This window comes from Agrobacterium sp. GW821-FHT14E08, from assembly GCF_058803865.1.
Genome location: NZ_JBXAPJ010000006.1, coordinates 1 through 57,671, shown reverse-complemented (window position 1 = coordinate 57,671; position 57,671 = coordinate 1). Strand labels below are relative to the sequence as shown.

General features: G+C 60.8%; 46 protein-coding genes and 1 pseudogene (1 of these 47 running past the window's edge). 31 read left to right on the top strand and 16 right to left on the bottom strand.

What is annotated here, in order from left to right; genetic code table 11:
* A protein-coding gene (locus tag AC1ROR_RS20075) for an isochorismate synthase (protein WP_498590482.1) crosses the window boundary here: on the bottom strand, nucleotides 1-182 show its start. It extends 994 nt beyond the left edge of the window; only the first 182 of its 1,176 coding nucleotides appear in the window; its start codon is at nucleotides 180-182; its stop codon lies off the left edge, out of view.
* Nucleotides 183-263: 81 nt separating this feature from the next.
* Between AC1ROR_RS20075 and AC1ROR_RS20070 the strand changes: the two genes are divergently transcribed.
* Nucleotides 264-4,703: an amino acid adenylation domain-containing protein gene (locus AC1ROR_RS20070; protein WP_498590481.1), complete on the top strand. Its 4,440-nt coding sequence runs from the start codon at nucleotides 264-266 to the stop codon at nucleotides 4,701-4,703.
* Between the two features lie 49 nt (nucleotides 4,704-4,752).
* Nucleotides 4,753-6,099 (top strand): condensation domain-containing protein, encoded by a 1,347-nt coding sequence (locus AC1ROR_RS20065; RefSeq protein WP_498590480.1) that lies wholly within the window; start codon nucleotides 4,753-4,755, stop codon nucleotides 6,097-6,099.
* A gap of 253 nt (nucleotides 6,100-6,352) precedes the next feature.
* On the opposite strand, the gene AC1ROR_RS20060 is transcribed toward AC1ROR_RS20065, so the two are convergent.
* The 7 genes from AC1ROR_RS20060 to AC1ROR_RS20030 form a co-directional block, all read right to left on the bottom strand.
* Complete coding sequence (locus AC1ROR_RS20060; RefSeq protein ID WP_498590479.1) at nucleotides 6,353-9,220, bottom strand: condensation domain-containing protein; 2,868 nt, start codon at nucleotides 9,218-9,220, stop codon at nucleotides 6,353-6,355.
* Between the two features lie 78 nt (nucleotides 9,221-9,298).
* Complete coding sequence (locus AC1ROR_RS20055) at nucleotides 9,299-9,577, bottom strand: phosphopantetheine-binding protein (RefSeq protein ID WP_498590478.1); 279 nt, start codon at nucleotides 9,575-9,577, stop codon at nucleotides 9,299-9,301.
* Nucleotides 9,570-10,409, bottom strand: a complete 840-nt coding sequence (locus AC1ROR_RS20050; RefSeq protein ID WP_498590477.1) for a siderophore-interacting protein — start codon at nucleotides 10,407-10,409, stop codon at nucleotides 9,570-9,572. The genes AC1ROR_RS20055 and AC1ROR_RS20050 overlap by 8 nt, the downstream gene beginning before the upstream one ends.
* 230 nt (nucleotides 10,410-10,639) lie before the next feature.
* Nucleotides 10,640-11,593 carry an ABC transporter substrate-binding protein gene (locus AC1ROR_RS20045; protein WP_498590476.1) on the bottom strand — a complete coding sequence of 318 codons (954 nt, stop codon included), beginning with the start codon at nucleotides 11,591-11,593 and terminating at the stop codon, nucleotides 10,640-10,642.
* 23 nt (nucleotides 11,594-11,616) lie between these two features.
* Nucleotides 11,617-12,681: a FecCD family ABC transporter permease gene (locus AC1ROR_RS20040; RefSeq protein WP_035227001.1), complete on the bottom strand. Its 1,065-nt coding sequence runs from the start codon at nucleotides 12,679-12,681 to the stop codon at nucleotides 11,617-11,619.
* Entirely contained in the window at nucleotides 12,678-13,691 is a 1,014-nt protein-coding gene (locus AC1ROR_RS20035) for a FecCD family ABC transporter permease (protein WP_498590475.1), read from the bottom strand. The genes AC1ROR_RS20040 and AC1ROR_RS20035 overlap by 4 nt, the downstream gene beginning before the upstream one ends.
* Nucleotides 13,688-14,488, bottom strand: a complete 801-nt coding sequence (locus AC1ROR_RS20030) for an ABC transporter ATP-binding protein (RefSeq protein ID WP_498590474.1) — start codon at nucleotides 14,486-14,488, stop codon at nucleotides 13,688-13,690. The genes AC1ROR_RS20035 and AC1ROR_RS20030 overlap by 4 nt, the downstream gene beginning before the upstream one ends.
* A 214-nt stretch (nucleotides 14,489-14,702) precedes the next feature.
* On the opposite strand from AC1ROR_RS20030, the gene AC1ROR_RS20025 reads away from it, so the two are divergent.
* A complete protein-coding gene (locus tag AC1ROR_RS20025; RefSeq protein ID WP_498590473.1) occupies nucleotides 14,703-16,004 on the top strand; it encodes an NtaA/DmoA family FMN-dependent monooxygenase in 1,302 nt (433 codons plus the stop codon).
* Between the two features lie 2 nt (nucleotides 16,005-16,006).
* Here the strand turns inward: AC1ROR_RS20025 and AC1ROR_RS20020 are convergent, their stop codons facing one another.
* Complete coding sequence (locus tag AC1ROR_RS20020) at nucleotides 16,007-16,783, bottom strand: IclR family transcriptional regulator (RefSeq protein WP_080839730.1); 777 nt, start codon at nucleotides 16,781-16,783, stop codon at nucleotides 16,007-16,009.
* Between the two features lie 273 nt (nucleotides 16,784-17,056).
* Between AC1ROR_RS20020 and AC1ROR_RS20015 the strand changes: the two genes are divergently transcribed.
* Nucleotides 17,057-19,150, top strand: a complete 2,094-nt coding sequence (locus tag AC1ROR_RS20015; protein ID WP_498590472.1) for a TonB-dependent receptor — start codon at nucleotides 17,057-17,059, stop codon at nucleotides 19,148-19,150.
* 220 nt (nucleotides 19,151-19,370) lie between these two features.
* Here AC1ROR_RS20015 and AC1ROR_RS20010 read toward each other — a convergent pair whose 3' ends face one another.
* The gene (locus AC1ROR_RS20010) at nucleotides 19,371-20,558 is read right to left on the bottom strand and encodes an acyl-CoA dehydrogenase (RefSeq protein WP_137039599.1); all 1,188 of its coding nucleotides are present in this window, start codon (nucleotides 20,556-20,558) and stop codon (nucleotides 19,371-19,373) included.
* A 96-nt stretch (nucleotides 20,559-20,654) separates the two neighbouring features.
* Between AC1ROR_RS20010 and AC1ROR_RS20005 the strand changes: the two genes are divergently transcribed.
* The 8 genes from AC1ROR_RS20005 (at nucleotide 20,655) to AC1ROR_RS19970 (ending at nucleotide 29,306) form a co-directional block, all read left to right on the top strand.
* The gene (locus AC1ROR_RS20005; protein WP_003499002.1) at nucleotides 20,655-21,575 is read left to right on the top strand and encodes a LysR family transcriptional regulator; all 921 of its coding nucleotides are present in this window, start codon (nucleotides 20,655-20,657) and stop codon (nucleotides 21,573-21,575) included.
* Nucleotides 21,576-21,710: 135 nt separating this feature from the next.
* Nucleotides 21,711-22,778, top strand: coding sequence for a LacI family DNA-binding transcriptional regulator (locus tag AC1ROR_RS20000; protein WP_035227019.1), 1,068 nt, complete (start codon nucleotides 21,711-21,713; stop codon nucleotides 22,776-22,778).
* Entirely contained in the window at nucleotides 22,775-23,797 is a 1,023-nt protein-coding gene (locus AC1ROR_RS19995; RefSeq protein WP_498590471.1) for an ABC transporter substrate-binding protein, read from the top strand. Before AC1ROR_RS20000 ends, AC1ROR_RS19995 begins: the two co-directional genes overlap by 4 nt.
* A gap of 174 nt (nucleotides 23,798-23,971) precedes the next feature.
* On the top strand, nucleotides 23,972-24,799 hold the full coding sequence (locus AC1ROR_RS19990; RefSeq protein WP_003499007.1) for an ABC transporter permease: 828 nt from the start codon (nucleotides 23,972-23,974) through the stop codon (nucleotides 24,797-24,799).
* Nucleotides 24,796-25,575, top strand: coding sequence for an ABC transporter permease (locus AC1ROR_RS19985; RefSeq protein ID WP_065655279.1), 780 nt, complete (start codon nucleotides 24,796-24,798; stop codon nucleotides 25,573-25,575). The genes AC1ROR_RS19990 and AC1ROR_RS19985 overlap by 4 nt, the downstream gene beginning before the upstream one ends.
* Entirely contained in the window at nucleotides 25,568-26,593 is a 1,026-nt protein-coding gene (locus AC1ROR_RS19980; protein ID WP_035227023.1) for an ABC transporter ATP-binding protein, read from the top strand. Before AC1ROR_RS19985 ends, AC1ROR_RS19980 begins: the two co-directional genes overlap by 8 nt.
* Nucleotides 26,594-26,595: 2 nt before the next feature.
* A complete protein-coding gene (locus AC1ROR_RS19975) occupies nucleotides 26,596-27,516 on the top strand; it encodes a nucleoside hydrolase (protein ID WP_498590470.1) in 921 nt (306 codons plus the stop codon).
* A complete protein-coding gene (locus tag AC1ROR_RS19970) occupies nucleotides 27,513-29,306 on the top strand; it encodes an adenine deaminase (RefSeq protein WP_498590469.1) in 1,794 nt (597 codons plus the stop codon). Before AC1ROR_RS19975 ends, AC1ROR_RS19970 begins: the two co-directional genes overlap by 4 nt.
* A 63-nt stretch (nucleotides 29,307-29,369) precedes the next feature.
* On the opposite strand, the gene AC1ROR_RS19965 is transcribed toward AC1ROR_RS19970, so the two are convergent.
* The 3 genes from AC1ROR_RS19965 to AC1ROR_RS19955 form a co-directional block, all read right to left on the bottom strand.
* A complete protein-coding gene (locus AC1ROR_RS19965; RefSeq protein ID WP_498590468.1) occupies nucleotides 29,370-30,563 on the bottom strand; it encodes a hypothetical protein in 1,194 nt (397 codons plus the stop codon).
* A gap of 6 nt (nucleotides 30,564-30,569) precedes the next feature.
* Nucleotides 30,570-31,031, bottom strand: a complete 462-nt coding sequence (locus tag AC1ROR_RS19960) for a hypothetical protein (RefSeq protein WP_498590467.1) — start codon at nucleotides 31,029-31,031, stop codon at nucleotides 30,570-30,572.
* A gap of 221 nt (nucleotides 31,032-31,252) precedes the next feature.
* Nucleotides 31,253-32,425: a M20 aminoacylase family protein gene (locus AC1ROR_RS19955; protein ID WP_498590466.1), complete on the bottom strand. Its 1,173-nt coding sequence runs from the start codon at nucleotides 32,423-32,425 to the stop codon at nucleotides 31,253-31,255.
* Between the two features lie 207 nt (nucleotides 32,426-32,632).
* Between AC1ROR_RS19955 and AC1ROR_RS19950 the strand changes: the two genes are divergently transcribed.
* The 14 genes from AC1ROR_RS19950 to AC1ROR_RS19885 all read left to right on the top strand — a co-directional run bounded on the left by AC1ROR_RS19950 (nucleotide 32,633) and on the right by AC1ROR_RS19885 (nucleotide 47,299).
* Nucleotides 32,633-33,340: a phosphoribosyltransferase gene (locus tag AC1ROR_RS19950; protein ID WP_498590465.1), complete on the top strand. Its 708-nt coding sequence runs from the start codon at nucleotides 32,633-32,635 to the stop codon at nucleotides 33,338-33,340.
* Between the two features lie 205 nt (nucleotides 33,341-33,545).
* Complete coding sequence (locus tag AC1ROR_RS19945) at nucleotides 33,546-34,601, top strand: dipeptidase (RefSeq protein ID WP_080839755.1); 1,056 nt, start codon at nucleotides 33,546-33,548, stop codon at nucleotides 34,599-34,601.
* Between the two features lie 50 nt (nucleotides 34,602-34,651).
* Nucleotides 34,652-36,292 carry an ABC transporter substrate-binding protein gene (locus AC1ROR_RS19940; RefSeq protein WP_003499025.1) on the top strand — a complete coding sequence of 547 codons (1,641 nt, stop codon included), beginning with the start codon at nucleotides 34,652-34,654 and terminating at the stop codon, nucleotides 36,290-36,292.
* An 18-nt stretch (nucleotides 36,293-36,310) separates the two neighbouring features.
* A complete protein-coding gene (locus tag AC1ROR_RS19935) occupies nucleotides 36,311-37,378 on the top strand; it encodes an ABC transporter permease (RefSeq protein ID WP_080839757.1) in 1,068 nt (355 codons plus the stop codon).
* Complete coding sequence (locus AC1ROR_RS19930; RefSeq protein ID WP_003499027.1) at nucleotides 37,375-38,307, top strand: ABC transporter permease; 933 nt, start codon at nucleotides 37,375-37,377, stop codon at nucleotides 38,305-38,307. The genes AC1ROR_RS19935 and AC1ROR_RS19930 overlap by 4 nt, the downstream gene beginning before the upstream one ends.
* Entirely contained in the window at nucleotides 38,304-39,140 is an 837-nt protein-coding gene (locus AC1ROR_RS19925) for an ABC transporter ATP-binding protein (protein WP_498590464.1), read from the top strand. Before AC1ROR_RS19930 ends, AC1ROR_RS19925 begins: the two co-directional genes overlap by 4 nt.
* A complete protein-coding gene (locus tag AC1ROR_RS19920) occupies nucleotides 39,137-39,886 on the top strand; it encodes an ABC transporter ATP-binding protein (RefSeq protein ID WP_498590463.1) in 750 nt (249 codons plus the stop codon). The genes AC1ROR_RS19925 and AC1ROR_RS19920 overlap by 4 nt, the downstream gene beginning before the upstream one ends.
* Before the next feature lie 258 nt (nucleotides 39,887-40,144).
* Complete coding sequence (locus AC1ROR_RS19915) at nucleotides 40,145-41,047, top strand: LysR family transcriptional regulator (protein ID WP_498590462.1); 903 nt, start codon at nucleotides 40,145-40,147, stop codon at nucleotides 41,045-41,047.
* 182 nt (nucleotides 41,048-41,229) lie between these two features.
* The gene (locus tag AC1ROR_RS19910) at nucleotides 41,230-42,765 is read left to right on the top strand and encodes an ABC transporter substrate-binding protein (RefSeq protein WP_498590461.1); all 1,536 of its coding nucleotides are present in this window, start codon (nucleotides 41,230-41,232) and stop codon (nucleotides 42,763-42,765) included.
* Nucleotides 42,766-42,993: 228 nt separating this feature from the next.
* Nucleotides 42,994-43,944 carry an ABC transporter permease gene (locus AC1ROR_RS19905; RefSeq protein ID WP_065655292.1) on the top strand — a complete coding sequence of 317 codons (951 nt, stop codon included), beginning with the start codon at nucleotides 42,994-42,996 and terminating at the stop codon, nucleotides 43,942-43,944.
* A complete protein-coding gene (locus tag AC1ROR_RS19900) occupies nucleotides 43,941-44,762 on the top strand; it encodes an ABC transporter permease (RefSeq protein ID WP_167377615.1) in 822 nt (273 codons plus the stop codon). Before AC1ROR_RS19905 ends, AC1ROR_RS19900 begins: the two co-directional genes overlap by 4 nt.
* 54 nt (nucleotides 44,763-44,816) lie before the next feature.
* Nucleotides 44,817-46,214: an amidase gene (locus tag AC1ROR_RS19895; RefSeq protein WP_498590460.1), complete on the top strand. Its 1,398-nt coding sequence runs from the start codon at nucleotides 44,817-44,819 to the stop codon at nucleotides 46,212-46,214.
* Between the two features lie 97 nt (nucleotides 46,215-46,311).
* Nucleotides 46,312-46,878 (top strand): DJ-1/PfpI family protein, encoded by a 567-nt coding sequence (locus AC1ROR_RS19890; protein WP_498590459.1) that lies wholly within the window; start codon nucleotides 46,312-46,314, stop codon nucleotides 46,876-46,878.
* 70 nt (nucleotides 46,879-46,948) lie between these two features.
* A complete protein-coding gene (locus AC1ROR_RS19885; protein ID WP_080853594.1) occupies nucleotides 46,949-47,299 on the top strand; it encodes a ribbon-helix-helix domain-containing protein in 351 nt (116 codons plus the stop codon).
* Between the two features lie 167 nt (nucleotides 47,300-47,466).
* On the opposite strand, the gene AC1ROR_RS19880 is transcribed toward AC1ROR_RS19885, so the two are convergent.
* The 3 genes from AC1ROR_RS19880 to AC1ROR_RS19870 form a co-directional block, all read right to left on the bottom strand.
* Nucleotides 47,467-48,387 (bottom strand): ABC transporter permease, encoded by a 921-nt coding sequence (locus AC1ROR_RS19880; protein ID WP_080839770.1) that lies wholly within the window; start codon nucleotides 48,385-48,387, stop codon nucleotides 47,467-47,469.
* On the bottom strand, nucleotides 48,380-49,390 hold the full coding sequence (locus tag AC1ROR_RS19875; RefSeq protein WP_020813216.1) for an ABC transporter permease: 1,011 nt from the start codon (nucleotides 49,388-49,390) through the stop codon (nucleotides 48,380-48,382). The genes AC1ROR_RS19880 and AC1ROR_RS19875 overlap by 8 nt, the downstream gene beginning before the upstream one ends.
* Nucleotides 49,391-49,533: 143 nt before the next feature.
* Nucleotides 49,534-51,243 carry a peptide ABC transporter substrate-binding protein gene (locus tag AC1ROR_RS19870; RefSeq protein WP_498590458.1) on the bottom strand — a complete coding sequence of 570 codons (1,710 nt, stop codon included), beginning with the start codon at nucleotides 51,241-51,243 and terminating at the stop codon, nucleotides 49,534-49,536.
* Nucleotides 51,244-51,548: 305 nt separating this feature from the next.
* Here AC1ROR_RS19870 and AC1ROR_RS19865 point away from each other — a divergent pair, with 305 nt between their 5' ends.
* The 5 genes and pseudogenes from AC1ROR_RS19865 to AC1ROR_RS19845 form a co-directional block, all read left to right on the top strand.
* Nucleotides 51,549-52,712: a M20 aminoacylase family protein gene (locus AC1ROR_RS19865; protein ID WP_498590457.1), complete on the top strand. Its 1,164-nt coding sequence runs from the start codon at nucleotides 51,549-51,551 to the stop codon at nucleotides 52,710-52,712.
* Nucleotides 52,713-52,760: 48 nt separating this feature from the next.
* Nucleotides 52,761-54,611 (top strand): ABC transporter ATP-binding protein, encoded by a 1,851-nt coding sequence (locus AC1ROR_RS19860; RefSeq protein ID WP_498590456.1) that lies wholly within the window; start codon nucleotides 52,761-52,763, stop codon nucleotides 54,609-54,611.
* Between the two features lie 306 nt (nucleotides 54,612-54,917).
* A complete protein-coding gene (locus AC1ROR_RS19855; RefSeq protein WP_080857879.1) occupies nucleotides 54,918-55,871 on the top strand; it encodes a sugar-binding transcriptional regulator in 954 nt (317 codons plus the stop codon).
* Nucleotides 55,872-56,015: 144 nt separating this feature from the next.
* Complete coding sequence (locus AC1ROR_RS19850) at nucleotides 56,016-57,329, top strand: ABC transporter substrate-binding protein (RefSeq protein ID WP_003499050.1); 1,314 nt, start codon at nucleotides 56,016-56,018, stop codon at nucleotides 57,327-57,329.
* 166 nt (nucleotides 57,330-57,495) lie between these two features.
* Nucleotides 57,496-57,671: pseudogene (locus AC1ROR_RS19845) on the top strand (sugar ABC transporter permease); the annotation flags it as partial.

Sequence of the window (57,671 nt, the reverse complement as noted above, 5' to 3'; positions counted from 1 at the left end):
CCCTTTATCGCTTGCTGCAAAGGACTTGCGACGTCTTCGCCGCCCCTGGCGGGAAGCGTTATCTTTTCGCGAATACCTCTGGCACGCAATTCCCCGGTGCCGGAAGTAAACAGAAATTCTCTATTAAAATCAGTAATTTCGTCGGATTCGACGTCATTCGTCCTGAGTGCCCCAGTTTTCATGGGATGCCTCCTGTGCGAGTGGTTGACGATGGCTTATACTTGATTATGATAATCATGTTTTGTCAATCGGTGCAAAGTCACATGCTAAATTTAACCCCCATGCAGGGTGCTTATTGGGTCGGTCGAGAGGCGGGCGGGATACTCGGAAAAGTTACGCCGCATCTTTATCTCGAGTTCGAAGGCCCGCGGCTGGAGGCGGAAAGACTGGCTGTCGCGGTCGATAAACTGTGCCGGCGTCACCCCATGCTCAGCCTCAGGATCGATGCGGAAGGGTGCCAGAGTGTGGACCCCGCCGGCCGGCCGCTCCGCCTCGACGTGGAGGACATGACCGCACTGGATGAGGAAGCGCTTGCGCATCGTCTTGCCCTCAAGCGTGAGGCGTGGAGCCATCGTCAGGCTGATCTCCGTGTCTCACCGCCTGCGGCCCTGTCGATCAGCCTGCTGCCCGAGGGCCGCACCCGGCTGCATGTGGATACCGACATGCTGGCGATCGATCCGGCCAGCGTGCGAATCGTGATGGAGGACCTCGCCCGTTTTTATGAAGCTGGCGCAGATGAAGGCGCGCTCTCGGCTGAGCCGCCGCCGTCTTTTTTCAGCTGGGCGGAGCGTCTTCTCTCCGATCCGGAACTCAAGGCCCAGCGTGAAAAGGATCGGCTGTGGTGGCGGCAACAGATCGCCGATATTCCAGACGCCCCGCCATTGCCGTTCTTGCCCGATGACGCGTCACGCGCCGTTCATACCGATCGCCTTGCCGCGACGCTTTCACCGGCTGAACGCAGCAGTCTGGAACAGCTGGCGCGGCGCTGCTGCGTGACCACGTCCACCCTCCTGCTCGGTGTTTTTGCCCTGTCGCTCTCGCAGGCGACGGCTACGGAAAAATTCCGGCTTTCGGTGCCGGGTTTCTGGCGGGCGCCTTTGGTGGAGGGGGGCGATGACATCGTCGGTGAGTTCTCCAATGTTCTCGTGCTCGGTGTCGATATCAGGCCCACGGAGAGCCTGGAGCGGCTGCTTAGGCGGCTTTTTGACGAGATGAACGGGCGTCTCGCGCACCAGTCCTATCCCGGCGTCAGCGTCATGCGCGATCTTTCCCGGCTGCGCGGCGGTTTGCAAAGCTCGCCGGTGGTCTTCACCGCAGGTGTCGATCTTGCCGGTGGCGAGCTGTTTTCCGAGCGCGTCGGGCGGGTGTTCGGTCCGATGATCCACACCGTCTCGCAAGGGCCGGGCGTTGCGCTGGATGCGCAGGTTGCGGCGCTGGATGGCGGGCTTCTGATCAACTGGGACGTGCGGCTCGACGCCCTGCCGGAAAGCTGGCTGCGAGCCCTGTTTAACACCTACACCGCGCTTCTTCGCCGTCTCGCCGAAAGCCCCGATCTCGTTTCCGAGACTGTGGAGCGATTCGGCTCGCAGGCGCCGGAAGCGACAGCGCAGACAAAAGGAAATCCCATGGAACGGCCTCTCTCAGCCTTGCAAAAGGCCTATCTGCTCGGTCGTGGCACCCACCTGCCGCTCAGCGGCGTGGCGATGCAGGAGTTTCGAGAATATCGCGGCAATATCGATCCGGCATTGCTTCGCTCGCGCCTGACAGCAATGGTCGGGCGGCATGAAAGCCTGCGCACCCGCATCGATGAGCGGCGTCTGGTGCAGGTGGTCTCAGAAGAGCCGAAGCTCAACCTTGATATTGTTGATCTTTCGAACCTGTCCGCTGCCGAAGCCGAAGCGCGGATGGACGCTGTGCGGCGGGATTTCTCGCATGCCCATTTCGATCTTGCCGCCTCTCCCTGGCAGGTAACGGTCTTTCGCTTGCCGGAAATTGCGGCAGGCGATGGCGTGGTGGTCTTCCTGCGTTTCGACGCCCTCATTCTCGACGGACGGGGAATAGCCAGCCTTGCGGCGGAACTCTTCGATGACGTCGTGCCGCCCGCATCAACCGTCACAACCACCGCCGCGCAGCAGGATATCGCAGCGGCTCGTGCCGAGGACGCCGCCTATTGGGCGGAGAAACTTGAGGGTGTGGAAGTGCCCTCGCAATTGCCATGGAAAGCCGCGCTCGAAACCATTGCCGTTTCGCGCTACAGCCGCCAGAGCCTGACCGTGGAAAAACAACGCTTTACCACCTTTTCACGGATCGGCGCGAAAGAGCGGCTGTTCAAGAATTCGGCGCTGACGACGGTGATCCTCGATGTGCTGTCGCTTTGGCTGAACGAAGGCGCTCTCGTCGTCGGCATTCCCGTCGCCCCGCAGGTGGAAGGCGCGTTTGCCAACCGCTCGAGCTTCATCGCGGTCAAATGGGATGCGGCCAGGGGCGATTTTGCGGAGCGGGCCGCAGCTTTGCAAACGGATGTGCTTGAGGGCCTCAACCACCTCGCATTTTCGGGGATCGATCTCAATCGCATCCTTCTCAACGCCAATCCGGGCGGGCTTGCGCTGCCGGTGGTCATCACCAACGGCCTCTCCTGGCCCACGCTTTCGCAAGCATCCACGCTGCGCTGGACGGACGGGCTGACCCAGACACCGCAGGTGGCGCTGGATTTCCGCTTTTCGCAAAATCCGGATGGCGATCTCGTCCTCGATATCGATTATGCGGAACAGGCGATCGATGGCGCAATGGTGGCGGATATTCTCGGTGCCATCGAACGCGCCATTGCCGCGATTATGGCCCGCGGGACTTTCTCGCTCAGTCCGCGAGAGGTCGTCGATCTTTCCCATTACCGGTTGAACGGCGACGAGGGGAACTTCGTCTGCCCGCCATTTCTGGAACGGATCGCCGCCCATCTTTTTGAGGGTGACAGGTCGCGCACGGCGCTGATAAGCGGCAAACGGCGTATCGCCTATGGCGAACTCGCAGATTTGGTGGCACGGGCCATGGCCGGCCTGAAGGCGCGTGGCGTCGGTCGCGGGGATGTCGTGGCGGTGTGCCTGCCGCGCAGTCCGGAGCATACGGCCATCACGCTGGCCGCCGCGCTCACGGGTGCGATCTGGGTGCCGGTCGATGCCGGTTCGCCGGAAGACCGCCTGCGCTACCTGCTGACCAATTGCCGCCCGGCCATCATCGTTGCCCGCAATGTTCCGCAAGGCTTTGAGGCTATCGATCCCGAGGAGCTCCTGTCGACGCCGGCCACTTCCGATGTGCCCGTTGTCATGGCGGAACTGGCCGCGCTTTCGGCGAGCGAGGAGCCGGCCTATTATCTCTACACGTCAGGCACGACCGGCAAACCGAAATGCGTTGTGCTTTCCAACCGCGCCACGGCCAATGTCGTCGGCAGCACGCTCTCGGAATGGGGCGTGACGGCAAGTGATGTGTTCATTTCAGTCACGCCTTTGCATCACGACATGTCTGTCTTCGATGTCTTCGGCGCGCTTACCGCCGGTGCGACGCTGGTGCTGCCGGAACCCGGCGAGGAAAAGGATGCGGTTCGCTGGAACGAACTGGTGGCCGAACATGGCGTGACGCTGTGGTGCTCGGTGCCGGCCATCCTTGAAATGCTCCTGTCCTGCCGCCGCGGCGATCAGCTCGGTTCGCTCCGGCTCGTCGCGCAGGGCGGTGACTACATCAAGCCTTCTGTCATCGAGGAGATGCGCCGGCTGAAGCCCGACATGCGGCTGATATCGCTTGGCGGACCGACGGAAACGACCATCTGGAGCATCTGGCATGAGATCGTGGCAGAGGACACCACGGCGATACCCTACGGACACCCCTTACCCGGCAATCGATATTTCATCCTCAACGATCAGGGCGGCCATTGCCCCGCCGGCGTCGTCGGCCGCATCCACACGGTGGGCGTGAATGTGGCGATCGGTTATCTGGAGGATGGCGCGATCACCCATACGGATTTCGTGACGTTGAGCGATCCCGACGGAAATGCGGTCCGCGCGTTTCGGGCCGGCGACCGGGGCCGTTACCGGCCGGATGGCAAGATCATGTTTGCAAGCCGGGTCAACGGCTACGTCAAGATACGCGGGGTGCGCGTCTCGCTGCCGGATGTAGAAAACGAACTTATCCGCCACCCTTCCATCCAGCGGGTGCTGGTGGTGGATTACGGTGCCGAGCAGAAAGGCGAGGCCGCCATCGGCGTGCTTTACGTTCCGATGCCCGGCCTTGAGCTCTCCGCAGCCGATCTGCGCAGTTTCGCCCGTAGACACCTGCCGGAATCCCACGTGCCCGGCCGTTTTCTCAATGTCGCCGACCTGCCGCTCTCGGCCAATGGTAAACCGGATCGCCGCCGCGCCCGCGAATTGCTGACGGCTGCGGAACCGGCGAAAACGCCGGCGGCTTTGGCAGTCAAGGTGGCCGATCAGGGCGATCGCCGCGTGCTGGATATCTATCTCGGCGTGCTGGGTAAAAGGCCCGCGAATGTGGACATGAACAGCGATCTGCTGGCGCTTGGCCTCTTGCCGTCGCATCTGAAAACCGTCTCGGCTGAAATCCGCAGCGCCTTCGGCGTGGAATTGACGCCGCAGCAGCTTTTACGGTGCCGCAGCGCCAGGCAGGTCAGCTCGCTTTTACCGGCTTCCGCGGCATGAGCTCCATCATCGCGGCCAGAACATCATAGAAATAACCAAGGAAAAACAGATGGCGCATATTGATCCTGCCGGCGGCTGGCTTCCCCTGACCCAGCCGCAACTCGATTTCTGGGAGGAGTTCTCCTTCCATCCCGACGAGCCGGTCTCCACCGTCGCCCATTACATCGATCTTTCCGGTGCCGTGAATGAAGGTGCCCTGCTTGAGGCGATCAAACGCACCGTGCGTGAATCGCAGGTGCTGTCGATTCGTTTCCGCGTGGGTGAGGATGGCGAGACGCCGCAGCAATGCTGCGATCCGCTCCAGGCCCCAGTTGTCGAGCTTGTGGATCTGCGCACCGTCTTCGCCCCCTTCGAAGAAGCGATGCTGCGGATGAATGCCGATGTTGAGGCAAGGCTTGATCTTCGAACCGACAGGCTCTCTGCGCAGGTGCTTTATCGCATCAGTGACGACCGTTACCTCTGGTATATCCGCGCCCATCATATCGTCGTTGATGGTTATGGCCTGACGCTGGTGGAGCAGCGCTGCGGGCAGCTTTACGGGCACTATTGCGGCAAGGGCGAGGCCGGTCCCGATTTTCATCCCTTCGGCAGTTTTCTGGCAGAGGAGGATGCCTATCGGCAGAGCCGCCGTTTCGAAAAGGACCGCGATTTCTGGACGGCCTATCTTGCCCCGCCGGTGGATTTGCCCGTGCTGGACAAGGATTGTGAGGATTATGGCGGTGGCGGCCTGCATGCCGATGCGGGATTGCCGGAAGGTTTCAGCACAAGGCTGCAACATATATCCCGCGCACTGGAGATCGGCTGGCCAGACCTGCTGGTGCTGCTCTCCGGCCTCTATCTTCACCGCAACTTGCCGCGCCCGGATCGCGACGTGCTGACGCTGTGGCTGCCCTTCATGAGCCGCTGGGGCAGCGTTGGCGCGCATATGCCCGCGATGCTCGTTAATATATTGCCGTTCCATCTGACAATCGAACCGCAGGAAACCCTTGGCGGCTTCCTGGCGCGCAATGCCGCCAATCTGCGCAAGCAGCGCCTGCATGGCCGTTACCGCATCGAACAGATCGCCGCCGATCGGGAGATATCGAAGGGCCGGCGGTTCTTTTTCTCTCCGCTCATCAACGTCCTGCCTTTCAGCGCACCGGTCTTTGCGGAGCTTGTCGTCTCCCGGCACATTCTCGCCAATGGCCCCGGCGATGGCTTCAACCTGACCTTCCGTGGCGAGGATGACGGCAGCGATCTCAACCTGCATATCGACGCGGATTCGGCGCTGACGGAAGCGGACGATTTCGCGCGTTATCGTGAGGAGCTGCCGCTGTTTCTGGATGCCATGCTGCACAGCGAGGCGCTGGCGGTTGCGGCTGAAGAGGTTTCCGCGAGGTTCCGCCTGGCGGTTTGAATGGCGTGCCGACATTGGTGGCATGGGATGAATAGCAGGAGGCTGGTGATGATCGTCTCCCCACGCGCGACGTCATCCTCGGGCTCGACCCGAGGATCCATAACTCCACCGGCCCGTGGATCCTCGCCTCAAGGGCGAGGATGACGGAGGAGAAAGCGGCGAGGATGGCTGGGAGAGGTTTCCAGTTTCGTCAACAAAACAAACCCGGCGCCGCCATGCGAAGCCGGGTTTTTCTGTGCGCTCTTGCCCGCACTCAGGTCAGTGTCGTCAGCACCCGGCTCGAAGCGCCTGCCTCGGCGAAACGGCTGAAGACGCCGCTGGTGGTGCTGCGCAGCCGGTCGACATCCTCCGGGCCGTAACGGTCGGAGCGGTAGCTCATCAGCACGCGGATGGAGCGTTCGCCGCCAATCATCTCTTCCATCACCTCGAATTGCAGCCCCAGCATGGATTCGTGTTTGTCGGGATCGATCTGCCTGAACTCGACGGATTTGCCGTCCGGTCCGGAAAGCGTGCCGTTCAGCTTGTTCTTGGCGTGGATCTGGATGAACACCTCGAACAGATGGTCGCGGCCCGGCGTCATGCCGAGTGCCTCTTCGACCAGATCGATCGGGATTTCGCTGTGTTCCAGCGAACCGTTGACCGTGTTCTTCACCGATGAAATCAGCTCGCCGACCGTCATCTCTTCGCGGAAACGTACGCGGTGGGCGACAACAGTGGTGAAATAACCGATCGTATCGAAATAGCCGCTATCGGTGCGGCCGGATGCCGACGTGCCGACCACCAGATCGCTCAGCCCGCCCAGATGCCGCAGTGACGCGGCAATGGCGGCATAAACGACGTTGAACAGGGAGGCGCTGTTCTGCTTGGCGATGGCGTAAAGCCCGTCGCTGACGTGTTTCTCCAGCTTGAACTCGATCCAGCCGCCTGCCGGCGCCTCGTCATGCGAAGCTTCTGCCGGCCTGCTGTCCTGGCCGAGCAGCACAAGACCCTTGGGTGCATCCCGCAGCATATCGGTCCAATAGGCAAGATGGTCGGCATTGACGCCCGATGCCACCTGTTTTCTGGCGAATTCATGGAAGGGCGCCGGCTTGCCCGCAAAGACAGGGGCCTTGCCCGCTGCCCTTGCCCTATAGGCTTCTGTCAGCTCATCCATCATCAGGTTCACCGACCATTCGTCCAGGACGATATGGTGGAAGAGGAAGGAGAGCACCTGGCCGCCGGTTTGCGGATTGCGCAGGAAACGCAGCCGCATCGGCAATTCGCGGGAAAGATCGAACCGCCAGGAAGCCTCCGCGTGCCGGTCCACACTTTCGCTTTCTTCGCTGGTCCAGAACCATTTGTAGTCAGGCAGGTCGTGCATGGGCACGATCTTCTGTAGAACCGTGTCGTTCTCGACGTAAAAATGGGTCCGCAGACCGGGATGGCGCTCGATAATATCGAGGAATGCGCATTCGAAGGCGCTCTCATCGACAGGGTCGAGGAAGTCGAGGGCGAAGGGTATGTTGAATATCTCGCCGAAACCGAAAGCGGCATAGGCTTTCCAGAGCGACATCTGCGCCAGCGAAAGCGGTGCCGTGAGCGAACCGGTCTCCGTGGACTCCAACTGTGCAGGCGCTGCGGTTTCGAGACGGGTCGCCTGTTTCGCAAGCGATGCGGCGGTCGGATAGCTGAACAGGTCGTTGAACCGCACTTCGATGCCGTGATTGCTGAGAAGGCGTCCGATGATGCGGGTGGCGATCAGCGAATGACCGCCAAAGTCGAAGAAATCGTCATCCGGCCCCATGTCGGGAGATACAAGCGCCTCGCGGAATTCGGCAAGGATCGTTGCGGCAGTCTCGTCATCGTTCGAGTAAGAGGTGGCGGGCAGGGATGCTGCCGCCGCCACTCCTGCGGAAGGGATCGAATGCGTGATGGCGGAAAAATCCGCACCGCCTTCGAGATCGGTGACGAAGCGTTCCAGCAGGAATGCCGTCGCATGCGGGGAGGTCTCCTTGCCGCCCGTCAGCTCCAGGCGGATATGGCCGTCAACCGTGCTGCCGGTGGCAAGCGTCAGGCCGAGGCCGGACTGGAGCGAGGGGAGCGGCAGGCGCTCGAACCGGAGGCGTTCGACGGATGAGGTTTCAGCTGACGTTGCCAGCGCCTGCAAGGTGAAGGTGGCCGCTTCGTCGTTGTGTTTGCTGCTGTTTCCGATTTTCCGTTGCAGGCCCGCCAGCAGGGCCTTTTCGGCCTCCGGCAGCGACTGGCCACGCGGGATCGACACGCGGGCGACCGCGTCCGCAGGAAGCGGCAAGCCGGTCTCGCCGCCCGATTGCAACGGCAGGCGCAGGGTAACCGTATCAAGGTTACCGTTGGCTGCGATAAAATGTGCGAAACGGGCGCCCGCGCGTGCCAGAAGCGCTTCGGTCGTGGCTGAGCCGTCGAGGTCAAGCAGGGTGGCCGGGAGATCGACGCCGTGGCTATGGCTCGCTGGTTTCGCCCCGCTGTCCCGTAAAGAGATCACATGCGTGCCGGAAGCCGACCCCTGCAACCAGGGCAGCGGAAGGGGATTGACGATGCCGGTTTCGGCGATGCGCGGTAAAAGCGGCTTTGGTGCCTCGCCGGCATAGGCGGCGGCAATAGCTTCCAGAAGTGTCTGCGATGACAGGGTTTCGCCAAGCAGGCCATGCACCAGAAGCGCCAGTATCACCTCTCCTTCGCTCAAAAGCACGATCGCCTGAAACGGCGGATCGATTTCCGCGTCGTATGGGCTTGCCTGAAGGTCGTGCAGCAGGGCTATCGCCTCGTCTGTCGAAGGCGCCTGAAACAGCTGCACGAGAGAGGCCGATGGCGCTTCGACACTCTTGGCAAGGGTGCCGTCTTCCCCGAAGGAAAACCGCACGCGAAGTTCGGGCCATGCAGCGCAAACCGTCTCCAGTGCCGATGTGAGGCGCAGGAGGTCGCTCTCGCCGCCGATGCGGTAGGTGAGAATATGCCGGAAGACCTGATCGGGGTCCTGAAACTGCGAGAACCAGACCCGCTCCTCATATTGGCTTGGCTGCGATCCGCCCCGCGGGGACGTGTCCGCACCATCGAAGGTTTCTTCGATGCGACGCGCAAGCATGCGCGAATTGTCTGCTGCCATGGTCCTCTCCTTGGAAGTGCGTGGGGACATGTCCGGGGGCGTTGCGCCCGCTGCGGCAAGTCCCGTCTTTTGTTGGGATCAATGTTCCGCACGCGACCGTTCGATCAGCGCCTGCCAGGCGGCAAGCGTCGGCTGGCGGGCGAGATCATCATAGTCAAGGCGCGTGCCAGCGAGTTGCGAAAGCGGAGGGATCAGGCGCATGAGGGCAAGCGAATGAAGCCCGCAGCCGAACAGGTTGGCATTCGGCCCGATATCCACCACCTCATCGTCGAGAACCTTGGCGAGATGAGCCTTGAGTTCCGTCGTCATCATTTTCGCCTCCAGCCTCGCCCCCGCCGCGATTACCGGCTCACTCATCGAAATGATCGTGAACGCCGCTTGCGCCGCGCCGCCAGTAGCCGGAAGCGCGGGTCCACTTGGGATTGGCGCCGAATTCGCCGACCAGAAGGGTGCGCAGGTCTTTGGCCGTCTTCGATTCGCAGGCGACCCAGCTGAAGAAATCGCCCTCGGGAAAGTCGAGTTCGCGCAGGGCTTGCGTCAGGGCATCGTGATTGGCCCCGCCTGCGCCGTTCTGCGTTACCCAGATGATCGAAGCGTCGGCTTTCGTGACGAGTTCCAGGCGATCAGCGTCCGTCTCGACCTCGATCAGGGCGACGACGCGTGTGCCCTCAGGCATCTCTTCCAGTCGGCGTGCAAGGGCGGGAAGGCCGGTATCGTCGGCAATCAGCAGATGCCAGTCGAAGGTGAAGGGAATGGTGAATGAGCCGCGCGGGCCTGCAATCCACGCCTTGTCACCCACCTTGGCGGATTTTGCCCAGTTGCTGGCAGGGCCGTCATGATGCGTGGCGAAATCGATGGCGATTTCACCCTTTTCCGCATCGAAGCTGCGCGGCGTATAATCGCGCGCCAGCGGGCGGGGCGCACCTTCGGGAAATTCAAGACCGTTCGGGCCGATCACCGGCAGGTTGGTCTCGGTTTCACCGGGGAGGGGGAAGAACATCTTGACGTGATCGTCAAAGCCAAGGCTGGCAAAGCCCTCCAGTTCCGGCCCCGTCAAAACGATGCGCACCATGGACCGGCTGAGTTTTTCCACGCGGCTAACATCGAGGCAACGCAGCTTGACGGCGTGGCGATGGCGTTTGGGGGTGCGGTCGGGAATGGAGGGGTCTATGGATTCTGGCATGGTCATGCTGTTGTCTTTCCTGGGATATCGCCGATGGGGTCGGCGGTCTCGCTGTCCCGGATCGGCTTGCCGGACAATCGCGCATCGGAATTTTCCGGCGAGCGATCCGGTGGTGTTGCGTCAGATGCGCGGACCATAACAGGCGCTTCCGGAGCTCGCAATATAACTTTCTTCAAAAACTCAAGTTTATACCCGGCGCATGGCAGGCGCCGGGTATCTGCGTTGGGGAAGAGCGATCAGCGATGGCCCGCCCAGCCTTCCACGGCGTCCAGCGTGTGGAGCGCGCTGGGGATGGATGGGGTCGTGACCCTGGTGGAATCGAGGAAGACGATCCTGCCCTCGCGTGCCGGTTTGACGAAGCGCTCCCAGCCCGGAATGATCTTTTCAAGTGCGGCGCGCGTTCCCGCTTCGCCACGGGCGGGGCTGTTATAGCTGTTCATCACCACCAGGAGATCCGGGTTGAGCTTGCCGAAAGCATCGGCGCTGAGCGGCATTGTCAGGGTCGAACCGAGCCCGCCCGATGAGGTGGCGTTGTCGATTTTCAGCCGCGCGTAACCCAGATCCTCCAGCGCCTGCACCGCACCGGACATGTCGCCCACCGCATTGATCTGGTCGGTCAGCAGGATGGCGAGATAGGTCTTGCCCTTTGCGTCTTCCCCGAGCGTTTTTTTGACGGCGGCAAGTTTTTCGTCATAGATTTTGCGGCGCTCTGCGAAGGCGTCGCTTCTGCCCGCCAGACGCGAAAGATCTTCCTCGACACTGAAACCGTAGGTGTGGCCGGTGCTTACCTTTTGCAGATAGACGGGCGCCACGGTGGAAAGCTGCTCGGCCTTGCCGCTATCCATTTCCGTCGCGACGATCAGATCGGGTTGCAGCGCCCGCAGCTTTTCGAGGTCGATCTGGCCGACTGCGCCGAAACCTTTCGGTTTCGTGCGGCCTTCACCGAGAACAGTGTCGATGAAATCGACGGCGGTGGCAAATTTGCCGTCGCTGTTGCGGCCATAGGCGCCGACCACATTGACGCCGAGATCCATCAGCGGTACGCCCAGAAGCGGCTCGTGCATGACGACGATGCGCTGCGGCTTTTCCGGAACGGAGACCGTGCGGCCGGCGGCATCGGTGACGGTTCGCTCAGCGGCAAGGCCGCTTCCGGCGGTCAGAAGTGCTGCAACGAGGATGGCAAATCGCATGGCATTCCCTTTGTTCAATGTATTCAGTGGCGGTTGGTTCTGCGCAGCGCCTGCAGGCGCAGCGTGAGGATAAAAAGCGGCACGCCGATCAGCGTCAGCGCAAGCCCTATCGGCATCGGCGTGTCGGCCACCAAACCACGCGAAAGCGTATCGGCGGTCACGACCAGAATGCCGCCGGTGAGCCCGGACAGGAAAAGCCTGGCGCGGCCGACGGCGGGCGAAACGAAGGTGGCGAGATGCGGGGCGATAACGCCGAGAAAGGTCAGGGGGCCGACTGCCGTGACGGAAGCGGCACTGAGGATGACCGCGAAAACGATGACGAGCGGGCGCGAGCGTTTGACCGTTTCGCCGAGCGCCATGGCCATCTCATTGCCGAGATCGAACACTGCGAGCGCCCGGCCGATGAGGAAAATGCCGACAAGGCTCGCCGTGAAAAGTGGCGCGAAAACGAGAATGGTCGACCAGCTCGCCTGAAACAGCGAACCTGCCATCCAGTCCGCCAGCGACAGCGAGGTTTCCGTCGGCGTGTAGAGCAAAAGCACGGAGGAAACGGAGGAAAGGGCGGATTCGATTGCGATGCCCATCAACAGGATCGCAAGCCCGCTGGAACGTTCGCGCCCGACAAGCGCGATCAGGAGGAAAGCCACGGCCAGGCCACCGCCGACGGCCGCAACCGCCACCAGGGTCTTTGGCGCGGCCGGCACCAGCACCAGAAGTAGCATGATGGTGGTCATTGATCCCTGGCTGAGACCGAAGAGGCCGGGATCGGCGAGCGGATTGCGGGCGACGGATTGTAGCATGGCGCCGGCCAGCGCAACACTCCAGCCGGCCATGAAACCGAGCAGGATGCGCGGCAGCCGCACCGTCCACAGCGCATAGGCCTGATCGTCGCTCAGATGCCCGCCGGCAAGGCCGCGCAGGAGTTCGATGAGACCTGTCTCGGTATTGCCGAGGCTGGCGGAAATGGCGGCGAGCGAAAGCGCCAGCAGGATCAGCGCAAAGCCGGCTTTCAGATTGCCGATGCCAAGCTGCAGGCCGCCCGGCAGCCGAAGGACGGCTTTGCCATCGGTGGCGAATTGCTTCCTCATGACAGCCCCCGTGCTGAAGGCGAAAGATAAAAGCGCTTGACGATGACGATGAAGACAAGGCCGCCGAGCAGGTCCATGAACAGCCCGGTATTGACCACATAGGGCCTGAACAGGGTCTGCGCGCCAAGGTCCGCCAGTATGCAGAGACTCGCACCGACAAGGGCGGAAGCGGGCAAAGCGAGCCTGAAGTCCACCCCGACCAGCGGCCGGACCATATGCGGCACGATGAGGCCGACAAAGCCGATCGGACCGCAAATGGCAACGGCCGAGCCGGAGGCCAGCATGGTGGCGAAAAGTGCGACCCGCGAAACGCGCGTGACATTGACGCCGGCGGAGGCGGCTTTTTCCGTACCCAGCAGAACAAGCGTCAGCGGGCGGGCGACCGACCAGAGCATTGCCAGCGCAATGGCGCCGATCCACCAGAAATCGGTGAGGCGCTCGGCATAGACATGGTTGATGTTGCCGCCGACCCAGCTCAGGAATTCGGCCCGCCGTGTGGGGTTTGACAGAAGCAGGGCGTTGGTCATGCCGATCAGCAGCATGGAGACGAGTGCGCCGGAAAGGATGAGCGACAGGCCGCGCGGATCATTTGCCCGTCCGGCCAGCCGGGCGACAAGGAAGCAGGCGCCAAAGCCGAAACCGGCGCCGAAAAGCGCGACAAGCCCCTGCATTTCGGAAGGGAAATCGAACACTAGCGCGCCGGAGACCACAAAAAGCGTCGCACCTGCATTCAGGCCCAGGGTGGAGGGCGAGGCGAGGGGATTGCGGGCAAGGCCCTGCAGCACACAGCCGCTGACGGCGGTGGTGGCGCCGACATAGATCGCGATCAGCAAGCGCGGGATCTGTTGATAGAGGAGAACCGACTGTTCATAGGTTTCGGCATCGCCACGCAGAATTGTCGCCACGATTTCGGCAAGTGGCATGTCGGCAGCCATCAGCACGAGGTTGATGACGAGAATAATGGCCAGCAGCAGGGCCTCGGCGAAGATCAGCGTTATTTTCGACGTCATGCCGGAATTGCCTGTTTCTGCCGCTCGAGGCGGGGCACGCAGATGAGCCGCCCCTGCCGGGAAAATATGTCGGCCTCGAGATCGAAGACCTCAGCGACATTTTCGGGCGTAACCGTTTTTGCAACCGGCCCGGATGCCAGAACCCGCCCGGCCTTCAGCATGATGACATCGTCGGCGAAAGTGGAGGCGAGGTTGAGATCGTGCAGCACGACGATGACCGTCTTGCCGTGCCTGTCCGTCAGCTCGCGCACGAGGCCGAGAACGGCATATTGATATTTCATGTCGAGGTGGTTGACCGGCTCGTCCATCAGGATCACGTCCGTGTCCTGCGCCAGCACCATGGCGATGAAGGCGCGCTGACGCTGGCCACCGGACAGCGTGTTGACCTGCGCCCTTGCCTTGTCTTCCAGCCCGACGATCCTCAGCGCCTCCGCAAAAAGTGCGCGGTCGCGCTCGGACGGACCGCCGCCAAGCCCGTAACGCGCATAACCCGCAAGCTCGATCAATTCACCAAGCGTCATATAGTCGGGGCAATGGCATTCCTGCGGCAGATAGGCGATGCGGCGGGCCAGTTCCCGACGCCCGATCTCGTCGATCAAACGCCCGCCAAGGCTTATCCCGCCTGACGATAAAGGCACGAAACCCATGATGGTTTTCAACAGCGTCGACTTGCCGCAACCATTGGGACCGACCAGCGCGGTGACGCGGCCGGCTTGAAAGCGGGTGGACAGTCCCTGCAAGACAGGGCTGGGGCCGTAGCTGGCGTGAAGGTCCGTGGCGTCAAGCACCGGATACAACTCCTGTTATTCATGGATCCATGCGTCGAGACGCCGCAAGGAAAGTATAAGGCATTGAATTTAAACATCGAACGAGCGGAAATCGGGTTTCCTTCCGGCAAGGACGACGGTGCGGTCTTGAAGCGACACTAAACTATAGTAAAACTCTCCACAAATCGAAATTTGCCGATTCAGGGTGTGGATTTCTTTCGGATTATTTCAGTCGAGGTGAATTATGTCAGTCGCGCTCAAGCTTCACGTCGGCATGTCGCTGGCCCCAACCTGGCTCAGCGGCGAGGCATGGCGGCGTGCGGACAGCGATATAGGCGGGGTGTTTTCCAGCGATTATTTCGTCGATCTGGCGAAGCGGGCGGAAGCCGCGCATGTGGATTTCGTGTTTCGTCCCGACACGCTTTTCCTGCGCACCGAGGGTCTGGAAACCGGCGGCGCATTTGCGAGCATGGACCCGACCATGCTTCTTGCCGCAATTGCGCGGGAGACCAGCCATGTTGGTCTGTTATCCACCGTTTCGACGACATTCCTGCCGCCCTATGTGGTTGCGCGCCAGATACAGTCGCTGAACTGGCTGAGCAACGGCCGGGCGGGGTGGAACATCGTCACGGCTCTGGATGGCCATGAAAATTTCGGCCTCAAGGAAATGCCGTCGCCACAGGAGCGTTATGAACGCGCCGCCGAGTTCACGCAGGTGGTGCGGCAGCTCTGGGCGAGTTTTCCAAACGAGGCGCTGAAGCTGGACAAGGAAAGCGGTCGTTTTGCCGATTCGTCGCTGGTGCGGCCGCTCGCGCATGCGGGAAAGCATTTCAGCGTCAAAGGCCCGCTCAACCTGCCGGCCCATGCCAGCCGCATTCCCCTGGTGCAGGCGGGGGCTTCGCCGGAAGGGCGCGATTTCGCCTCATCCGTTGCGGATGCGGTCTTTGCCTCCACGCCGGATATGCAGGCCGCCATCGAACTCAGGGCGGATTTGCGACGGCGGGCTGAGGGTCATGGTCGCAAGCCCGACGGGGTGAAGCTGATGCCGGGTCTCAGCCTTTATCTGGCGGACACGAAAAAGGAGGCGCTGGACCTGTTTGCGGCGACCCATGGGCGGGCCAATCACGCCCGTATCTTCGCATCCATTCATAATCTGACTGGTCTGGATCTCTCGGACTGGCCGCTCACGCGGGTCGTCACCGCCTCAGACTTGCCGCCGCCGCCCGAAACACCCAGAAGCCGTACCCATGCCAATCTGCTGCGCCGGTTGATAGAGCGGGAAACGCTGAGCGTCGGCGATCTGCTGCGGCGGCCCGAAGTAATGGGATCGGGTCACTGGCAGATCATCGGCACGGTGGAGGATGCCTTCGAGACCATCCGCGAATGGACGGAGGCCGGTGCGATAGACGGATTTGTCGCGGTGCCGGGCGGTTCTGTCGCGTCGATGCGGCTGGTGCTGGAGCGGCTGCTTCCCCGGCTTGGCGATGCGGGGCTTTTCCGCACGGCCTATTCCGGCCGCACCTTCGCGGAGCATCTGGCCGAATAGAATTACGATCCGCCGGATTCCGTCGTTGCCTTTCTGGCGGCTTCGAGAAGCTGCTGAAAATGGCCCTCGGTCTCGGCAGTCGCCAGGAAGGATACGGTGGTGACGACGCAACAGATTTCGCCCTGGGCGTCGAAAACCGGGGCGGCCTTGCCTGTGAGGGCTGAAAACAGATGTTCGTTGAGTTCCGCGCCACCTGTTTCCCGAATGCCGTGCAGAATTCCGGTGTCGGGACGGGAGCCGCGAAAGGCTGCCGGTTGCAGCTTGCGCACTGCCGCTATTCTGTCAGCGCTCAGATAAGCCTGGAAAACCAGCCCGCAGGCGCTGTTGTCCAGCGGCAGAACATCGCCGAGCGCCACGGTGCTGATGGAGAAGCTGGCGCTCCGATGCCATTGCACCACGGTTGGGCCACGATCGGTCCAGATCGCCACACCGCAGCTGGCGCCGATCTGCGAGGCCAGGTTCTTCATCTGCCGACCGGCGGTTTCGACCGGATTGATTCGCCTGAGCGCGCTGATGCCGATCCCAAGCGCCGCCGGACCAAGATCGTAGCTGCCGCTTGCTGGATCCTGCGTCACCAGCCCTTCGCGCACGAGGCTTTGCAGGTAACGGTGCGCGGTCGAGCGGCCGGTGCCGGCGCGTTTTGCAAGTTCGCCGAGCGCAAGCGCCCTGTCCGATCTGGCGAGAAGATTGAGAAAGCGCGCCGCAATCGACACCGACTGGATGAGGGCAGAGCGCTTCTCCCCCTCGTTTTCCGACAGATTTTCCGGCTCTTCATCCATGGCGTTCAAGCCCGCTCCCCCATTCATGGCGTGACCATGCCTAACTCATCGGCCGGGAAATCGGAATCGATTTCTGGCGCGCTCGCCATGCAGTTCCAGGTCCCATCGTTGAGGGGCGGAAAGGCAGGTCGATAAACTTTGTTGTAAATATGGCACATCCCCTTGCGGAACCCTGATTGTCCGCAATACAGAACGCATTCTCTATTGCGAAACAGATAACGCTTCCGTTACTTGAATATGACTTTAATACTCATGTTTATTTAGGGGTGTGTGATGGGGTTTCGTTCTAGCGGTCGTTTGATGAGCGGGGTCAGCGTTGTGACGCTGTCGGCTTTGTTTGTGACGCCGGTTTTCGGTCAGGATCAGCAGGCTGCGGCGCCGGGAACGACCGTTCTCAAGCCGATTGTCGTGACCGGTGAAAAAGTCGCGCGCGACATGAAGAATACGGCGTCGTCCGTTTCGGTCGTCTCCAGCGAGAAAATCAAGAAAGAAAAGACCGGCGACCCGACCGTATCCGAAGCGATCAAGGATATCCCGAACATCGTCTATACCGACAATGTCAGCGCGCCCATCATTCGCGGGCAGGACACGCAGGGACCGAATACGGGCTCCATCGCCTTTTTCACCGGCACGGTGCCGCGCGCAACCATCAATGTCGACGGCCACTATCTCGGCTACAATGAATTCATCTATGGCGCCTCCTCCATCTGGGATGTCGACAGCATCGAAGTCTTCCGCGGCCCGCAGACCACGTCGCAGGGTGCCAACGCTATTGCCGGTGCGATCATCGTCAATACAAAGGACCCGACCTTTACGCCGGAGGCATCCTATCAGGCTGAAATCGGCAACTATCACCAGAAGCGGGGTTCATTCGCACTTTCCGGCCCCCTGATCGAAGATGAGCTGGCGGCGCGTATGGCGATCGACTATTCCGGCCGCGACACCTTCATCGATTACATTAGCTCGGCTTTTGCCCATGACGGCACGGACCAGAACTTCAAGGAGTTCAACGGACGCTTCAAGCTTCTGTGGGAACCGGCTGAAATTCCCGGCCTTTCGACCAAGCTGACCTATTCCTACAACGCTTCGAACCGGCCGAGCCAGGAGGCGGCATCGCGCCCCTTCGAGGATCTCAACCACATTACCACGACGATGCCGAGCTTCAGCCAGTATACCAATACCGGAATTCTGGACGTCAATTATGATTTCGAAAACGGAGTGAAACTGTTCAACCAGACGCAGTTTTCCTCGTCCATCGCCAAGCGCCGGGTCGGCATTGCGAATAATGGCGATGCGGATGTCGATCTCAAGAACACGTCGCATGAAACGCGCGTGACCTTCGGCGATCAGGAAGATGTGCTGAGCGGTGTTGCCGGTATTTATTACGCCCACACGCAGGCTGACGAAGTTCTTTATCTACGCGGGACATCCAGATTTGACGATACCAAGGACAATCTCGGTCTTTTCAGCGAGTTGAGCTATCGCCTGACCGATCAATGGACCCTGACCGGCGGCCTGCGCTACCAGCAGGACCAGATTCAGCGCAACGGTTATCGCACATTGAGCGCGACCTCCAGAAGCTCGGTCAATTATGACGAAACCTTCTCGGAAATTCTGCCAAAGGCCTCGCTTGCCTACGCCATCAATGACGACTGGACAGTCGGCGGCCTGATCAGCCGCGGTTACAATCCCGGCGGCGTCGCATTCGACCTGACGACCAGCAAATGGCGGACCTTCGACAAGGAAACCATTTGGAACTACGAGCTGTTCACGCGTGCCAACCTGCTGGACGATACGCTGACGGTGAACGGCAACCTGTTCTATATGGACATGAAAAACGCCCAGTTTAACGTGCCGGTGGTTGTCTCCACGGGCATCAGCGAATCCTACACCGTCAATGCCGAGGAGGCCCATGCCTACGGTCTGGAAATCGGTGTGGATTATCAGGTCCTCGACAATCTGACACTGAAGGCCAGCGCGGGTCTGCTGAAGACGAAGATCGACGAGATTTCCAGCAACGCCGCCTATGTCGGCAAGGAATTCGCCAAATCGCCGGGTTACAGCTTCACCGTCGGCGCTAGCTGGGACGTGACCGATAAATTCGCCGTTTCAGGGCAGGTGCGCCATCTCGACGGTTATTATTCGGACACGGACAACAAGGCCATTTATGCGATCGACCCCTATACGATCGCGGATCTGCGGGCGAGCTACAAGTTCAAGGAAGAGCTTGAATTCTACGCTTACGTCAAGAACGTCTTCGACGAGCGTGCACCGACGCTGATGAAGGAAAACCGCGGCATTGGCGGCATCGAGGCCAGCATGACCGAACCGCGCATGTTCGGCATCGGTGTGCGCGGGACCTTCTGAGCCGCCACCTGAGTTGAAAAGCAAAAGGCCTTCGAAGTGATCTTCGAAGGCCTTTTTTGATGCAGAACCCTTCACTCTCGCCGTCATCCTCGGGCTTGTCCCGAGGATCCAACCACGTAGGGTTAGATCAATCGGTTGCAGATGCTCGGGACAGGCCAGAGCATGACGAAGGAGAGGTTTCAGGCCTCTGTAAGCCTAACTCCTCGACGCCGAGAAAGCCTCAGAAAAACGCCTGAATGCCCGTCTGCGCCCGGCCGAGGATTAGCGCGTGGACGTCATGCGTGCCCTCATAGGTATTGACCGTCTCAAGGTTCTGGGCGTGGCGCATGACGTGATATTCGATCTGGATGCCGTTGCCGCCATGCATGTCGCGGGCCTGGCGGGCGATATCCAGCGCCTTGCCGCAATTGTTGCGCTTGATGATGGAGATCATTTCCGGCGCCATTCTGTGTTCGTCCATCAACCGGCCGACGCGGAGCGATGCCTGAAGGCCGAGGGCGATTTCGGTCTGCATGTCGGCGAGCTTCTTCTGATAAAGCTGCATGCCGGCCAGCGGCTTGCCGAACTGCTTGCGGTCGAGACCATATTGCAGGGCGCGGAACCAGCAATCTTCCGCCGCACCCATGACCCCCCAGGAAATGCCGTAACGGGCGCGGTTGAGGCAGCCGAACGGGCCTTTCAGGCCGGAGACATTGGGCAGCAGCGCGTCTTCACCCACTTCCACGCCGTCCAGAACGATCTCGCCCGTAATGGAGGCGCGCAGCGACAGCTTGCCGCCGATCTTGGGGGCCGAAAGTCCCTTCATCCCCTTTTCCAGCACGAAACCGCGGATCTGGTTGTCATGGGCTTCCGATTTCGCCCAGACGACGAAGACATCGGCGATCGGCGCATTGGAAATCCACATTTTCGAACCGCGCAGGCGATAGCCGCCAGCGATCTTTTCAGCGCGGGTCTTCATGCCGCCCGGATCGGAACCGGCATCCGGCTCGGTCAGGCCGAAACAGCCGATCAGTTCACCCGAGACGAGGCCGGGCAGATATTTCTTCTTCTGCTCGTCGGAGCCATAGGCGAAGATCGGATGGATGACGAGCGAGGACTGCACGCTCATCATCGAGCGGTAACCGCTGTCGATCCGTTCCACTTCGCGGGCGACGAGACCATAGGCCACGTAACTTGCATTGGCTGCGCCATATTCTTCCGGCAGGGTGACGCCGAGCAGGCCGGTTCGGCCCATCAGGCGAAACAGTTCCGGTTCGGTTGTTTCGGAGAGATAGGCCTCGGAGACACGCGGCAGAAGTTCCGATTTGCCGAAGGCGGCGGCGGCGTCGCGGATCATCCGCTCGTCGTCGGTCAGTTGGTCTTCGAGCAGAAAAGGGTCCTGCCAATTGAATGCTGCGTGTTCGCTCACGTGATGCCTCCGGATTTGCTGGCCGGATTATTGGTATTAGAGCCAGTCGGCACAAGCCATGTTTACTCATTTTTGCATTACATATAGTAATGGCTCATGACGTCTCTCAGCCGCAAACTCCTGCCCTCCACCAGTGCGCTCGCCGCCTTCGATTCCGTGGCCCGGCTCGGCAGCTTTTCCGCCGCAGCGGACGAGCTTGCGTTGACGCAGGGGGCGATCAGCCGGCAGGTTATGTCACTGGAAGAACAGCTTGGCGTGCGCCTGTTCGAGCGCGGCGCACGCGGGGTGGCGCTGACGACCGAGGGCAGCGCCTATGCGAAATCGATTGCCGCAGCCCTTGGCGAGATACGCTCCGCGTCCCTCCAGATCATGACCAAAACGCATGGCAATACGCTGAACCTTGCCATGCTGCCGACATTCGGCACCCGCTGGCTTCTGCCGCGTATCCCGGATTTCGTGGCGAACCATCCCGAAATCACCATCAATTTCGCCACCCGCATCGGGCAATTCGATTTTGAGCGCGAGCAGCTGGATATGGCGATCCATATCGGTCAGGCGGACTGGCCGGGGGCGGAAAGCACCTTTCTGATGCATGAAATGGTCGCCCCGGTGTGCAGTCCCGAGTTCCTGAAGGCGCATCCAATCGAAAAGGGCGAACATATTGCGGCGCTTCCGCTTCTGCACATGGCTTCGCGGCCGGGCGCATGGAGCCACTGGTTTGAAAGCCTCGGCCTGTCGCTTGCCCTGCCCCAGGGCATGCGCTTCGAGCAGTTTTCCAGCGTGGCGCAGGCCTGCATCGCCGGACTGGGCGTGGCGCTGATGCCGCTTTTCCTGATCGATAATGAGCTGAAATCGCGGCAGCTGGTGAAAGCCTTCGATCACCAGGCCAAAAGCCCCAGCTCCTATTATGCCGTGGCGCCGCTTTCGCGCGCCAACCATGTTCCGGTCGTGCTGTTTCGCGACTGGTTGGTGCGGCAGGTGGAGGCCTATCGTGCCGCCAGCAATCCACAGCTCTAAAAAATAATAGCACTTTTTTCGGGCATTTAGACTTTATGCCTCGGTTTTCGCCCGGTTTTGCCCCGGTCCGGACTCGACAGGGCGGTTTTGCTCGACTATCGTGATTAAACGTTTAATCAGCCCTTTCGGACCATCATGGCGTCTTCACGGCCTGCCACCAATCTGAGCGCGATAGCAGCGGCACTCGGCGTGTCGGTTGCAACCGTGTCCAATGCGCTGTCGGGTAAGGGTCGGGTTTCGCCGGAGCTGGTGGAGCGCATCCGCAAGACCGCAAGCGAGCTTGGTTATGTGCCGAGTTCGGCGGGCAGGGCGCTTCGTACCGGCAAAAGCGGGGTTCTGGGGCTGGTTCTGCCCGATATTGCCAATCCTCTTTTCCCGCAGATCGCACAGGCCATCGAAAAGGCGGCCGTCAATGCCGGTTATGGTGTGCTGATCGCCGACTCGCGCGGTGAGATCGCCATGCAGACGGACGCCATCAACCGGCTGATCGAGCGCGGGGTGGATGGCATGGTGGTCGTTCCCCGCCGGGGCACGCGCATCGCCGATGTCGACTGTCCGGTGGCGGTGATCGACAGTCCATCGACACCTGGAAACACGGTTGCCGCCGACCATTGGGATGGTGGCAGGCAGGTCGGCGAATATCTGGCGGGGCTTGGCCACGACAGGGTGGTGCTGGTGGGCAAGAACCGCGATTCCAACGTGCAGAACGACCGCCTTGGCGGCATTCGCGATGGGCTCGGCAAGGCCTGCACCACGCAGACGCTATGGATAGATGCCATTGAAAAGGCTGATGGCGCGGGTTGCCGTCTTGGCCTCGCTGACCGGGTTGCGGATGGTTTTACCGCCTTCGCCTGCGTATCGGACCTGCATGCGCTGCGCGCGCTTACCGAATTGCAGCGCGAGGGTATCGAGGTGCCGGAAGAGGCCAGCGTGACGGGCTTCGATGATCTGATTTTTTCGGCCGTCGTGACGCCGCCGCTGACGACGATGCGCATGGATATGGGTCGCATCGCCGATCTGGCGGTCGAGGCGCTGCTGCGCGCAATTGATGGTGAAGCCGGTTTCGAAAACGGCATTGCCGCCGAGGTGAAGGCCGAAATATCGAACATACCGATGGCGCTGATCATGCGCGGCTCCACCGGCAGAAAAAAGCATGACGCGATTGAAGCCAAAAACACGACAGCAGGAGAACTCACACCATGAAAAAAATCATTCTTGCATCGGGCACCGCCCTGATGCTGACGATGGGTGCCGCGCAGGCGCAGGACAAGACGCTGACGATCTCGGTCTACGCCTTCGCGCAGGACGAATTCAAGGAACTGGTCTATACGCCATTCGAAAAGCAATGCGGCTGCAAGCTGGTCGTCGAGACCGGCAACAGTGTCGAACGTCTGGCCAAGATGGAGGCCAACAAGGCCAATCCGGTGGTCGATCTCGCCATCGTTTCCATGGCGGATGCGCTTTCCGCCACCCGCAAGGACCTGATCCAGAAGATCGACGCTTCCAAGGTCCCGAATATCGACAAGCTCTATGATATCGCCAAGGACCCGAATGGCGACGGCATGAGCGTCGGCGTCAATTTCTACGCCACCTCAATCGTTTACCGCACCGACAAGATGAAGGTCGATAGCTGGGCCGATCTCCTCAAGGACGGCATCGTCGATCATGTCGCTTTCCCGAACGTCACCACCAATCAGGGCCCGCCGGCGCTTTACATGCTCGGCAAGGCCATCGGCAAGGATACGCCTGATCTTTCCGGCGCCATCGAGGCCGTGGGCGAAAAGAAGGACGATATCGTCACTTTCTACGTCAAATCCTCGCAGCTGGTGCAGTTGATGCAGCAGGAAGAAATCTGGGCCGCCCCGATCGGCCGCTTTTCCTGGGCGCCTTTCACCAAGCTTGATCTGCCGCTTGCCTGGGCAACGCCCAAGGAAGGTCAGACCGGCGGCATGAATGTGCTCGTGGTGCCGAAGGGCACGAAGAACGAAGATCTGGCGTTGCAGTTCATGGATTTCTGGCTCTCGACCGACGTTCAGAAGGCGCTGGCCGAAAAGCTGGTGGACAGCCCGACCAACAGGGAAGTCAAGGTTTCCGGCGAGGTGGCGAACAACATCACCTATGGCGACGAAACCGCAAAAAGCCTGCAGCTCATCCCTTCCGACGTGACGCTGGATAACCGCGACAAGTGGCTGTCCGAGTGGAACTCCAAGGTCGGGCAATAAGCCGGAACAGTTTCAGTCAGGAACGGGGTGATTTTCAGCGTCCGCAAGGGCTCGCCCCGTTTCAGGAAAAGCGGTTTGGTCGTCCCCTGACCGCTTTTCCAACCTTTTCAGACCGCAAGCCGGCACGCCGGCTTCAACCGTAACCGGCCGCGTGGCCGTTCAGGGAATAAACCCATGTTTCAGAACCGGGCCGAAGCGCTGGCGCTTGCCTTGCCCGCCGCTATTTTTGCGGCGGCGGTCTTTCTTGTGCCGGTCTTCATGCTTCTGTCGGAGGGCTTCCACAGCGCCGATGGCTGGACATTGTCCGCTTACGCCGATTTCTTTTCCGATCCGCTGAACCAGACGGTTTTCCTGCGCACCCTGAAGCTTGGCGCGCTTGTCACCATCGTCTCGGCGGTGGTGGGTTATGCGGCGGCTTTCGCCATCGTCAATCTTTCGCCGGGGGCAAAAGGCCATGTGGTCAATCTGGTCGTGCTGCCGCTGATGATTTCGCCGGTTGCCCGCACCTATGCCTGGATCGTCATTCTGGGCAGAACCGGCATCGTCAACCAGGCGCTGCAGGCGGTCGGGCTGAGTGACGCGCCGATCCGCATCCTGTTTTCCGAAACGGCCGTCTTCATCGGTCTTCTGCAATTGTTTCTGCCGCTAATGATCATCTCCCTCATCAGCGCGCTGGAGAATATGCCGAAGGACACGATCGCCGCCGCGCGCGTCCTCGGCGCAAACTGGTTGCAGGTGTTCTGGAAGGTCATCCTGCCGCTCACCAAGGAAGGGCTGGTCGTCGGCGGCACGCTGGTCTTTACCGGTTCGCTGACGGCCTATATCACGCCCGCCATTCTTGGCGGCTCCAAGGTGCTGATGCTGGAAACCCTGCTTTACCAGCAGGTGACGGTTTCCAACAATTTCGTCGCCGCCAGCGTCATCGCCTTCATCCTGATCGTCATGAGCTTTGCCGCCAATATCCTGCTGAAGCGCATCGCCACCGCAAGGAACAAGAAATGACCCGGCAGCTCTTCATTCCGCTCACGCTTCTGCTTGTCGTCGGTTTCCTCATCGGGCCGTTCCTCATCATCGTTGCCGCCTCGTTTTCGGCCGGCGATACGCTTGCCTTCCCGCCGCAGGGTTTTTCGCTGAAATGGATCGCCAAGGTCTTTACCGTTGAGAGCTTCCGGGAAAGCTTTGCGATGTCGATGTTCCTCGCCATTGGCGGCACCTTTGCAGCGCTCATCCTCGGCATTCCCGCCTCCTACGCCATGTCGCGCTACAAGCTGCCTTTTGCAGAGACGGTGCGCACCATCGTTTCCGCGCCGATCATTGTGCCCGGCATCATCGTCGGTCTCGCGCTGCTGCGTTATTTCGTCGTGCCTTTCGGCATCGGCATCACGCTTGCCCTGTTTCTCGCCCACACCGCGCTCATCCTGCCCTATGCGGTGCGGGTGGTATCGGCCAGCCTCAACAATCTGCGCTCGGACATCGAGGAGGCGGCGGTGCTGCTCGGCTCGTCGCGGGTGGGGGCGTTTTTCCGCGTGGTGCTGCCGAATATTCGTGGCGGCATTCTCTCTGCCTTCATTCTCGGTTTCGTGACGAGCTTCAACCAGGTGCCGGTATCGCTGTTCCTGTCGGGGCCTGGCGTGCGCACGCTGCCCATCGACATGCTGGGTTACATGGAAATCGTCTTCGATCCTTCCGTTGCAGCCCTTTCTTCGCTGCTCGCCTTCCTTTCCATCGGCATCGTCTTCATGGCCGAACGTTTTCTGGGGTTCTCCCGTTATGTCTGACGCAAATTATCTTTCGCTCCAAAAAGTCTCGCTCGCTTATGGCAACAGCATTGCCGTCAAGGATCTCGATCTCGATATCCGCAAGGGCGAGTTGTTAGCGCTTCTCGGGCCTTCCGGCTGCGGCAAGACCACGACGATGCGCGCCATTGCCGGGCTGATGCCGGTGGCGGGCGGGCGTATCGATCTCGATGGGGCCGATATCACCCGCGTTGCCGCCAACAAGCGCGCCGTGGGTCTGGTGTTCCAGTCCTATGCGCTTTTCCCGCATCTGACGGTCTATGAAAACGTCGCCTTCGGCCTGAAGCTCAAGGGCATGAGCGGCAAGACGCTGGAGGACAAGGTCGCCTCCGGCCTGAAATCGGTCGGCTTGTCCAATTTCGCCTCGCGCAAGCCGGCGGAGCTTTCCGGTGGCCAGCAGCAGCGGGTGGCGCTGGCGCGCTCCATGGTCATGGAGCCGAAGGTGCTTTTGCTCGATGAGCCGCTCTCCAACCTCGACGCGCGTCTCAGGCTCGAAATGCGCACCGAATTGCAGCGCGTGCAGAAGGAAACCGGCGTGACGATGATCTTCGTCACCCATGACCAGATCGAGGCGCTCGCGTTGGCTGATCGCATCGTCGTCATGAAGGGCGGCAAGATCGAGCAGATCGGCACGCCGGAAGAGATTTATAACGCGCCGGTTTCGTCCTTCGTGGCGGATTTCGTCGGTTTTGAAAACATCTTCGCGCTGGAAGGCGGCGCGCTCAAAACCGCAAACGGCACGACACCGCTTCCCGGACCAGTCCTTTCAGCATCCGGACTGGCCTGGCGGCCGCGCATGGTCACCCTTGGTTCAGGTCCTTTCCAGGGAACCGTGCGCGGCACCTCCTTTGCCGGCAACAGCCGCGAATATCTGCTGGATACGCCGCTTGGGCCCATCAAGGCGGAAACCGATGCGGCGCTTGCCGCCCATACGATTGGAGATACGCTCGCTTTCGATCTGCCGGTTGAAAAGGCGGCGAGCCTCAAGGTGTTCAACTGACCATGGGTGTATGGATCGATACCGATATGGGCTTTGACGATATTGCCGCCATCATGGTGGTGCAATCGTCGGGCCTTGCCATTGACGGCATTTCGCTGGTCTTCGGCAATGCGACGCTTCAGGCGGTCTGCCGCAATGCCGCCGGCGCCGTTGCCGCCTTCGGCTGGTCGATGCCGATCCATCAGGGCCGTGCCATGCCGGTGCTGGGCGCGCTCGAAACCGCGCAGTGCATTCTGGGCGATAGCGGCATTCCGACCGTCGGCCAAAGCCTGCCGGATGCGCCGGCTCTGCCGAAAAGCAATGCTTTCGCCGCTCTCTGCAGCTGGCTGGAGGGAGCAGGCGAAAAGCGTATCCTCGCGCTTGGACCACTCACCAATATTGCCGCCCTGTGCCTTGCCCGACCTGATCTTGCGGCCAGAATTTCCGATCTGACCTGGATGGGTGGCGGCGTGACCAGCGGCAACCACACCGCCTCGGCTGAATTCAACGCCTTTGCCGATCCGGAAGCGCTGGCCATCGTACTTTCCCACGGCTTGCCGTTGCGCATGGTCGATCTGGACGCCTGCCGCAAAGTCACCGCCGCGCCTGCCGATGTGCTGCCGATCCGCAATGCCGGCGGCAAGAATGCCGGGCTGATCGCCGATCTGTTGGAAGGTTTCATCGGCATCGCCACGAGGCGCGGCCGGCCGGCCATGGCGCTTTACGATCCTGTCGCCGCCGTCGGCTTTACCTCCGACCTGCTTGGCTGGCGCCATGCACGCATCGATGTCGAACTTCACGCAGCGCTGACACGCGGGCGAACCGTGGTTGAAACGCGCGTGGAGAAGGTTCAGGCCTTCAACGCGCATTTTGCCGAAAGCGTGAATGCCGAAGCGGCGACGGCTGCCGTTCTTGAGGCGCTGCGCCAGGAGGCCGCCCGATGAAGACGCAATTCCCGACGCGCGAGCCGGCGGATCTCACCGACGATGCACTCCGCACCCGCGCGGTTGCCGCCGCACGCGGCGATGCGCCATTTGATGTTCTCATCACTGGCGGAACGCTGGTGGATGTCGTCACGGGAGAGCTTCGCGCCGCCGATATCGGCATCGTCGGCGCGCTGATCGCCAGCGTGCACGAGCGTGCAAGCCGCCGAGATGCTGCGCAGATCATCGACGCGATGGGTGCCTATGTTTCACCCGGTCTCATCGACACGCATATGCATATTGAAAGCTCGATGGTTACACCGGCCGTCTATGCGGAGGCCGTGGTCGCCCGTGGCGTTACCACCATCGTCTGGGACCCGCATGAATTCGGTAATGTGCACGGTGTGGAAGGGGTGCGCTGGGCGGCGAAATCTGTCGAAGACCTGCCGCTGCGCGCCATTCTGCTTGCGCCGTCGTCAGTGCCGTCAGCACCGGGGCTGGAGCGCGGCGGCGCAGATTTCGACGCCGGAATTCTCGCTGATATCCTCTCCTGGCCGCAGATTGGTGGCGTTGCGGAAATCATGAACATGCGCGGCGTCATCGAGCGTGATCCGCGCATGAGCGGCATCGTGCAGGCCGGGCTTGTCTCGGAAAAGCTGCTCTGCGGCCATGCGCGCGGCCTGAAGGATGCCGATCTCAACGCCTTCATGGCGGCGGGCGTTTCTTCCGATCATGAGCTGGTCTCGGCCGAAGACCTGATGGCGAAGCTCAGGGCGGGGCTCACCATCGAGCTGCGCGGCTCGCATGACCACCTGCTGCCGGAATTCGTGGAAGCGCTGAATGCGCTGGGCCACCTGCCGCAGACGGTGACGCTCTGCACCGACGACGTGTTCCCGGATGACCTGCTGCGGGGCGGCGGACTTGACGATGTGGTACGCCGCCTTGTCCGTTATGGCCTGAAGCCGGAATGGGCGCTGCGCGCCGCAACGCTGAATGCTGCGCAAAGGCTTAGCCGTGCCGATATCGGCCTCATCGCTGCCGGCCGTCGCGCTGACATCGTCGTTTTCGAGGATTTGAGTGGTTTTGCCGCCCGCCACGTTCTGGCAGGGGGCAAGGCGGTTGCGGAAGGCGGGCATATGCTCGTCGACATTCCGGCCTGTGATGCGGCGGTGCTCGAAGGCTCGATGAAGCTGCCGCTGCGTGAAGCCGATGATTTCCGGGTTGCCTCCGAGGGCGCGAGGGTGCGCCTTGCCACCATCGACCGTCCTCGCTTCACGCAATGGGGCGAGGTGGAGGCCGAGGTGAAGGACGGCTTCGTCGTTCCGCCTGAGGGCGCGACGATGATTTCCGTCACCCACCGCCACGGCAAGGCCGAGCCGGTCACCAGAACCGGCTTCCTCACCGGCTGGGGACGCTGGAACGGCGCCTTCGCCACCACTGTCTCGCATGACAGCCACAACCTCACCGTTTTTGGCGGCAATGCCGAAGACATGGCGCTCGCCGCCAATGCGGTGATAGTGGCAGGCGGCGGTATGGCTGTCGCCTCTGAAGGCAAGGTCATCGCACTGCTTCCCCTGCCGCTCTCCGGCCTCGTATCCGATGCGCCTCTTGAAGAGGTGGCAAAGGCTTTCGAGGAATTGCGCGAAGCCGTCGGCACGGTGGTGGAATGGCAGCCGCCCTATCTCGTCTTCAAGGCCTGTTTCGGTGCGACGCTTGCCTGCAATATCGGCCCGCACCAGACGGATATGGGCATTGCCGATGTGTTGACGGGCAGGGTGATGCAAAGCCCGGTGATTGCGGTGGTGGGCTGAGCGCCGGGCATTCTGGTGCTCTCTTCCCATTCCGGTGAGTCGGTGCAGGCATAAGCGCGGAGATTAAACGGAGAGGGGGCCGCCCACCTGCTTTTCGGCCCAGTCATGCGCCCAGCTGGCGCGCGAGCAATAACCGCGACTGCCATCTTCGCCGAAAAACACGCCGGCCCAGAGCGGCGTCGCATCATCCGTCAGAACCCAGCCGCCGGAATCGCCCTGCGTCGGCATGGGCGTGACGAGATGCCCGAGCGCACCGCCAATCGGAATGACCGGCTGCGGCCGAAGCTCGATCTGGTCGCGAAAACAATAGGTCGAGGTGCCGTCCGTGAAGGCGTAGCTGATCGCCAGCGAACCGAGCTTGCACTTATAGGTGCCGCTTTTGCCGCTGAGGGTCACGTTTTGCCCCGGCGTCAGGCTGGCGGCCACCCCGCCCAATGAAGAGGCTGCCGGTGCTTTGGTCAGCTCGATCAGCGAGAAATCGAACATATTCACAGGCGGATCGTTGCCGGGATAGGGATTGGGTATCGGCAGTACCACGGGATCGCAGACCGTCTGCGCCGGCAAGGGATGGAGCTTGGTATGATGTATCACCGCGCCGATCCGTTTTCCCGATACGTCGAAAATATCGTTGCCGGTGTTGGCGACATGGGCGCAGGTCATGCCATATTGCTTTTTGCGCGCGTTGGTCAGCGTCCCGCCATAGGTGCCGGTGTCACCGGCGCTGGTGGTGATTTCATCACCGGCAGCAAAGGCAAGCCTTGCCCTTGGACGTTCCTCTATCCGGGCGGAAGCGAGACTCCCATCAATGAGAGCGGTTAATAGGCGAAGCGCCGCAATGTCGCTGCCGTCCTCCAGAGGCTCAGGCGCAGCTTTTGCCGGGGTCTTGAGCGGGCCGTAAACGATGGTCATCACGACAGGACCGCTTTTCGTTGGGCGCGGGATTGCGTCCCACAGCGAAACGTCACGCTTGAGGTCGCGGCGCCTATATCCCTGATAGGGCGTCTGGAGCGGCCATTCCGGAAAAGCCAGGGGCAATCTCCACCAGTCGCGGAAGGGACGACCGTCAAGAAGATACTCATACCGGTAGCGTTCGCTCTCCGGCAGGACGCCATCTTCCATATCGTAAAGCAGCATCCATAACGGATCCACGTCGAGGGTGAAGCCGTGCACGATGGGGATTTTCGATGCCTCGCGCGCCAATTGCGTCATGGCATCGGAAGCGTCGAAATAGGCGCGCAGGTCCTCATAGGTCGGCATGGACGCTTACTCCGGTTTGGGTTCGAAAAATCCGGCGACGAAGGTGAAGATCGGCGCGAGCAGGCCGGCCCAGAAAACGCTGTACCATTGGTGCACGAGAAAGACCGAGCCGCTCAATGTGTAGGCCCAGAGCACGAAGGCGATGGTGGAGATGCCGGCATTCAGCATCCAGGGCTGGCCCGGCAGTCTGCGGCGATAGAGATAGATGGGCGTGCCGATGATGCCGAGGGCCAGAATGGCCCAGCTGACGATCGCGGCCTGCGTGGAGACGGCGCTGTCCGCCGCGAGCGTGCTCAGCCCATAGTGGGAATTGACCATTTTATCGACGGCAACGTAAAGGGCGACGGATTCTGCCGGGATATATTTGATCAGACGGTCGCGATAGTCATCGGGCGGCAGGTTTTTATAAGATTTAGCTTGGGCCAGACGCCCGGTAATCGCACTTTGTGGCACAACAAGTCTCGTCATGATGCTTGCCCGCGTGAGAATTTGAACAGAAATAAAATAATAAAATGCGATTATGCCGTGTATGTATACTAAATATCTGGTTGAGTCTATTGAATATTGATGTACACGGCCAAGAATTCTAGATTCTACACAGTATTATTTCGCCATTGTCCCAAGGCGATTGTTGGAAGATAGCTTTACGTCTGAAAGCCACGCCGGCTCTTATGCCGGAGCGGCCGCTTTCACTCCGCCGCCAGCTCCTGCTCCACCAGTGTCGCCCAGAAGGCCGCACCCGGAACGATTGCGGCGTCATTGAAGTCGTAGGACGTGTTGTGGTGCAGCGCGCCATCCACCGCTGGGCCGTTGCCGAGCCAGACGTAACAGCCGGGCGCTTCACCGGCGAAGAAGGCGAAATCGTCGCCGGCTGTCGAGGGCGGAAAGGCGGTGCGGGCCTTGTTGCCAAAGACGGTTTTGGCGGCTCGGAGCGCCCGTTTCGTTGCATCGGCCTCGTTGATGACAGGCGGAATGCGGCGGATGAATTCGTAATTCGCCTCGATGCCGAACATGGCTGCCGTACCCTTGGCGAGCCTGCCGATTTCCGTTTCAAGCTGGTTGCGCACGTCTGGCGCATAGGCACGCGCCGTGCCGCCGATTTCGACGAGATCGGGGATGACATTGAGCGCCTTCGGGTCACCCGCCTGCACCGAGCAGGCGCTGACGACGGCAGGTTGCAGCGGATCGACGACGCGGCCGACGATGCTTTGCAGCGAAGCGAGGAAGGTGCCCGCCGCCGTCACCGGGTCGCGGCCGAGATGCGGCTTGGCGCCGTGGGTGCCGACGCCCCTGAAGGTGACGCGCCAGCTATCGGAAGAGGCGAGCTGTGGCCCTTCCACCACGGCCATCTCGTCAATGCCAAGCCCCGGCATGTTGTGCAGGCCATAAACCGCATCGCAGGGGAACAAGGTAAAAAGCCCGTCCTCCACCATTTTTTTCGCGCCGCCGCGGCCCTCTTCGGCCGGCTGGAAGATGAAATGCACGGTGCCGGAAAAATCGCGGGTTCTTGCGAGATAACGCGCGGCGCCCAGCAGCATGGCAGTATGGCCGTCATGGCCGCATGCATGCATCTTGCCCGGGAACTTCGATTTATAGGGCCTGTCAGGTGCTTCCGGCATGGCGAGCGCATCCATATCGGCGCGAAGACCGATGCTGCGGGTGCCGTTGCCAACCTGCAGGGTGCCGACCACGCCGGTGCCGCCAAGACCGCGATGGACCTTCAATCCTGCCCTTTCGAGCAGGTCGGCGACGATGGCGCTCGTTCTCTCCTCTTCAAAGCCCAGTTCCGGATGGGCGTGGAGATCGTGGCGAAGCTCCGTCAGGAATGGCAGGTCCTCGCCGATGCGGTCCAGCAGTCTCATAGCTTGTCCTTGAATATGGGAAAAACTCACGCCATAGGTGAGCTTGTCCGAATGCCTGTTGCTTTGTTTCCTTCTAGCTGAAAAAGCCAATGAAAAGAACCCGCCGCATGTTTGCGGTTGTTGAAATGCCTGATGTGAAGAACCGGGTTGGCGTGACTGAAAATTGCCAGTGCTGTTTGCCGCCCCGTTCCTGAAAGGAAAAGACCGATGCCGCAATCCGCATCGCCCGCCGCCCAGTTCCCCGCCGCGCCGCATGAATTCTGGCAGGATATCTGCGCGCCTCGCACATTTGATACGGCAGGCCCGCATTCCGGCTTCTTTCCGGCGGAACTGGATGATGGACGTCAGATCTGCCTGCCGATCCGGCCGCTGGCGGATGGCGAGCACGCGCTGGCCTCGCTCATCGTCAATCAGGCCTCTTTTGAGGTGCTGGAGGCGCTGGCCGCCGATCTTGCCCAGAAGCTTCTGCCCCTCAAGCCCGATGTGGTGATTGGCCTGCCGACGCTCGGGTTGACGCTCGCCGCCGCCGTTGCCCGTCACCTTGGCCATTCGCGTTACGTGCCGCTCGGGACATCGCGCAAATTCTGGTATCTGGAGGAACTGTCGGTGCCCATGTCCTCCATCACCACCAAACAGGAAAAGCGGCTTTATATCGATCCGCGCATGTTGCCGCTCATCGAGGGCAGGCGGGTGGCGCTGGTGGATGATGTCATATCGAGCGGCAGTTCCATCATTTCAGGTCTTTCGCTTCTCGCCTCGTCCGGCATCCGGCCGGTGGTGATCGGCGCAGCCATGCTGCAATCGGATCGCTGGCGGCAAAAAATCGCTGCTTTCGGGCCGGAATGGCCGGAGCGGGTGAGGGGTGTTTTCGCCACGCCGCTGCTGAAGAAGGCGGAAGACGGCTGGCGGGATTGACGTTTCGCAATTCGCGGTAAAAGGCAAGTGGTGATAATTTCATCGTTGCCTAATTTGCGTCTTGCGGAGCCGCGAGAGATCGTCCTAAGATCATCTTCGACAGATTACAGCGGTCGGCGAAAAATGCGCCGGTTTGCTTTCGCGCGGTGTCATTCCGGCGTCTGCCCACCCCCTTTGGTCTTGCCGCTTACTGGAATTTCTTGACATGCATGCAGTGTTCGACGGTCATAATGATGTGCTGCTTCGGTTGTGGCGCAACAGCAAGGCCGGCGCCGACCCGGTTGCGGAATTCAAAAACGGCACGCGCGAAGGCCATATCGACGGTCCCCGCGCAAGGGCGGGTGGCCTTGGCGGCGGTATCTGCGCCATCTACATCCCCTCGGGCGATCTGATCCTGCAGGAGCCGGACCAGAACGGCCACTACAACACACCGCTTGCCGCCCCACTTGAACGCCAGCCCTCGCTTGATATCGCCATGGAAAAGGCGGCGATCGCGCTGAGGCTCGATCGTGCCGGCGCCTGGCGGCTTTGCCGCTCCACGGCGGAAATCCGCAAAGCCTTTGCCGAGGATGTTTTCGCCGCCGTGCTGCATATGGAGGGCTGCGAGGCGATCGGAGCCGATCTCGACGCGCTGGAGGTGTTTTATGCCGCCGGCCTGCGCTCGCTCGGCCCGGTCTGGAGCCGGCACAATGTTTTCGGCCATGGCGTTCCCTTTTCCTATCCCATGTCGCCCGATACCGCGCCCGGCCTTACCGATGCCGGTTTTGCGCTGGTGAAGGAGTGCAACCGGCTCGGCATTCTCATCGATCTTGCGCATATCACCGAAAAGGGCTTCTGGGATGTGGCGAAGACCACGAACCAGCCTTTGATCGCCAGCCATTCCAACGCGCATGCGCTCACCCCCGTCGCCCGCAATCTCACTGACCGGCAGATGGATGCCATCAAGGAAAGTGGCGGTCTGGTCGGCCTCAACTATGCCGTGACCATGCTGCGGGCGGATGCGCGCGACATTGCTGATACCCCGCTTTCCGACATGGTGCGCCACATCGACTACATGGTGGAGCGCATGGGCATCGACTGCGTGGCGCTCGGATCCGATTTCGACGGCGCGACGGTACCCGTCGGCGTTGCGGATGCGAGCGGCAATCACAATCTGGTTGCGGCGCTGAAATCGGCGGGCTACGGTGACGGAGAACTGGCCAAAATCTGCCGGGAAAACTGGCTGCGCGTCCTGTCACAGGCCTGGCATGAACCGGCCTGACGACAAATAAAAGCGAACTAAATCAATCTCATAACAAAAGGGGAGATACTATGATCAAATCGCTCAACAAGTCCATGCGTATCCTTAGCACCAGCGCTGCCCTGTCGCTGATGATGCTGTCTGCGCCGCACGCTTTCGCCGCCACGCCGGCCGACACGCTGGTCGAAGGTTTCGCCATCGACGACATCATCACGCTCGATCCGGGCGAGGCATTCGAGCTGTCCGCAGCCGAAGTTACCGGCAATACCTACAGCAAGCTGGTTTCCATCGATCTCAACGACACCTCCAAGGTGATCGGCGATCTCGCCGAAAGCTGGACGACCTCCGAGGACGGTCTCACCTACACCTTCAAGCTGAAATCGGGCCTGAAATTCGCTTCGGGCAATCCGGTCACGGCTGACGATGTGGCATTCTCCTTCGAGCGCGCCGTCAAGCTCGACAAGTCGCCCGCGTTCCTGCTGACGCAGTTCGGCCTCAAGGGCGACAACGTCAATGAAAAGGCGAAGGCTGCGGATGCGAACACCTTCGTACTGACGGTCGACAAGCCCTATGCGCCGAGCTTCGTGCTGAACGTGCTCACCGCAACTGTCGCTTCGGTGGTCGACAAGAAGCTGATCACCGAAAAGGCGAAGTCCGTTACCCCGAGCGCCGATTACAAATACGACACCGATTTCGGTAATGAATTCCTGAAGACCGGTTATGCCGGTTCCGGCCCCTACAAGATCCTTGGCTGGAAGGCCAATGAAGCAGTCATCCTCGAGGCCAACCCGAATTATTACGGTGAGAAGCCGAAGCTGAAGCGCGTCGTCTATCGTCACATGAAGGAAAGCTCGGGCCAGCGCCTGGCGCTTGAAAACGGTGATATCGATGTGGCCCGCAACCTCGAGCCGGGCGATATGGAAGCCGTTTCCAAGAAGGAAGGCCTTGCCGTCACCTCCGCGCCGAAGGGCACCGTCTATTATTTCAGCCTCAACCAGAAGAACGAGAACCTGAAGAAGCCCGAGGTCATCGAAGCCTTCAAATATCTGGTCGATTACGACGCCATCGGTGCGACGATCATCAAGGGCATCGGCGAAATCCACCAGACCTTCCTGCCGAAGGGCCAGCTGGGCGCGCTTGACGAGAACCCCTACAAGCTCGACGTCGCCAAGGCGAAGGAACTTCTGGCCAAGGCCGGCCTGAAGGACGGCTTCACCGTGTCCATGGATGTGCGCAATACGCAGCCGGTAACCGGCATTGCCGAAAGCGTGCAGCAGACGCTGGCGCAGGCCGGCATCAAGCTGGAAATCATTCCGGGCGATGGCAAGCAGACGCTGACCAAGTACCGCGCCCGCACCCATGATATCTACATTGGCCAGTGGGGCTCGGACTATTTCGATCCGAACTCGAATGCGGAAACCTTCACCATCAACTACGACAATTCCGATGAGGGCAAGAACAAGACGCTCGCCTGGCGCAATGCCTGGGACGTTCCTGACCTGACCAAGGAAACCCAGTCGGCGCTTCTGGAGAAGGACAGCGCCAAGCGCGCCGCCATTTATGAAAACCTGCAGAAGGAAGTTCTGGCGAAAGGTCCCTTCGTCATCATCTTCCAGCAGACGGAAGTGGCGGGATATTCCGCCAAGCTCAAGGGCCTGAAGCTCGGACCGAGCTTCGACACCAACTACGTCTATACGATCTCCAAGGAATGATCCGGAAGGATCGGTCTCTTGAGCATCGTTGAAACGAACAGCCGGGCGAGGCAGGGCAAACGCCGTGCCAACGCCCGTGTGAAGGCCATTCTCGGCTTCGCCGTCACCGTCATCACCACCTTTCTGGGGTTGATGGCGGTCACATTTTTCATTGGCCGTGTGGTGCCGATCGATCCCGCATTGGCGATCGTCGGCGACCGCGCGCCTGCGCATGTGGTCGAGCGGGTGCGTGAGCAGCTCGGCCTCAACCTGCCGCTCTGGCAGCAGTTCTTTCTTTATCTGAAGCAGGCGCTTTCGGGAGATTTCGGCATCTCCGTCCTCACCACCAATCCGGTGATGGAGGACATCAAGCGGGTGTTCCCGGCGACGATCGAACTTGCCACGATCGGCACCATCATCGGCGCCGTTTTCGGCATACCGCTGGGCGTGCTTGCCGCCGTCAAGCGCGGCAGTTTTGCCGACCAGGTGGTGCGCGTCATCGGCCTCATCGGTTATTCCGTGCCGATCTTCTGGCTCGGCCTCCTGGCGCTGCTGGTGTTTTACGCCCGGCTGCAATGGGTCGCCTATCCCGGCCGCATGGATATCGTCTATGAATTCACCTTCACGCCGGTCACGGGCTTTTTCCTGATCGACGCGATCTGGCAGCGGCAATGGGACGTGTTGTGGGACCTGTTCCGCCACATCATCCTGCCAGCCTCTCTGCTCGGTTATTTTTCACTGGCCTATATCAGCCGCATGACGCGTTCCTTCATGCTGAACGAGCTCGCCCAGGAATATATCGTTGCGGCACGCGCCAAGGGGCTTTCGGAAACCCGTATCATCTGGTTCCACGCGCTGCGCAACGCCGCCGTGCCGCTGGTAACGGTGATTGCGCTGTCCTATGCCGGTCTACTCGAAGGTTCGGTGCTGACCGAAACCATCTTCGCCTGGCCGGGGCTTGGCCTCTACATCACCAATTCCCTGCAGAATGCGGATATGAATGCCGTTCTTGGCGGCACGATCGTGATCGGCGCCATTTTCGTCGGCATCAATCTCTTCTCCGATCTGCTTTACCGGACGCTCGATCCAAGGACGCGCAGCCGATGACGATTTCGACCGACACACTGAAACCCTACAGCCGCGAATGGCTGCTCTCCGACCGGCCCGCCTCGCGCAGACAGGCGCGGCTTGGCCGTGCCTATGTCATCTGGCGGCGCTTTTCGGAAAACCGGCTGGCGCTGCTGGGCCTCGGCATCATTGTTGCGCTGCTGTTCGTCGCGCTGTTTGCCAATGTGCTGGCACCGCACAATCCGGTGCAGGGCGATCTGCGCAATGCCCGGCTTCTGCCGCCGGGGACGGAAGGTTACCTGCTCGGCACGGATGATCAGGGGCGTGATATTCTCTCGCGTCTCATTCATGGCTCGCGGTTGACCCTCTTTGTCGTGCTGCTGGTGGCCATCATCGCGGCCCCCATCGGGCTCATTGTCGGCACCGTCTCCGGTTATGCCGGCGGCTGGGTGGATGCCGTTCTGATGCGCATCACCGATATCTTTCTGGCCTTTCCGAAACTGGTTCTGGCGCTGGCGCTGGTGGCAGCCCTTGGGCCGGGCATTGAAAATGCCGTGCTCGCCATCGCGGTCACCTCATGGCCGCCCTATGCGCGCATCGCACGCGCCGAAACCATGACCTTCCGCAATTCCGATTTCATCGCGGCGGTGAAGCTCATGGGGGCCTCGCCCTTCCGCATCGTCCTGAAACACGTCATGCCGCTTTGCATGTCGTCGCTCATCGTGCGTGTCACGCTCGATATGGCGGGCATCATCCTCACTGCCGCCGGTCTTGGCTTCCTTGGCCTTGGCGCGCAGCCGCCGCTGCCGGAATGGGGCGCGATGATCGCCTCCGGACGCCGGTTCATTCTCGATCAATGGTGGGTTGCCGCCATGCCGGGCATTGCGATCCTGATCGTCAGCCTCGGTTTCAACCTTCTGGGCGATGGCCTGCGTGATGCGCTGGACCCCAAGGAGGCAAACCAATGAGCGCACCGCTTCTGACCGTTGAGAACCTGCGCGTTTCCTTTCCCACCCGCACCGGGCTGGTGGAGGCGGTGCGCGGCGTCTCCTTCACGCTGGGACGTGAACGCCTCGGCATTGTCGGCGAATCCGGCTCCGGCAAATCGCAGACCGGCCGCGCCATCATGGGGCTAACCCCGAAAAGTGCGCGCATCGAGGCCGATGCCCTGCGCTTCGGCGATATCGATCTTCTCAAAGCTTCGGCGAAGGAAAGGCGGCTCATGCGCGGCAAGCGCATGGCCATGATCCTGCAGGACCCGAAATATTCGCTGAACCCGGTCATGCCCATCGGCCGCCAGATCATGGAAACGCTGCGCACCCATGAGAAGATCGGCAGCGGCGAGGCGCGCCAGCGCACGCTCGCCATGCTGGAAGCCGTGCAGATCCGTGATCCCGAACGCGTCTTCGATCTTTATCCGCACGAGGTTTCCGGCGGCATGGGCCAGCGTGTCATGATCGCCATGATGCTGGTCTGCGGCCCCGAATTGTTGATTGCCGATGAACCGACTTCGGCGCTCGACGTGACCGTTCAGCTCGAAGTGCTGGACATTCTCGACAAGCTGGTGCGGGATCGCGGCATGGGGCTGATCTTCGTCAGCCACGATCTGCGGTTGGTATCGTCTTTCTGCGACCGTGTTCTGGTCATGTATGCCGGCAAGGTGGTGGAGGAGCTTGCTTCCGCCAATCTGAAAGAGGCGAAGCACCCCTATACGCAGGGCCTGCTGAACTGCCTGCCGGAGATTGGCGGCCACCGGCATCCGCTGCCGGTTCTGGAACGCAAGCCGGAGTGGCGCGCATGAGTTCAGTTCTTTCCGTCCGTGACATGGTGGTCGATTTCGACGGTTACATCGCGCTCGACAGCGTCAGCATCGATGTGGCCGAGGGTGAATCTTTCGGTATCGTCGGCGAATCCGGTTCCGGCAAATCGACGCTGCTGCGCGCCATTGCCGGCCTCAACCATTTTGATGAAGGCTCCTTGATGGTCGCCGGGCGCTCCTATTCCGGCAAGCACCGCGACAAGAGCTTTTATAGCGATGTGCAGATGGTGTTTCAGGACCCCTATGGCTCGCTTCACCCGCGCCAGACGGTGGATGCGCTGCTGCTCGAACCGCTGGTCATCCAAGGTCTGGATAATCGCGAGCAGCGCATTGCCCGGGCATTGGACGAGGTGGGCCTCGGCACCGGCTTCCGTTTCCGGTATTCGCACCAGCTTTCCGGGGGCCAGCGACAGCGTATCGCCATTGCGCGTGCGCTGATCGTCGAGCCGAAAATCCTGCTGCTGGATGAGCCGACCTCGGCCCTCGACGCCTCCATTCAGGCGGAAATCCTCAACCTGCTTGAACAGGCCCGCAAGGATCGTAACCTGACCTTCGTCATGGTCAGCCACGATCTCGGCGTCATCAGCCACATGTGCGATCGCCTTGCGGTGATGAAAAGCGGCAAGGTGGTGGAAATGCTGGAGGCGGAAGCGCTGGAAAGCCGCGAATTCAGCGCGGATTATACAAGGCAGCTGCTGGTGGCGAGCGAGGGCTTCAAGCGCGCGTGATGGCGCGAGGGTGCCTCCTTTTTCTTCTCCCCGAAGGGGGAGAAGATGGCCCGAAGGGCCAGATGAGGGGGCAAGCTCTCCGCATATCTCTGCCGTCGCCCCCTCATCCCGCTGCCGCGGACTTCTCCCCGGCGGGGAGAAGAAACAAGCGGCGAGTTTTGCTTTCACGAGCGATCTTCCCGGGTGAAGTATTTTCTCGCGACGCTGCGATGATATGGTGAGCCCCACACCGGCCCACCCGAACAAGGTACCCACCCCATGCAACTGCGCGCCCTGATGTATTTCGACGAACTGGTCCGCACCAATTCCATGCGCGCCGCGGCGGAAAACCTGAATGTCGCGCCGACTGCGGTGAGCCGGCAGATCGAAAATCTCGAATATTATTTCGGCTCGCCGCTGGTGGAGCGTTCCAGCCGCGGCGTGAAGCTGACCGCTGCGGGAGAGCTGCTCGCCGCCCGCGCCGGCAAGACGTTGCGGGAACTCGACCATGTGCACCAGCTCATTGACGATCTAAAGGGCCTGCAGCGCGGCCGGGTTACCGTCTATGCCAATGGCGCGACGGTCGCGAACCTTCTGGCACCCGTGCTGGCGCAGTTCAGCCTGAAATATCCGAAGCTGCGCTTTGAGGTGCATATTACCAGCGCCCGCCAGGCAATGGAGGCGCTGGGTGCGGCGGAGGCTGATCTGGTCGTCAGTCTGTTTGCCCCGAAGGTTTCCGGTGTGAAAGTGCGCTCGCGCACCCGTATCAGCTATGACGCGATCTTTCCCGCCGGTCATGCGCTTGCCGGGCAGGCGGAAGTCTCGCTCAAGGAGCTGGCCAGCCTGCCGCTCGCCCTGCCGGACAAGAGTTTTGCCGCGCGTCAGGCTTTCGACACGCTGTTTGCCGATGGGGGCATCGAGCTTGATCCCGTCTTCATCACCAGCTCTTTGGAAATGCTGAAGGAACTGGTGCTGGGCCACGCCGCCGCCACGCTGCTGCCGGCGCTTTCGGTGGCGCGGGAAATCCGCAGTGGGCAGATGGTCGCCGTTCCGCTCTCCGGCAAGAAGGGCATCCATACCCAGATCGATCTCTGTGTCGCGCCCGACCGGCAATTGTCCTTCGCCGCCTCCAAGCTCGCCGATTTCATCGAGCGCTTCATGCGCGAGGCGACGGCGGGATAAGCGGGATGGTTTGGTCTTTCCGCCCGGACGGTTGATTTCTATCTGCATTTCCGTGTAGCCATTTCAGCTACACGGAGCACACAAAAATCGAGATTGTGTGTGCGCCTGCAACATGACACTCTTTTTGCAAAGGGCGGTCTTCCGAGGGCAAAAATGCCCCGGCCGCCAGACAGGGGACAATGATGCCACGCACTTATCTTTCGCAGGCGGCAACGCTTTCGCGCCGTACCGCGCTGACCCTTGCATTGGGCACGGCGCTCTGGCTGCCGCTTTCGGCAACGGTTGCCGAAGCCGCGCCGAAAACCGCGCTGACGCTTGGCATGGCCGTCGAGCCGGCCGGTCTCGATCCGACCATCGCCGCCCCCGTCGCCATCGGCCAGGTCACCTGGCAGAATGTCTTCGAAGGTCTGGTGAAGATCGACCGCGAAGGCAAGGTAAAGCCGCAGCTTGCCGAAAGCTGGGAAATTTCCCCTGATGGCAAGACCTATACGTTCAAGCTGCGCAAGGGCGTGACCTTCCATGATGGCGAGACCTTCGATTCCTCTGTCGCGAAATTTTCGCTGGATCGGGCGCGTGGCGAAAGCTCGGTCAATCCGCAGAAACGCTTCTTCGCCGCCATCGACAGTATCGAGACGCCGGATGCCGCAACGCTGGTGCTGAAGCTGAAGCAGCCGGCCGGCAGCCTTCTCTACTGGCTCGGCTGGCCGGCCTCCGTGATGGTGGCGCCGAAAAGCGCGGAGAATAACCGCACCACTCCTGTCGGCACCGGCCCGTTCAAATTCGTGGCCTGGGCCAAGGGCGACAAGGTCGAGCTGCAGAAGAGCGACGCCTATTGGGACAAGGCCGTGGCGGTGAAGCTGGAGAAAGCGACCTTCCGTTTCGTCTCCGACCCGCAGGCGCAGGCCGCGGCGCTGAAATCCGGCGATATCGATGTCTTCCCGGAATTCGGCGCACCGGAACTGATGACCTCCTTCGATGGCGACGCGCGCCTCGGCACCTTCGTTGGCAATACCGAGTTGAAGGTCGTGGCCGGCATGAACAATGCCCGCAAGCCCTTTGACGACAAGCGCGTGCGTCAGGCGCTGATGATGGCGGTGGATCGCGGTACTGTCATTGAAGGCGCCTGGTCCGGCTTCGGCACGGCCATCGGCAGCCATTACACCCCGAATGACCGCGGCTATATCGATACAACGGGCGTTCACCCCTTTGATATCGACAAGGCCAAGGCGCTGCTTGCCGAAGCCGGTTATCCGGATGGTTTCAACTTCACCATCAAGGCCCCGCAAATGGCCTATGCCCAGCGCACCTCACAAATCCTGCAGGCGATGTTTGCCGAACTCGGCGTGACCATGACCATCGAGACCACCGAGTTTCCGGCGAAATGGGTGGCGGATGTTCTCAAAGGCGCGGATTACGACATGACCATCGTTGCCCATGCGGAGCCGATGGATATCGATATCTACGCGCGCGATCCCTATTATTTCAATTACAAGAACCCGACCTTCAACGAGGTCGTGGCGAATGTCGAAAAGACGGCGGATGCCGGCGAGCAGGAAAAGCTCTATGGCGAAGCCCAGAAAATCCTCGCGGAAGATGTGCCGGCTCTCTTCCTTTTCGTCATGCCGAAACTTGGCGTCTGGGACAAGAAGGTGAAGGGGCTTTGGGAGAACGAGCCCATTCCCTCGAATGTGCTGACGGATGTGCATTGGGAAGAATAGGGTTTGTTGTGGGGGGTAGGGCGCAGTTTCCCCATCCACCTCATTCCTGTGCTTGTCACAGGAATCCAGCCAGCCCAAGTCCTTGGGCTAAAAGGAGTCTCTCCGCCGCGCGGACGCGTGTCGGCTGGATCCCTGTGACAGGCACAGGGATGAGGGAAGAGTGTGCGGGATGACAACAAATCTCTTCACGATATCCGACTGCAAAACAAAGCAAGGAGAAGATGCCAGATGTTAGCCGTCCTCATCCGGCGTCTTTTAAGCCTCGTCATCACGCTGTTTGCCGTTTCCCTCATCATCTATGTCGTCATGGGCCTGCTGCCGGGTGATCCGGCGGCCATCATGCTTGGAACCTCGGCGAGTCCCGATACGCTCGCTGCCCTGCAGAAGCAGATGGGCCTCGATCAGCCGCTGCCATTGCGTTATCTCCACTGGTTGGCCGGCGTGTTTCATGGCGATCTCGGGCAATCCTATACCTATGGCGTGCCGGTGGCGGGCCTGATCCTGGAGCGGTTGGCCGTTACTCTGCCGCTTGCGCTGCTGGCCGTCTGCCTTTCGGTGGCCATCGCCATTCCGCTCGGCGTTGCGGCGGCGCGGAGCCGCAACGGGGCGCTGGATTTTGCAGCCGGGCTGTTTTCGCATGTGGGCATTGCCGTGCCCGGCTTCTGGGTCGGGCTGCTGCTCATCATCGTCTTTTCCACCACGCTCGGCTGGATGCCATCAGGCGGTTTTCCCGGCTGGACGCCGAGCTTTTCAGCGGGTCTTACGGCGCTCATCCTTCCGGCGGTCGCGCTGGCGCTGTCGCAGGCCGGAGTTCTTACACGCGTCTGCCGCTCCGCCGTGCTGGAAGTGATGAATGAGGATTTCGTGCGCACCGCCCGCGCCAAGGGCCTGAGCGAGCGGGTGGCGCTGTGGCGGCATGCGGTGCCCAACGCGATGATCCCTGTTGTCACCATGATCGGCCTGCAATTCACCTTCCTCATTGCCGGTGCGGTGCTTGTGGAAAATGTCTTCAACCTGCCGGGTCTCGGGCGGCTTGCCTATCAGGCGCTGACCCAGCGCGATATCGTCGTCATGCAATCCGTCGTGCTGTTTTTCTCGGCGCTGGTGATCGTCATGAATTTCGTGGTCGATATCGCCTATCTCTTCATCGATCCGAGACTGCGGGCAGGTGCGCGATGATGCGATTGATCCGCCGCCGCCCCGCTTTTGCCGTTGGTATTGCCGTCACGGTCTTTCTGGTCGCAGTCGCCCTGCTGTCTCTGGTCTGGACGCCGGTGTCCCCCACAAAGATGCAGATCGTCCAGAAGCTGAAATCGCCATTCGTTTATGGCGGCCTCGGCACGGATCATTTCGGCCGCGACGTGTTGTCGATGCTGATGGCCGGTGCGTGGAACTCGCTGTCCACCTCCATCGCCGCCGTCGCCATCGGCGCATTTATCGGCACGACCATCGGCGTGGCGGTTGCGGCGCTGCGTGGTCTCACCGAAACCGTGGTCATGCGCATCTGCGACATCATCTTCGCCGTGCCGCCCATCCTGTCGGCGATGATGCTCGGCGCTTTCATCGGCACGGGACGTTTTACCGCCATCATCGCCATCGCCACCTTCATGGTGCCGGTCTTTGCCCGGCTGACGCTGGGGGCGGCGTTGCAGATATGGTCGCGGGAATATGTCACCGCCGCCACCAGCATCGGCCAAAACCGCGCCAAGATCACGCTTTTCCACATCGTGCCGAATATTTCCAATCAGATCATCGTGCAGGTGACGATACAGCTCGGTCTTGCGATATTGACGGAAGCAGGCCTTTCCTTCCTCGGTCTCGGCATGCCGCCGCCCGCCGCCACCTGGGGGCGGATGCTGGCCGATGCCCAGACCTATCTCGGCACAGCACCCTGGCTCGCCATCATGCCCGGCCTTGCGATTGCGCTCGCCGTCTTCGGTCTCAATCTTCTCGGCGACGGCCTGCGCGACCTGCTGGACCCGCGCGATACCAGCTGACCGTTTCAAGCCGATATCGCCCTTACTTTCCTGTTTTTCTGACGAGACGATGCCATGACCGATCTCATAGACCTCAACACGCTCGAAATCCTGGCGCTTTACCGGGATAAGAAGCTTTCGCCATCGGAATATTGGCAGGCGGTGGAGGCGCGTATCGATGCTTTCGAACCGGTGGTGAATGCACTTTATGCTTACGATCCGGAGGATGCACGCAGGCAGGCGCTGGCCTCGACGGGACGTTGGCAAAAGGGCGAGACGCTCGGGGCCCTCGATGGCATTCCGGTCTCGTTGAAGGAATTGATCGCCACGAAAGGCCATCCGGTGCCGCTTGGCACCAAAGCGGTGGAACTGGTACCCGCGGTTGACGACGCGCCGGTGGCCGCCCGCTGCCGTGAGGATGGCGCGATTATTTACGCCAAGACGACCTGCCCGGATTACGGCATGCTTTCCTCCGGCCTTTCCAGTTTCCACAAGCTCAGCCGCAATCCGTGGGACCCCACCCAGAACCCCGGCGGCTCCAGCGCCGGTGCGGCTTCGGCAGGCGCTGCGGGTTACGGCACACTGCATATCGGCACGGATATTGGCGGCTCGGTGCGGCTGCCAGCGGGCTGGACCGGCCTGTTCGGTTTCAAACCGAGCCAGGGCCGCATTCCGGTCGATCCCTATTATACCGGCCGCTGCGCCGGGCCGATGACCCGCACCGTTGCCGATGCCGCCTATGCCATGGCGACGCTTTCCCGTCCCGACTGGCGCGACGGCACGGCGCTGCCGCCCAACGATATCAACTGGATGGACCTCGATATTAATGTGAAGGACCTGAAAATCGGCCTGATGCTGGATGCCGGCTGCGGTCTGCCGCTGGACGAAGAGGTGCGCGACGCCGTGCTCTCCGCTGCGAAACTGTTCGAGGCTGCCGGCGCCATCGTCATCCCGGTCGAGCCGGTGCTGACACGGGAAATGCTGGACGGGCTGGACGATTTCTGGCGGGCGAAGTTCTGGGGCGACATGGCGGCGCTGAGCGCGGACCGCCGTGCCGCGATCCTTCCCTATATTCATGAATGGGCGCAGAAGGGGGCGGATATTTCCGGTTCGCGCGCCGTGTTCGGTTTTAACCAGACCATGGAAATGCGTAAGACCTGCGGGCACTTGATGCAGTCCGTTGATGCGGTGATTTCACCCGTCAATCCCATCGTGTCCTATCCGGCCGACTGGGCCTCGCCCACCAATGATCCCGAACGGCCCTTCGAACATATCGCCTTCACGGTGCCGTGGAACATGTCGGAGCAGCCGGCATCCTCGATCAATTGCGGCTTCTCCAGATCGGGAATGCCCATTGGTTTGCAGATCGTCGGGCCGCGTTACGAGGATTTGTTCGTGCTGAAGCTTTCAAAAGCCTTCGAGAACTGGGGCGGTGGTGTGCGGCGCTGGCCGCCGCCGCCGCAGGCCCGCTGATCCCAGCTTTATCGGCCCTGTAGTATTGCCATAATACCCGCATCTCGATCCTGCCTGTTAGGGTGCCCAAAGGCATTCGAAAACGGGAGGAGCAGACATGCCGAAGAAGATTTTGATGATCACCGGCGATTTCGCCGAGGATTATGAGACCATGGTGCCGTTCCAGACGCTGCTCGCGGTCGGCCACACGGTGCACGCCGTCTGCCCCGGCAAGAAAGCGGGCCAGACCATCGCCACGGCCATCCATGATTTCGAGGGCGACCAGACCTATTCGGAAAAACGCGGCCATAATTTCGCGCTCAACGCCACCTTCGCCGATATCAAGGTGGCGGATTACGATGCGCTGGTCATTCCGGGCGGCCGCGCGCCGGAATATCTGCGACTCAATGCGGATGTGCTCTCGGCGGTGAAACATTTCTTCGAGGCCGACAAGCCGGTGGCCGCCGTCTGCCATGGTGCGCAACTGCTCGCGGCTGCGGGCGTCCTGAAGGGCCGCACCTGCTCGGCCTATCCCGCCTGCCGCCCCGAAGTGGAACTGGCGGGTGGCACCTATGCCGATATCGCCATCGATGCGGCCGTTACCGACGGCAAGCTGGTAACGGCGCCCGCATGGCCGGCGCATCCGGCCTGGCTTTCGCAATTCATGGCCGTGCTCGGCAAATAAGACCTGCGAAACGGGGCTTTTTCCGGCCCCGTTTTCCGCCTATCTTTCAGGCGTGGTAAGGGAGGAAACCATGTGCAAGCTTTTCATCAAGGCAGACCCGACGCTCTGGGAGAGCCATACGCGGTCGCTCAGGATAGATGGCATGGTCACCAGCGTGCGGCTTGAAAACTTCTTCTGGTCGACGCTGGATGAGATCGCGCGTCGCGATGGCATGAACAGCGTGCAGCTGATCGCGAAGCTTTATAATGAATCGATCGATGCCGGGCACGATCTTGGCAATTTCACCTCGTTCCTGAGGGTCTGCTGCGGGCGTTATCTGGCGCTTCAGCTTTCCGGCGATATTCCGGCGCGTAGCGATATTCCGATTGCGGCGCTGGATGCGGACAGCATTCTCGATGCGGAAAAGGTGAATTATCACTAGGGCGCGTTCGTTTTTTATGTGCCGGGGCATCCCCTCAACCTCATTCCTGTGCTTGTCACAGGAATCCAGCCGACGCGCGTCTGCGCGGCAGGGAGACTCCTTTCAGCCCAAGGACTTGGGCTGGCTGGATCCCTGTGACAAGCACAGGGATGAAGGAAGGGGAGCGCTCAACTCTTCAGCGCTCTTGGATCAAGCGCATCGCGCACGGCATCGCCGATGTAATTCACACTCAGAACCGTTAGCGAAATCGCCAGCCCCGGCCACAGCACGCGCGAGGGCGTCAGTTGAAGGAAGTTCGCGCCATCGAACAGCAGCCGTCCCCAGGTCGGGAAATCGGAGGGGAAGCCGAGGCCGAGGAAGGACAGCGCGGATTCCGTGATGATGGCGGCCGCGATGCCGAGCGTGGCCGAGACCATGATCGAACTCAGCACATTCGGCAGGATGTGCCTCAGAATGATGCGATATTCGCGCATGCCGCTCGATTTCGCCGCCATGATGAATTCCTGGCTTTTGATCGTCAGCACATCGCCGCGCACGATGCGGGCCGTATGCATCCAGCTGGTTATCCCGATCACGAAGACGATCAAGATGAAGATACCGGTTTCCGGCCCGAAGGCGGCGCGCAGCGTATCGCGAAACAGCATCAGGATGACGAGCAGCAGCGGCAAAAGCGGCAGCGCCAGGAACAGGTCGGTCAGCCGCATCAGCGGGCCGTCCAGCCTGCGGAAATAGCCAGACAGCACCCCCACCAGCGTGCCGAGAAACAGCGCCAGCAACATGGCGGTGATGCCGACGGCAAGCGAGATGCGCCCGCCGGCCAGAACCTGCGCCAGCATGTCCTTGCCGAGATTATCGGTGCCGAAGGGATGCGCCCATGATGGCCACTGGTTGCGCTCCCTCACATTGATGGCGTTGGGCGCGACGGTGTGGATATAGGGGCCGACATAGACGGCAAGCAGGATGAAGACGAAAACGATCAGCCCTGCCACGCCGCCCTTGTGAACGCGGAACTGTTTCCAGATGTCGGCAAGGGCGGATTGCGTGGGGGTGGCCGCAACCGTCGGCGCTGCGATGGTGGCGTCAGTCATAGCGGATCCTCGGGTCGAGAATGCCGTACAGCACGTCGGCAATCAGGTTGAAGAGCACGATAAGCACCGCGAAAATGAAGGTTAGCGTCTGCACCAGCGGAATATCCGCGCCCTGAACGGCGGTGATCAGCAATTGGCCAAGCCCGTTCACGCGGAAGATTTGCTCGGTGATGATGGCGCCGGAGAAGATGGTCGGCACGCCGAGCGCGATCACGGTAACGACCGGGATCAGGCTGTTGCGCAGCACGTGGATGAGCAGGACGGATTTTTCCTTCACGCCCTTGGCGCGTGCGGTGCGCACATAATCCTGGTGCAGATTGTCGAGCATCGAGGCGCGCACGAAACGGCTGATCTGCGAGACATTGTAGAGCGTCAGCACCAGCACCGGCAGGAACATCTGCTTCACCTGCGCCACGAAACTTCCCCAGTCGGTCACCTGAAGGTTGGTGTCATAAACGGAAGGGAACCATTGCAGGTAGGAGCTGAAGATGACCACCAGCAGCACGCCGGTGAAGAAAGTCGGCACCGAATAACCCACCATCGAGACGAAGGTGCCGATCTGGTCGAAGATCGAATATTGCTTGTAGGCGGAAATCACGCCGATCGGGATCGCCAGCAGCGCACCGAAGAGATAGGCGAGGCCTACCACCCACAGTGTCTGCGGCATGCGCTGAATGACGAGATCGACCACCGGGCTGCGTGTCGCCCAGGAGAGCACCCGCATGCGGCTGCCATCGCCGATCTGCCAGCCGGTCAGCCTTTCAATGAGGTTCAGCGGCTCGTTGATGAAGAATTGCTGCAGCCACATCAGGTAACGGATGAAGAAGGGCTGGTCGAGGCCGAGCGAGGCGCGGATTTGCTCGCGCACTTCCGGCGGGATGGTGAGCGGCAGGTCGCCGGTCGGGTCATTCGGCGCAAGATCGAGCAGCGCGAAGATGACGAAGCTGATGACAAGCAGCGTCGGTACGGCAAAGGCAAGCCGCCGGAGCGTAAAGGTAAACATCTGAAACTCTCCAGACCCAGAGCACGGCAGGACGAAAATTGGGAGCGTTTTCGCCTTAGCGCGGCAAATGTGTCTTCAGATCATGGTCCAGGGGCATGCAGAAGGCCGGCCTCTCCGGGGGGAGAAGCCGGCGCATCTGCGTGTTACTTCTTGCGGGACCAGTCCGCGACGTTCCAGAGTTCCGAATCCCAGGCATTCATGCGAACGCCTTCCAGCGTCAGCGAATGCGAGGAAACGCTGCCGCGGTGGATGAGCGGAATATGCGCGCCTTCCTCCGTCAGCATGTCGTTCAGCTGCTTGGAAATCTCACCGCGCTTGGCAAGGTCTGCGGTCTTGGAGAGTTCGCCGACCAGCTTGTCGAATGCCGGGTTGCAATAACGCGGAATGTTTTGTCCCTGCCAGCCGTTAGCGGGTGCCGGGATCTTGTCGCACAGCCATTCCGCCAGGTATTTTTCCGGGTCGGTGCCGTCGAAATTGTTGGTGTACATTTCGACGTCGGCATAAAATTTCTGGAAGGTATCCGGGCTTGCCGGGTCGCCGCCGAAGAAGACCGAGGCGCTGACATTGCGCAGCTCGGAGGCAACGCCGATCTGCGACCACATGTCCTTCACCAGCTCCTGCGTGGCCTGGCGAACGGAATTGGTGGAGGTCTGGTAGAGGAAGGAGAGCTTCACGCCGTTCTTGGCGCGGATGCCATCGGCGCCCTTTACCCAGCCGGCATCGTCCAGCAGCTTGTTTGCGCCTTCCACAACCTGCTTCAGGCACCAGCTGTCATTCTTTGTGGACGCGAAGGCTTCCGGCGCCGGCACGATATTGCAGGTCGGCTTGCCCGCCTCACCATAACCGGCCTCGTCGATGATATCGCGGTCGATGGCAAGCGAAAGCGCGCGGCGCACGGCCGGGTCTGATATGGCCGGGTGCGGGCCGCCCTCCTTGGTGGAGCGCTTGTCGCCGAGCGACGGATCGGGATTGTACCAGTTTAGATTGATACGTTCGACCTGGGTGCCGAAGGCGGTTTCCAGCTTGCCTTTACCGGCAGCCACCATGGTGGCGAGGACTTCCGGCTCCACCTGCATGTTCCAGGCATAGTCGAATTCGCCGGTTTCCAGCACGGCGCGCGCGGCAGAAGCGGCGTCACCGCCGCCCTTCAGGGTCGCGGTTGCGAAGGCGGGTTTGGCCGGGTCGCGATAATTGGTATTGGCGACGAAGCTGATCACGTCGTTCGGCTTGAAATCCTTGACCACGAAGGGGCCGGTGCCGATGGGGCCGAAATTGGCGGAAGTGCAGCCGGGCGCAGCAGCGCCAACGCATTTCTCAAACTGCTTCTTCTGGATAACCGGCGATTGCGCGCCGACGAATGCCGAATAGGGGTAAGGTTTCGGTTCGGTGAAGCTGATCTTGACGGTATGGGCGTCGACGGCCTCGACATTCTTCACGCCCTCATATTGCGCCGCCTGCGCGCAGCCGCCATCCGGTGCAAGGCAATATTTCCAGGTGAAAATGACGTCCTCGGCGGTGAACGGTGTGCCATCCGACCATTTCACGTCGCTTTTCAGCTTCCAGGTCATGCTGAGCAGGTCCTTTGCGACGCCGCCATTGTCGACCGTCGGAATTTCGTTGACCAGCATCGGCACCAGCTCGCCCTTTTCGTCGTAGCGCGCCAGCGGCTCAATCACCATGGACGAGCTGTAGACTTCCTTCGTGCCCGCAGAAAGATAAGGGTTAAGTGTCGATACGGCCTGCCAGAACAGGATTTTCAGTTCGCCGTCACTGCCACGCTCGGCATGGGCGGCAGAGCCTGCCAGAGCCATGGCCGCCACCGTGCTGGCAAAGAGAACGCTGCGCTTCTTCATTGTTGTTTTCCCCTTTTTGGATTTTATCTATTTGAATGTTTGACGCTTTTCCCGTCGTCATGTGCAAGGTCTGTTCTTGTAAGTATTTGACTTTGCTAAGGAATAATCCTCCATTCTCGATGATGCTATTGTCAGTTTTTTTGAAAAGCAAGCCCCAAACTTTTATTGATGAACAAAATTTGTGCCATTCGCCTTTAGGCCTATTTTTCGCTCATGCAGCAAAATTCATACTTGCAAAAGCAGAAATTCCAAACGCAATATGGCTCCCGACAACCCGGCGGGGAACAAAAAAAGGAAAAATGGGAATGCCGATATTGAACCGTGTGGCCGAGATGCAGGAAGATGTTGCCGGCTGGAGGCGCCACCTGCACGAGACGCCGGAACTGCTTTACGATGTCTTCGAAACATCGAAATTCGTGGCCGAAAAACTGACGTCCTTCGGCTGCGACATCGTCGAGACCGGCATCGGCAAGACCGGCGTGGTCGGCATCATCCGGGGGCGGCACGGGGATGGCCCCACCATCGGTTTCCGCTCCGACATGGACGCTTTGCCGATTCTGGAAACCAGCGGCAAGCCCTGGGCTTCGAAGGTTCCGGGCAAGGCCCATTCCTGCGGTCATGACGGGCACACCGCCATGCTTCTGGGGGCGGCGCAATATCTGGCCGAGACCCGCAATTTCAAGGGTTCCGTCGCGGTCATTTTCCAGCCGGCGGAGGAGGGCGGGGCAGGCGCGCTTGCCATGCTCAACGACGGCATGATGGAGAAGTTCGGTATTTCACAGGTCTATGGCATGCATAACGAGCCGGGCATTCCCGTCGGGCAATTCGCCATTCGCAAGGGCTCGACCATGGCGGCGGCGGATGCCTTCGAGATCACGATTACCGGCAAGGGCAGCCATGCGGCCGCACCGCATCTTTCCATCGATCCGGTTCTGACCTCGGCCTATATCATCATCGCCCTGCAATCCATCGTCTCGCGTGAGACGGACCCGTTGAAATCGCTCGTCGTCACCGTCGCCACCACCCACGGCGGAACCGCGGGCAATGTCATTCCCGGTTCGGTGACGCTGACGGGCACGGTACGCACCCTGCTGCCGGAAACCCGCGATTTTGCCGAAAAGCGCTTGAAGGAAGTGGCCACTGCTACCGCCATGGCGCATGGCGCGACCGCCGAGGTGAAATACGACCGCGGTTATCCCGTCACCTTCAACCACAATGACGAGACCGAATTCGCGACCGGCGTGGCGATGGGCGTGGCCGGTGCAAATGCCGTCAACACCAATCCCAACCCGCATATGGGGGCGGAGGATTTCTCCTACATGCTGGAAGCGCGCCCCGGCGCCTTCATTTTCATCGGCAATGGCGATACCGCCGGGCTTCACAATGCGGCTTACGATTTCAACGACGACGCTTTGCCCTATGGCATCAGCTACTGGGTCTCGATGGCCGAAACCGCGCTTGCTGCGTAAGACATCCGGCGGCCTTCATGGCCGCCTTTCGCTTTTCAGGAGATCGGCATGCTTTTGGCGGCAACGTCCATGGAACAGACCGGCGGCTCGGTAAGCCCGGTTCTTTCGGTTGAAAATCTGACCACATCCTTCCGCGTCGATGGCGGCTGGAAATCCGTGGTTCGCAACATGAGTTTCGAGATCGCGCCGCGTGAGACGGTGGCGATCGTCGGGGAAAGCGGCTCTGGCAAAAGCGTGACGTCGCTGTCGATCATGCGGCTTCTGGATAAGAAGACCAGCCGCATCGAGGGCAAGGTCATGCTGGGCGGGCGCAATCTGCTTGCCCTTCCGGAAGAGGAGATGCGCAAGGTTCGCGGCAAGGACATTTCGATGATCTTCCAGGAGCCGATGACCAGCCTCAACCCGATCTTCCCGATCGGCAAGCAGATCGCCGAAGCGTTGACGGTACATCAGAATATTTCCTCATCCGCTGCGAAGGCGGAGGTCATTCGCCTGCTCGAAAAGGTCCGTATTCCCAATGCGAAGAACCGTTTCGACGATTATCCGCACCAGTTTTCCGGCGGCATGCGCCAGCGCGTGATGATCGCCATGGCGCTCGCCTCAAAGCCTAAACTCCTGATCGCCGATGAACCGACAACCGCGCTCGACGTCACCATTCAGGGCCAGATCCTCGACCTGATCAAGCAATTGCAGGAAGAAGAGGGCATGTCCGTTCTCTTCATCACCCATGATATGGGCGTGGTTGCGGAAGTGTCGGATCGCACCATCGTCATGTTCCGCGGCGACGTGGTGGAAACCGGCACCACGGACGATATCTTCCACCGCGGCCGCCACCCCTATACGCGCGCTCTTCTTTCGGCGGTGCCGAAGCTCGGCTCGATGAAGGAGCGCGTGCTGCCGGCCCGTTTCCCGATCATCGATATCAAGACCGGCGAGAGCCAGCCCGTGGTGGAGGTGAAGGACACGGTATCCGGTTCGCGCACGCCCATTCTCTCCGTGAAGGACCTGACCACGCGTTTCGATATCCGTTCCGGTCTTTTTGGCCGCAAATCCGGCGCCGTGCATGCGGTGGAAAAGGTTTCCTTCGATCTGGCCGAGGGCGAGACGCTGTCTCTGGTCGGCGAATCCGGTTGTGGCAAATCCACGACGGGGCGGTCGATCACCCGGCTGATCGAGCCTACCTCGGGCAATGTGACGCTCGACGGTTACGAGGTCCTGAAGCTCGACAAGACGACGCTGCGCACCATGCGCCGCAGCGTGCAGATGATCTTCCAGGATCCCTTCGCCTCGCTCGATCCGCGCATGAGCATCGGTACGGCGATCATGGAACCTTTCATCGAGCACCGGCTGGGGACGAAGCCGCAGGCGCGTGAAAAGGCGGCGGATCTGATGGAAAAGGTGGGCTTGAGCCCGGATATGATGCGGCGTTTCCCGCATGAATTTTCCGGCGGTCAGCGCCAGCGTATCGCCATTGCCCGCTCGCTGATGCTCGACCCCAAGGTCATCGTCGCCGACGAGGCGGTCTCGGCGCTCGATGTGTCCATCAAGGCGCAGGTCTGCAACCTGCTGCTCGACCTGCAACAAAGCCTCAATCTGGCCTTCCTGTTCATCTCGCACGATATGGCAGTGGTGGAACGCGTCAGCCATCGTGTGGCGGTGATGTATCTCGGCGAAATCGTGGAGATCGGGCCGCGCGCGGCGGTTTTCGACAATCCGCAGCACCCCTACACGAAAAAGCTCATGTCTGCCGTTCCGGTGCCGGACCCGGCGCGACGGCAGATCCGGCGCAACATGGCGACGGACGAGATCAAAAGCCCGATCCGGCCGGTGGATTATGTGCCGCCGCAGCGCCATTACCGCGAGGTTTCCGCAGGGCATCTGGTGCAGGAAGCGGCGTGATCGAACAGTGTCGGCTTCGGGCTGAGGCTGATACGGGAGCGAGTGGTTGCCCCTTGTTTCTTCTCCCCGCCGGGGAGAAGGTCGCGGCAGCGGGATGAGGGGGCGAGGGTAGTGATATTCGGAGAGGGTTCCCCCTCATCCGACCCTTCGGGCCACCTTCTCCCCCTCGGGGAGAAGAAGCGCGCCGCACCGTTGTGCCAATGCATTTTTCATTCTGCCGCACGCTCTCTTCCGCATCCCCCGTTTGACAGCCGACGCAAAAAAATGCCAGCAAATGCGCAAGCATAATTCCTAGAGGGCAGCGGCATGGCCAGACGAAACGACGCACATGGACGGCTGGACGATGCGGCCCGTGCCGGCTGGCTTTATTATGTCGCCGGCCGCACACAGGATGAGATTGCCGCCGCCATGGGCATTTCCCGGCAGTCGGCGCAGCGGCTTGTGTCGCTGGCCGTTGCCGAACGGCTGATCAAGGTCCGGCTCGATCACCCCATCGCCGCCTGTCTCGAAAAAGCCGAGCGGCTCAAGGAAAAATTCGACCTTAGATATATTGAGGTGGTGCCGAGCGATCCGGCCGGCGTCTCCTCCACTGTCGGCATTGCCGAGGCCGGGGCGGCGGAGATCGAACGCTGGCTGAAGAATGCCGATCCCATCGTGCTCGCCATCGGTACTGGCCGTACATTGAAGGCCGCCGTCGACCAGCTGCCGCCGATGGAGTGCCCGCAGCATCGCATCGTCTCACTGACTGGCAATATCGGGCCGGACGGCTCCGCTGCCTATTACAACGTCATCTTCAGCATGGCCGATGCCATCAAGGCGCGGCATTTTCCGATGCCGCTGCCTGTCCTCTGCTCCTCCGCGGAAGAGCGGGAACTGCTGCACGACCAGTCCATGGTGCGCTCCACACTGGCGCTGGGTTCCGCGGCCAATGTCACCTTCGTCGGTGTTGGCGAACTCGGCGAAAACGCGCCGCTCTGCGTCGATGGTTTTCTGGGTGTCGACGAGATGAAGGCTCTGATGGCAAGTGGTGCCGTCGGCGAAATCTGCGGCTGGATGTATGATGCCAATGGCCGCATTCTCGAGCATTCCGTCAACGAGCGCGTCGCCTCCGTACCCATCCCTTCAAGAGAGACCTGCACCGTCATCGGCATGGCGCAGGGCGCGCGCAAGAATGCCTCGATTCTGGCGGCGCTGAGGGGTGGACTTCTGAACGGCCTCATCACTGATGAAGTGACAAGTGAATATTTGCTCACGCATTGAGCAAAAATTAATATCATAAAATCAATGGCTTGATTTTTCCATGTGCGTCGCAGCACAGGAAGTCGCTTGACTTTTTTCAGCTGCGGGTGAGTAAATGCCCCAGAGCAAAGCGAATGCTCATCATTTTTCTTCTGGGAGGAAGATATGACACTGAAGACCATTTTGCTGGGCGCATGCTCGGCCCTCGCCTTTTCGACCCTTGCTTCCGCTGAGACGCTGACCATCGCCACCGTGAACAACGGCGACATGATCCGCATGCAGGGGCTGACCTCCGACTTCACGGCAAAGAACCCCGACATCAAGGTCGAATGGGTCACGCTTGAAGAAAACGTCCTGCGCGAGCGTGTGACGACCGATATCGCCACCAATGGCGGCCAATACGACATCATGACCATCGGCAACTATGAAGTGCCGATCTGGGCCAAGCAGGGCTGGCTGCTGCCGCTCGAAAAGCTTGGCGACAAATACGACGTGGATGACATCCTGCCGGCGATCCGTGGTGGTCTCTCCGCCGAAGGCAAGCTTTATGCGGCACCCTTCTATGGCGAATCCGCCATGATCATGTATCGCAAGGATCTGTTTGAAAAAGCAGGCCTGAAGATGCCTGAAAACCCGACCTGGGAATTCATCGGCGACGCCGCCCGCAAGATTACCGACCGCAAGGCCGATATCAACGGCATCTGCCTGCGTGGCAAGGCCGGCTGGGGCGAAAACATGGCCTTCATCAGCGCGCTCACCAACTCCTTCGGTGGCCGCTGGTTCGATGAGAACTGGAAGCCGCAGTTCGATCAGCCGGAATGGAAGAGCTCGCTGCAGTTTTACGTGGATCTGATGAAGGATGCCGGTCCGTCGGGCGCATCCTCCAACGGCTTCAACGAAAACCTGACGCTGTTCCAGCAGGGTAAATGCGGCATGTGGATCGACGCCACGGTGGCTGCCTCCTTCGTATCAAACCCGAAGGATTCGACCGTTGCCGACAAGGTTGGTTATGCACTCTTCCCGACGCATGGCGAGCTGAAGAACCATGGCAACTGGCTGTGGTCGTGGAACCTTGCGATCCCGAAGAGCTCGAAGAAGGCCGATGCGGCTGAAAAGTTCATCTCCTGGGCAACCAGCAAGGATTACACCACGCTCGTCGCTTCCAAGGAAGGCTGGGCAAACGTGCCTCCGGGCACCCGCACCTCGCTTTACAAGAACGCCGATTATGAAAAGGCCGCCGCCTTCGCCAAGCCGACGCTTGCCGCGATGGATGCCGCCGATATCACCAAGCCGACCGTAAAGCCCGTGCCTTATACGGGTGGCCAGTTCGTGGCGATCCCTGAGTTCCAGGCGCTCGGCACCACGGTCGGTCAGTTGTTCTCGGCGGTCGTTGCCGGTCAGTCCAGCGTTGACGATGCGCTTGCGGGCGCCCAGTCGACAGCAACGCGTGAAATGACCCGCGCCGGTTACATCAAGTAATCCTCCCGAAGATCGCTGTCCGGCGCCAATGCCGGGCAGCGAACTCTCCGGGCCGGAAGCCGCGATGCGGCTTTAATGCCTTTCAAATCAAAACAAGAATGAGCCGGTTCTTCCGGATATGCCGGGCGCATGTCATGGCGCGCAGGCCCAAGGGGAGGTTAGTGTAATGGCAACCCGAAACACGAGCGGTCTTGCGCGGGTTATGCTTGCGCCATCGGTGCTGTTATTGCTGGTGTGGATGATCGTGCCTCTGGCGATGACCCTGTGGTTCTCGTTCCAGAACTACAATCTCCTCAACCCGGCCAATGTCAGCTTTGCGGGCCTGTTCAATTACCAGTATTT

Coding starts and splice junctions, on each gene's coding strand:
- AC1ROR_RS20070 (WP_498590481.1), top strand. CDS start 264: ATGCTAAATTTAACCCCCATGCAGGGTGCTTATTGGGTCGGTCGAGAG.
- AC1ROR_RS20065 (WP_498590480.1), top strand. CDS start 4,753: ATGGCGCATATTGATCCTGCCGGCGGCTGGCTTCCCCTGACCCAGCCG.
- AC1ROR_RS20060 (WP_498590479.1), bottom strand. CDS start 9,220: ATGGCAGCAGACAATTCGCGCATGCTTGCGCGTCGCATCGAAGAAACC.
- AC1ROR_RS20055 (WP_498590478.1), bottom strand. CDS start 9,577: ATGAGTGAGCCGGTAATCGCGGCGGGGGCGAGGCTGGAGGCGAAAATG.
- AC1ROR_RS20050 (WP_498590477.1), bottom strand. CDS start 10,409: ATGACCATGCCAGAATCCATAGACCCCTCCATTCCCGACCGCACCCCC.
- AC1ROR_RS20045 (WP_498590476.1), bottom strand. CDS start 11,593: ATGCGATTTGCCATCCTCGTTGCAGCACTTCTGACCGCCGGAAGCGGC.
- AC1ROR_RS20040 (WP_035227001.1), bottom strand. CDS start 12,681: ATGAGGAAGCAATTCGCCACCGATGGCAAAGCCGTCCTTCGGCTGCCG.
- AC1ROR_RS20035 (WP_498590475.1), bottom strand. CDS start 13,691: ATGACGTCGAAAATAACGCTGATCTTCGCCGAGGCCCTGCTGCTGGCC.
- AC1ROR_RS20025 (WP_498590473.1), top strand. CDS start 14,703: ATGTCAGTCGCGCTCAAGCTTCACGTCGGCATGTCGCTGGCCCCAACC.
- AC1ROR_RS20020 (WP_080839730.1), bottom strand. CDS start 16,783: ATGGATGAAGAGCCGGAAAATCTGTCGGAAAACGAGGGGGAGAAGCGC.
- AC1ROR_RS20015 (WP_498590472.1), top strand. CDS start 17,057: ATGGGGTTTCGTTCTAGCGGTCGTTTGATGAGCGGGGTCAGCGTTGTG.
- AC1ROR_RS20005 (WP_003499002.1), top strand. CDS start 20,655: ATGACGTCTCTCAGCCGCAAACTCCTGCCCTCCACCAGTGCGCTCGCC.
- AC1ROR_RS20000 (WP_035227019.1), top strand. CDS start 21,711: ATGGCGTCTTCACGGCCTGCCACCAATCTGAGCGCGATAGCAGCGGCA.
- AC1ROR_RS19995 (WP_498590471.1), top strand. CDS start 22,775: ATGAAAAAAATCATTCTTGCATCGGGCACCGCCCTGATGCTGACGATG.
- AC1ROR_RS19990 (WP_003499007.1), top strand. CDS start 23,972: ATGTTTCAGAACCGGGCCGAAGCGCTGGCGCTTGCCTTGCCCGCCGCT.
- AC1ROR_RS19985 (WP_065655279.1), top strand. CDS start 24,796: ATGACCCGGCAGCTCTTCATTCCGCTCACGCTTCTGCTTGTCGTCGGT.
- AC1ROR_RS19980 (WP_035227023.1), top strand. CDS start 25,568: ATGTCTGACGCAAATTATCTTTCGCTCCAAAAAGTCTCGCTCGCTTAT.
- AC1ROR_RS19975 (WP_498590470.1), top strand. CDS start 26,596: ATGGGTGTATGGATCGATACCGATATGGGCTTTGACGATATTGCCGCC.
- AC1ROR_RS19970 (WP_498590469.1), top strand. CDS start 27,513: ATGAAGACGCAATTCCCGACGCGCGAGCCGGCGGATCTCACCGACGAT.
- AC1ROR_RS19965 (WP_498590468.1), bottom strand. CDS start 30,563: ATGCCGACCTATGAGGACCTGCGCGCCTATTTCGACGCTTCCGATGCC.
- AC1ROR_RS19960 (WP_498590467.1), bottom strand. CDS start 31,031: ATGACGAGACTTGTTGTGCCACAAAGTGCGATTACCGGGCGTCTGGCC.
- AC1ROR_RS19955 (WP_498590466.1), bottom strand. CDS start 32,425: ATGAGACTGCTGGACCGCATCGGCGAGGACCTGCCATTCCTGACGGAG.
- AC1ROR_RS19950 (WP_498590465.1), top strand. CDS start 32,633: ATGCCGCAATCCGCATCGCCCGCCGCCCAGTTCCCCGCCGCGCCGCAT.
- AC1ROR_RS19945 (WP_080839755.1), top strand. CDS start 33,546: ATGCATGCAGTGTTCGACGGTCATAATGATGTGCTGCTTCGGTTGTGG.
- AC1ROR_RS19940 (WP_003499025.1), top strand. CDS start 34,652: ATGATCAAATCGCTCAACAAGTCCATGCGTATCCTTAGCACCAGCGCT.
- AC1ROR_RS19930 (WP_003499027.1), top strand. CDS start 37,375: ATGACGATTTCGACCGACACACTGAAACCCTACAGCCGCGAATGGCTG.
- AC1ROR_RS19925 (WP_498590464.1), top strand. CDS start 38,304: ATGAGCGCACCGCTTCTGACCGTTGAGAACCTGCGCGTTTCCTTTCCC.
- AC1ROR_RS19920 (WP_498590463.1), top strand. CDS start 39,137: ATGAGTTCAGTTCTTTCCGTCCGTGACATGGTGGTCGATTTCGACGGT.
- AC1ROR_RS19915 (WP_498590462.1), top strand. CDS start 40,145: ATGCAACTGCGCGCCCTGATGTATTTCGACGAACTGGTCCGCACCAAT.
- AC1ROR_RS19910 (WP_498590461.1), top strand. CDS start 41,230: ATGCCACGCACTTATCTTTCGCAGGCGGCAACGCTTTCGCGCCGTACC.
- AC1ROR_RS19905 (WP_065655292.1), top strand. CDS start 42,994: ATGTTAGCCGTCCTCATCCGGCGTCTTTTAAGCCTCGTCATCACGCTG.
- AC1ROR_RS19900 (WP_167377615.1), top strand. CDS start 43,941: ATGATGCGATTGATCCGCCGCCGCCCCGCTTTTGCCGTTGGTATTGCC.
- AC1ROR_RS19895 (WP_498590460.1), top strand. CDS start 44,817: ATGACCGATCTCATAGACCTCAACACGCTCGAAATCCTGGCGCTTTAC.
- AC1ROR_RS19890 (WP_498590459.1), top strand. CDS start 46,312: ATGCCGAAGAAGATTTTGATGATCACCGGCGATTTCGCCGAGGATTAT.
- AC1ROR_RS19885 (WP_080853594.1), top strand. CDS start 46,949: ATGTGCAAGCTTTTCATCAAGGCAGACCCGACGCTCTGGGAGAGCCAT.
- AC1ROR_RS19880 (WP_080839770.1), bottom strand. CDS start 48,387: ATGACTGACGCCACCATCGCAGCGCCGACGGTTGCGGCCACCCCCACG.
- AC1ROR_RS19875 (WP_020813216.1), bottom strand. CDS start 49,390: ATGTTTACCTTTACGCTCCGGCGGCTTGCCTTTGCCGTACCGACGCTG.
- AC1ROR_RS19870 (WP_498590458.1), bottom strand. CDS start 51,243: ATGAAGAAGCGCAGCGTTCTCTTTGCCAGCACGGTGGCGGCCATGGCT.
- AC1ROR_RS19865 (WP_498590457.1), top strand. CDS start 51,549: ATGCCGATATTGAACCGTGTGGCCGAGATGCAGGAAGATGTTGCCGGC.
- AC1ROR_RS19860 (WP_498590456.1), top strand. CDS start 52,761: ATGCTTTTGGCGGCAACGTCCATGGAACAGACCGGCGGCTCGGTAAGC.
- AC1ROR_RS19855 (WP_080857879.1), top strand. CDS start 54,918: ATGGCCAGACGAAACGACGCACATGGACGGCTGGACGATGCGGCCCGT.
- AC1ROR_RS19850 (WP_003499050.1), top strand. CDS start 56,016: ATGACACTGAAGACCATTTTGCTGGGCGCATGCTCGGCCCTCGCCTTT.